A 57671-nucleotide genomic window follows, 5' to 3' on the forward strand; every position below is an offset into this window, starting at 1 on the left:
CGGGAAGCCCTTGAACGCGCCCGACTGCGTGCCGCGGCAGGTGCGCAGCCAGGCGATGCGGTCGTCGCCTTCGACGAGGATTTCCACGTCGACCTTCAGCTCGGGTACCGCGCGGCGCAGCACTTCGATGACGCCAGCCACTGCGTCGTGGCCTTTCATCGTCTGCCCGGCCACGTGGGCCACATAGCCGGGCGCGAACAAGTCGGCAATCGCGTCTTGCCGCCCCTGCTGGAGCAGGGCTTCATTGGCTTGGCGGAGGAGGGCGGGCCGTGGTGTCGTCATGGGCCAAAACTTTCGCGGGTCAGAACCGATAGAGCCATCCCGCGAATAGGCTCGCCTGGTAGCGCCGCTCCACCAGCGGGCTGTCCTCGATGGCCGAGCCAAGCATGCGGCCCGAGACGTCGAGGAACAGCGTCTCGCGCGGTCCGGTGGCGTAGGTGAAGCGCAGGCCACCCTCCGCCTGGGTGGTGGACTTGCCCATGTAGACGGGCCGGCCCGAGACGGCCTCGGTGGGCTTCACGCCGAAGTAGTAGTCCACATATTTGCGGTCGACGCTGCGTACGCCAAACCGGGGGGTGATGGCCAGGTCGCCCAAGTCGAAGCGCTTCTCGAACTCCAGCGACACCATGCGGCCCTTGCTGTTGCCCATCGCATCCCCCAGCACCTCCAGCGACACCTCGCCGATGCCGGTGTCCCACGAGGCGGCAGCACCCAGCCACAGGCTCTCCTTGCGGCGCTCCATGCCGCTCAGGAAGTCCGAGTCCTTGGCCTTGTAGCCGTCGAAGCCGAAGCGCGTGCGCAGCCGGTAGCTGACCGGCCCGGTGTTGCCGAGCTTCAGGTCGAGGGTGGGCAGGGCCACGGCGACCCACTTGTTCTCGTAGATCAGCAGCGGCAGCACGCGGGCCTTGGTGTCCACGCCGCGGTAGGGCTCCAGCGAGACGCCGGCACCGATGCCGAGGAGGGTCACCGAGCTGGGGCTGCCGTCGGGTGGCGTGTTCTGGGCCAGGGCGGGCGTCGTGATCAACAGCGCCGCGGCGAGGCGGATGACTTGGGCTTGCATCGATAGCTTCCTAGGTGGAGGAGAAACGCTGCGCAGCGTAGGCAGGCCGAATTAGCTTGACCTTAGGTCATGGCCCGGCGACGGCCGGCCTTCCGCTCATTCAGATTTAAGTCGGTGCGCTTAAATTCCGCCCATGCGCGCATTGCTGGTGGAAGACGACGAGATGATCGGCAACAGCCTGACCCAGGCGCTGGGCCGGGCCGGCTGGTCGGTGGACTGGGTGCGCGACGGCGAGCCCGCCCGCGCGGCGCTGGCCGATGGCGGCTATGCCTGCGTGCTGCTGGACCTGGGCCTGCCGCGGCTGGACGGCCTCTCCCTGTTGCGCCAGCTGCGCGCGCGCGGCGAGCTGACGCCGGTGCTGGTGCTGACGGCGCGCGACGGCGTCGAATCGCGCATCGAGGGCCTGGACCTGGGCGCCGACGACTATCTGGCCAAGCCCTTCGAGTTCGGCGAGCTGCTGGCCCGCATGCGCGCGCTGCTGCGCCGGGCCAGCGGCTCGGCGCAATCGCTGCTGGGCGCGGGCGCGGCCCTGCAGCTGGACCTGAACACCCGCGAGGCGCTGCGTGGCGGCGTGCGCGAGACGCTGACGGCGCGCGAGTTCGCGCTGCTGCGCGCGCTGCTGGAGCGGCCCGGCGCCATCCTGTCGCGCGAGCAGCTGGAGCAGCGCATTTACGGCTGGGGCGAGGAGGTCGGCAGCAACATGATCGACGTGCTCATCCACGGCATGCGCCGCAAGCTCGGCGCCGACGCCATCCGCAATGTCCGCGGGCTGGGCTGGCGTGTGGCGCTGGCCGACGTCGCATGAGCGTGGCCCGCCTGCCGCCGCTGCGCTGGCCGCGTTCGCTGCACGGCCAATTGGTGCTGTGGCTGCTGCCGCTGCACCTGCTGACCACCGCCTTCCTGGGCTGGATGTTCGCCCAGAGCTATGGGGAAACCGTCTACGAGTTCATGGACGAGCAGATGCAGTCGCTGGCGCAATCCAATGCGGCGCGCAGCTGTGCCAGCCTGACCGACCCGCTGCCGCAACTGCCGGCGCAGGAGGTCCATCAGGGCGGCGGCTTCGTTGTGCAGATCTGGTGCGCGCGCGAGCCGGCGCGCAGCCTCAGCTCCTTTCAAGTGGTGACGGTGCCGCTGCAGTCCGAGCCGGGCTGGCACGAGCTGGAGTCCGGCGGTGCGCGTTGGCGGGTCTACACGGAACCCGCCAGCGCTGGCGAGGTGCGGGTGCAGGTGCTGCAGAGCTTCTCTTTCCGCAACCTCGAGGTGGGCGGGCGCTCGGTCTTCGCCAGCCTTGTGGGCTTGCTGCTGCTGCCGGTGTCGCTGGCGGTGCTGGCCCTTGTCGTGGGCCGCGCGTCGCGGGGCCTGCGCCGCTCGGCCCAGTTGCTGGCGCAGCGCGACGAGCGCAGTGCCGCCACCGATCTGGCCGTGCCGCGCGAGATCGCGCCATTGGTGCAGTCCTTCGAGGCGCTGCTGGCGCGGCTGCGCGACGCGCTCGGCGCGCAGCGCCGCTTCGTGCAGGACGCCGCCCACGAATTGCGCACGCCATTGACGGCCCTGGGCTTGCAGCTTGAAAACCTGCGCCCCCATCTGGCCGGGGCCAAGCCCGAGTTCGAGCAGCTCCAGCAGGGCATGCGGCGGGCCGAGCACCTGGTCGAGCAGATGCTCAGCCTGTCGCGCCAGGAGGCCGCGCGCGCCGAGGGCGCCGCCTCCAGCGTGGACCTGCGTGCCCTGCTGCGCGCCAGCATCGGCCAGGCCATGGCGATGGCCGACCGCCGCGGCGTCGACGTCGGCTTTGTTGACCGCGTGGACGGCCCGCTGTCGCTGACCGCCGTGGAGGGCGACCTGCGCAGCCTGTTCGACAACCTCATCGACAACGCGCTGCGCCACACGCCGGCGGGCGGCGAGGTCGAGCTGAGGCTGGAACCGGGCGACGGCGCCACGCGCTGGGTCGACGTGGTGGACTCCGGACCGGGGCTGCCCGCCGAGATGCGCGAGCGCGTCTTCGACCGCTTCTTCCGCATGCCCGACGCGCCGCTCGGCGGCAGCGGCCTGGGCCTGGCCATCGCGCGGCAGGCGGCGTTGCGACACGGCCTGCGCATCGAGCTGCGCGACCGTGACGACGGGCGCAGCGGTCTGGTGGCGCGGGTTCTTTTGCCCTAAGCCTCAATTCATTCATGCCGCCTAGATTGAGCGGCATGAACACCGCCCCGCGCTCCCCCCTCGTCCGCCAGGTCGCCTTCGGGCTGCTGGTGTTGCTGGCCCTGCTCGTCGGTGCCGCCGCGCTGCGCTTTGCGCTGCCGGGCCAGCCGCTGGCGCCGCCGCTGCCCAACCTGACCGTGCAGCGCGAGCTGCTCGTCATCCATGCCGTCAGCGCGGGGCTGGCGCTGATGTTGGGGCCGTGGCAGTTCGCCGCCGGGCTGCGTGCCCGCCGCCCGCGACTGCACCGGTGCATCGGCTATGGCTATGCGGCCTGCTTGCTGGTCGGCGGCCTCAGCGCGCTGCCGCTGGCCGCGCAGGCCATGGGCGGGCCGCTGGCCCAGCTGGGCTTCGGCCTCCTCGGCCTGGGCTGGCTCGGCACGACCGCCGTCGCGCTCGTTCATGTGCGGGCCGGCCGCATCGCGGCGCACCGGCGCTGGATGGTGCGCAGCTTCGCCCTGACTGCGGCGGGCATCTCGCTGCGCCTGCAGCTCGGCGTGGCCGGTGGCTTTGGCGTGCCGGTGGAGGTCATCTACACGGCGCTGGCCTGGACCTGCTGGGTGCCCAATGTGCTGGCGGCGGAGTTGTGGCTGTGGCCTAAGGCGCAACCGGCAGACCCGGAACCCGGCTGGGAGCCGACCCGCCTCGGCGTGGACTGAGCGGCCAGCTGACAAATCCGGGCGGCGCCGAGGCAAGAATCCATGCATCTGTCGAGCCCCCTCGCATTCATGGAGATCCAGATCATGCAAGGCCATTGCCTGTGCGGCGCCGTCCGCTTCACGTCGCCCGCCGCTCGCGAGATCGGCGCCTGCCACTGCGGCTTCTGCCGGCGCTGGGGCGGTGGCCCGCTGCTGGCGGTGCATTGCGGGCCGGACGTCCAGTTCGAGGGCAAGGAGCACGTCGCCGTCTATGCGTCCTCCGAATGGGCCGAGCGCGCCTTCTGCAAGGCCTGCGGCACGCACCTGTACTACAAGCTGCTCGCCACCGGCGAGTACTTCGTGCCGGCCGGCGCCTTCGAGAGCCAGGACTTCGAGCTGGCCAGCCAGATCTATGTCGACAATAAGCCCGGCTATTACGACTTCGCCAATCAGACGCCGATGCTGACGGAGCAGCAGGTCATCGAGCAGTTTGGGCCGCCGAGCGAAGGCGGTTGAGCCTGCTGGTGTTTCACAGAGCGGCGGGTTGCTTTGCGTTGCGCTTGGTTTACGCGTCGCTGTGGTTGCCGGGAGTCCCGCCCGGCGGCGGGGTAACTTTCTTCTGCGGGGCCAGAAGAAAGTCACCAAAGAAGAGGCCCTGAACCGCACACCAGCAACACCTGCACGAGCTGCGCCGTGCAACAACCACTCGGTGAGTGGGCAGACGCGAGCCGCTGCGCTCTCGCTGCTGTCCCTATCACCAGCTCCATCGATCGCACCGCTGGGCCGCTTAACGCGCGGCTGCACGCCGTGCTCATGAGGAATGCGAAGACATGGTCGCTCGGGCGACGCGACCGCTGCGCAACATCCATCTGGCGTTGCCCCAGCGACGCGGTATTGGCATTCCCTGGTGAGCCCGGCGTGCAGCCGGCGTTAACGGGCGTGAAGGGGCGATGGATGGCGCTCTTCAAAGGGACAGCGGCGAGAGCGCAGCGGGTCGCGTCTTCCCGAAACGATGGCGGGCGTTTTCGCGCGCCGCTCTGGGCGGAGTCGGGATGGAATGCGGTTCAGCGCCTCTTCTTTGGTGACTTTCTTCTGGCGCCGCAGAAGAAAGTTACCCGCCTGCCGGGGCGGACTCCCGGCAACACGGCAACGGGTCGAAAGGACAACCGCAAAGACGACCCGCCCTTACATCAGGTGCGCGACGAGCCCGTTCAGATAGCGCTCCAGGTTTGTGTACCCCGTCGCCGGATCAACCCGCGCCGCGTCCGCCCCGTCGCGCGGGTTCAGCCCCTGCCCAAGCTCCCACGCATCCGGCATGCCGTCCCCATCGCTGTCCTGCGGCGCCGGCTTGGATTGCAGCACCGGCCAGCCGCCCACCTCGGTCTGGCTGTTGATGAGCCCGCCCCGGCGCTGGCGCACATCGGCGATGTGGCGCTCGTCCACCGCGTCGCGCACCAGCGACGCGCCGACGCCGGCCAGCACGCGCTTCAGCGTCTTGTTAGGGGCATCGACCGTCACCTTCGCGAAGGGCAGCGGCGCAGCCAGCTTGTAGCCCTCGGGCAGCCCGCCCGGCAGGTGCTTGGCATGCGCGCGCACCAGCGTCCACGGGTCGGCGGGCACCTGGCCGTCCATGCTGTTGCCAGCGAACCAGGCGCGCGAGCCGGGGTTGCTTTCCTCGAAGGCAAAACTGCCTTTTGAACTTGGGCCGCGCAGGTAGACGTTGCCGACGAAGTTGTAGCTGGCGCGCTCGCCGCCACGGTCGAGGTTGTAGCCGGCGCGTTCGGTGGCCCAGTTGTAGAAGACGTTGGCGCGCAGGTCGTAGAAGCCGCCCAGCGGGTCGGCCTCGGACTTGAGGTAGTTGCCTGGGCGGGGCATGCGGTCCTGGTGGTGCGCCCACAGGTTGTGGTGCATCGACAGCCGCGTGCCGTGAGCGCCGCGCAGCAGGCTGCCGAAGCCGTGGCATGCGCCCTTCTTGGCGGTGTTGCAGTTCAGCGATTCGCCGATGAGGCTCCACTGCACGGTGACGTGCTGGTAGGCCGGCCGGCCCAGGTCCGGGCGGGTGACCGTGACGGACAGCGATTCGTCACTGGACCAGCTGGTGGACACGTGGTCCAGGATGATGCGCTGGCCCGAACCGACGGTGATGGCATCGGCGTCCACGTCGGCGGCGTCGCCCAGGCGCGAGCGGATGAAGCGCACCACCACGTCGTCGGCATCGATCATCAGCGGCTGGTCGCGCAGCGTGATGCCGTCGCCGGGGGCGGTCTGGCCGGCGATGGTGACGCGGCCTTGCGTGACCTTCAGCGGCGTCTTTAACGCGATGGTGCCGGACACGGCGAACACGATGGTGCGCGGACCGACGGCCTCGACGGCAGCGCGCAGCGAGTCTGGGCCGCTGTCGGCCAGCGTGGTCACGACGATGGCCCGGCCGCCGCGCCCACCCCGAGAAACAGCGCCCTCGCCCTCGGCCCCGGGGAAGGCGGGCGGCGAGACCGGCGCAGGCGCGTGCGATGCGCAGGCGGCGAGCAGCAGGGTGGCGACAAAAGGCGGCAGGGTTCGGCCGCCGCGCAGCCTCAGTCGGCGTCTCATGCGAGGCCTTTCGTGCCTTGCGCGGCCAGGTCACGCCATGCCGCCATGGTGCGGGCAGTCCGGCTCGGTGGCTTCGGAACGCGCCCGGGCAGCAGCAGCTCCAGCCGATGAATGACGCGGACCAGAAAGGGCAGGGCGAAGACCAGTGGCAGCGCCATCAGGCGCAGCGCCTCGGGCGTGCCCGTCTGGACCTGCAACAGCTGATGGACGGAGAACGGCAGGGTCAGCACATGCTGCGAGAGCTGCAGCGTGACCGCCTTGTGCCAGTCGGCATCCACGCCACTCATCTCGCAGCGCTGGCGCCGGCTGAGGTGGAAGTCCGGTGGGTCGTTGCGCCGCAGGCGCAGGCGCAGCTCCGCTTGTTGCACGGCCGGCTGCGAGTTCAGGTAAGGGTGCGCTTCCAGCGCCAGCAGCAGCCGCGCTGCATCGGCGCGGATGTCGTTGACGGCCGGGTCGATCGAGCCGATGCAGGCCAGCGTCTTCAGCCGCCGCGTCGCGTCATGCAGCTCCCAGAGCCGGATGCGAAAGCTGCGCTCTGAATCCGCCACCGGGTGGCCAGCGATGTATTCGAAGGCGTCATGGGCCTCGACGACGCAGCGCGCCACGGCGCTCATGGAGGGCAGGTCCCACAGCTCGCGCGGGTGCTGCTGGCTAGCGTCAGGCGCCAGCCGGCGCAGCCCGGTGCTGTGGGCCAGCAGCTTGACGAAGATCTGCTCGCCGTAGCGGATGTGCGGCGCCGTCAGCGTCAGCCCGACCAAGGCGGTGCTGGCGGCCTTGCCGTGTTCGAGCACGGCGTCAAACTCGCGCAGCTTCGCTCGGTAGTCACCCCAGGTATTGATCGCTTCCAGCATGCTCGGCCCGTTGCTCACACAAGCGCGCAAGCGTAGGCGATGTCTCAGCCGTTCAACTTGGCCGACATCCAGGCTGCCGCCAGAGCCGGCCACTGGCCGTGCGTGCCGTCCAACCCGCGCAGCGCGAAGCCGTGCTCGGCCTGCGGGAAGACATGCGCCTCCACGTCCAGCTTGTGCTGCTGTGCGGCCACGATCAGGTTGAGCGCATGCTGCACCGGGACTACGGCGTCATGCAGCGCATAGGCCAGGAACACCGGGCAGCGCGGCAGGCCGTGGGGCGCCGATGCGATGCCGATGGGCCAGGCGTCGTAGAAGGCCTGCTTCTCGGGCGGCGGGAAGTCGGGCTTGCCTGCGGGGAACTTGTGGTCGCGGTGGTTGGCGTTCAGCGGCGCGTAGGCGATGACAGCGCCCGCCGATTCACGCTGGCAGGCCATCGCGCCGGCCAGGTGGCCCCCGGACGACAGGCCCACATGCAGCAGCGGCAGCGGCGGCAGCGTTCCGAGGTGGTCCAGTGCCAGCAGGCCGTCCTGCAGCGCGATGTCGAAGGGGTTGCCGTCCTGGCCGGGCAGGCGGTGGACGAGCACGTAGGCGTCCAGCCCGAGCGTGTTCAGCCACTGCGCGATCTCGACGCCTTCCTTGTCGTGCATCAGCTGCAGGTAGCCGCCGCCCGCGTAGACGACGGCACGCCCGCGCGCCGGTGTGGGCGAGAGATAGGCGTGCAGCTCGGCGCGCGCGGGCCGGCGGCATATACGGTCGGGCGCTTCGCCGTCGAAGGCGTTGGGCACGCCGTCGGACAGGGCAATGATCGTCACGGCTTCACCGTTTCGCGCAACGGCAGCCCGAAGTCGGGCATGCCATCGGCCGTGAACCGCAGCGGCTGTACGCGCGTGGCGCGGCCGGTGTCCTTCAGCGGGTCGCCGACGATGTCGCGGTAGTTGCGGGCGTGGAAGACGTTCAGCACCGTGCCGTCGGGCTCGACGAGGAAGCTGTTGTGGCCGGGGCCGTATTGGCTGTTCTCGGCGCTGGTGCTGAACACCGGCCCGGGCGACTTGCGCCAGCTCTTCGCATCCATCAGGTCCGCGTTCTCGTCGGCCCACAGCAGGCCCAGGCAGTACTCGGCGCCGGTGCCGGCGGCTGAGTAGGTCATGAAGACGCGCCCGCCGTGGACGAGCACGGCCGGCGCCTCGTTGACGAGGTGGCGCACCTTCTCCCAGGCGTAGTCGGGCTGGCTGAGGCGCACCTGCGGGCCCTCCAGTTCGGTGGGGCTCTTCATGCGCGAGATGAAGATGTCGGTGCTGTGGTTCTTCTTGGCCGGGTCGGTCTGCGCCCAGGCCATGTAGCGCTTGCCGCGGTGCTCGAAGACGGTGGCGTCCAGCGTGAACGTCTCCCACTGCGTCTTGATCTGACCGCGCTCCGTCCACTCGCCCTGCATGGGGTCGGGCGACGCGTTCTCCAGCGTCCACATGCGGATCTTCCACGGCTCCTTCGCCTCGCCGGCGCTGAAGTGGATGTACCAGCGACCGTCCAGAAAGGCCAGCTCAGGCGCCCAGATGTGGTGGCTCATGGGGCCGCCGGCGTGCTTGCGCCAGACCACCTTGGCTTCGGCCGTGGCCAGGCCGGCAATGCTGCGCGCGCGGCGCAGTTCCAGGCGGTCGTACTCGGGCACGGTGGCCATGAGGTAGTACCAATCGCCCTGGCGAATGATCTGCGGGTCGGCGCGTTGGACGACGAGGGGGTTGGGCCACGGCAGCGGCGCGGGGGCTGGCGCGGCGGGCGCTTGGGCAAGCGCGGGCAGAGCGGGAATCAGCAGGGCGGCAGCCAGTGCGTGGCGGCGCGAGATCGGGTAAGTCAAACGAAAGTCTCCATGCGATTTGTCTTGCCGTGGCGGCGCTTGAAGCTGAGCCCGGCGCTGCCGCCGGCGGCGCGCGTGATCGTCATCGCCGGGCATTCGCTCGCACTCGGCCGTCTTTCGATTCAGCCCGCTACCAGCCCGGCCGCCTTCGCGGCCTCGTCCAGCGAATCACCCACCAACGCCAGGTTCTGGATGGCCGCCAGCCCCCACTGCGCCGACCCATTCGTGCTGATGCCGGCCTGTTCGTCCAGCGGCCGCAGCACGTCCACGCCAGCGATGCGCCGCGTCTTCGCATCACCCTTCAGCGCGCTCGACGAGAAGAACTCGCGCCACGCGCGCAACGCCAGCGCACGGTCCTTCTCCTGGAAGGCGGCATAGGCCGTCATGCGTGAGCCGGTGTCCGCCAGATTGACCTTGCCCGGGTCCTTGCCCAGCAGCGCCGTCAGCTCCGTCCGGGGCGCGTTGTAGTAGCGGCAGTACTCCAGCCAGGCCTTGCGGTAGGCGGGCACGTCCACCAGCGTCAGCAGCTCCGAGCTCATCTCGATGACGCCGAACACGCCGTTCAGGTGCGAGATGGAGACGTGGTCGCCCGGGCCGCTGAACTTGCCGGTCTTGGCGTCGTAGGGCGCGCCGCCCGCGAACCAGCGGCGCTTCAGGTCGCCGATGCTTTGCATGCCGTTGACAAGCTTGTCGCGCCAGCGCTTGTCGCCGGTGCGCTCCCACTCGGTCAGCCACGCCGCGATCCATGAGCCCCAGGTGGTGCCGAAGGACGCGTTGGGCAGGCCGGGCGCGGACGCGCGCGAGGGGTCCTTCGCCAGCTTGCGCGAGATGTCGACCTTGTCGATGTCGGCATCCGAGTCCAGCAGCTCGCGGATCAGGTCGCCGCAACGCTCGTCGGCGGTCAGGTAGAAGTAGATGCGGCGATAGGCGGCGTTGGAGACGCGCGGCTGCTTGGAGGAGTCCGACCAGTGCTGCACGCCGTGGCGGGTGCCAAAACCCTTGAAGGGGCCGGCGTGATAGACGTCCACTTCGCCGGTGTGGCGCGTCATCGCCTCTGCCAGCTTGAAGATGTCGGCGCGGCCCGTGCGCAGATAGCTGTACCAAAGCCACAGGTCGGTCGACAGCTCCGAGTTGTCCCAGGCGTAGCCGCCAATGTCGTAGCGCCACATGTGGCGGTCGGCGTCGTAGGCGTGCATGACGTCGCCGTAGTGCCAGAAGCCGTACCAGCGGTGCTGTGCGACCTCCTTCACGTACTGGTCGAGCTGCACCGTCATGCGGTCTTCGATGAGCTTGCGGGCTGGCGAGCGCGTGCCGACCACATCCCAGTCGCCAAACACCGCGGCCGCGTGCAGGCGCTGCGGCGTGAGCACCGGCCGCGCGGGGTTGGCGACCTGCTCGGCCATGTCGGAGAACGCCTGGTGCGACGGCGTGGCGGCCAGCACCCACAGCTGCAGTTCGCTCGTGCGGGCGACGCCGACGGAAGAGTCCCAGCCCGCCTCGTAGTCCTCGTAGGTGATGTTCAGGCCTTCGATCTGCTCGGCGTGCGTGTCCATTTCGCCGGCCGAGCGGTAGGAGCGCATGTCCATCGCCGGGGCCGCGGGCGAGTACAGCCAGGCGGTCACGTCGGCCATTTCGCCGGCCGCGCCACGTACGTCCAGGCGCACGGGGGCGCGCTGCCAGAAGTCCTTGAAGCCCAGCGCCACGCCGCCCGAGGCGCCGCCTGTATAGACAAGGCCCTTGGTGCGGCCGCCGCCGTTCGAGTCGATCCAGGCATGGCCCGGTGCCGTGCGCTTCTTCAGCGTGAAGCCATCGGCGCTGTGCTGCGACAGCGAGAAGTCGCCCCACTCGGGAACCCACTTCAGGCCGTCCTGCACGGTCTTGGCCATGCCGGACAGCGCGGGCAGCGCCTGCCCGGCGACCTGGGCGTCCCGGTAGGCCTTGCCGGGGTCGCGGCGCAGGCCGGTGATGGGCCGCACGGCCTCGCCCCACACGCCGACGCCTTCGCCCGAGAAGCGCACATGGCGGTCGTGCGTGGCGTTGGTCATGGGCACCTGCGCCGTCACGCCCAGCCCGGCGATGAAGTCCTTGGCCGGGTCGCCGTCCCAGACAAAGGTGTGGACGATGCGCACGCTCTCGGCGCCGGCATAGAAGTACAGGCGCACGGAGAAGGGCAGCCAGTCGCGCCCATTCGCTGAATGGGTACCGTCGAGCTTGAGCACCGCGCGCACGGGGCCCTGCTGCTCGACGGTGACGGCGGTGACCTTGCTGCTGAAGGACTGGCGGGCGGTCTTGCCGTCCAGCTCCGGCTCGGCGCCGTCCTGGCGCAGCGCGATGAGCCGCATGTTCTTCAGCGTGACGCGGCCGGCGCGGGTGGCTTCGGCGATCAGCGCCTCGCCACGCGTGGGCACGGTCCAGCTCAGATCACCGGCGCTGACGACGATCTGCGCGGCGGTCTGCTTGACGGTCAACCCGCCCGCTGCGGGCTTGCCGTTGTCCAGCTTCAACTCGCCCGCCGGCACGCCGCCTGCGACTGCATGCGCCGTCCACTTCAACGAGCCGTCGGGCCAGTACGCCAGCGGCCAGGATTGGATGGGGTGTGTGCCCAGCTTGAAGTCCAAGGCCTTGGCGGTGGACCGGATCTGGCCGCGCGGCCAGGGCACGCCGAAGGTGGCTCCCTCGAAGCGCGCGGGCGCCTGGCCGTCGAGCCAGCGCAGCACGGTGTCGGCGACGGGCGCGGCCGGTCCAGGCAGGTTGGCGGTGGCTCCCTGGGCGGCGGGCAGCGATGTAGCCAGCGACGCGGCGGCCGTGGTCTGCAGGAAGCTGCGGCGGGTGGAAAAGGGTGTGTTCATGTCGGTTGTCCAAAGGAAATGCAACCGCAGAGGCACAGAGGCACAGAGAAAGCCACCATCGATTTCCTCCGTGTCTCTGTGTCTCTGTGCCTCTGTGGTTGCCTTTGATATTCATCTCAGGCTGCGGTAGTGCTCGGCCAGCACATCAAAGGCCAACTTGCGCTGCCCCGTCTCTGACAGCAGCCCCTTGCGGTTCCAGCCATTCTGGAAGACCGGGTGCTCGCGACGCGGCGAGCGGAAGTCTTTCAGCACCCAGGGCGACAGGCCGCGCAGGTTGGCGATGCGGGCCAGCATGGCCAGCGTCTCGCGGTAGTAGGCGGCCTGGAATTCCTCGGACCACTTCTTCGGTGCAGCGCTGCCGTCGTGGTGTCCCGCCAGCGCATCGGCGCCGAACTCGGAGGCGATCAGCGGCTTGTCGGTCGGCAGCGCCCACTTCAGCCTGGCCAGATCCTCCAGCTTGTCGTCGCCATACCAGCCCGCGTAGCTGTTGACGGCCATCACGTCCAGGTGGGCCAGCAGCGGGTCGGCGATCTGTATCGTGTCGCCGTCGCGCTTGACCAGCAACGCCGCGCTGATGAGCCGGCTCGGGTCCAGCTCGCGCACGGTGGCCGCCAGTGCGGCGTGGAAGCGCGTGCGGTTGTCGGCCACCGGCGTCTCGTTGCCCACGCTCCACATCACCAGCGCGGCGCGGTTGCGGTCACGGAAGATCGTCTCGGCCTGCTGGCGCCTGGCCTTGAGCAGCACGGCGGGGTTGTCCCAGTCGACGGTCCAGTAGACGGGGATCTCGCTCCACACCAGCAGCCCTAACTCATCGGCCGCGCGCAGCATGGTCTCGGAATGGGGATAGTGCGACAGGCGCACGTAGTTGCCGTTCAGGCCCAGCTTCACCTCGCTGAGCAGCGCGCGCGCGGCAGAGTCGGTCAGGCGGCGGGCCGGGTTGGCGCCGAGTTCCTCCTCGTGGATGGACACGCCGCGCAGCATCACCGGTTTGCCGTTCAGCAGGATCTCGCTGCCCTTGACGGCGATGGTGCGAAAGCCCATGCGCTCGTGGACAGCGTCGGCGCCGCTCGCAAAGCGCACGGCGTAGAGCTGCGGCGACTCCGGCGTCCAGCGCTTCAGCGTGGCCGGCGCGGCGACGTCGAAGCGGGCCTCGCCGTTGGCGTCCGTCGTCGCCTGCGCCTTGATGCCCAGCGCGTTGATCTGCACGGTGACCGGCTGCCTGGCCGCCTGCGCACCGTTGAGCTGCACGCTGCCCACCAGCCGGCCGGAATCGGTCAGGCGCAGCGTCGCGTCTTCGATGAAGGTGGCGGGCGTGCGGATCAGCTTGACCGGCCGCGTGATGCCGCCGTACAGGTCCCAATCAGTGATCTCGCCCGGGATGCTCTGCGCGTCGTGCTTGGAGTCGACGCCGACGACGAGGCGATTGCCTTGCGCGCGCAGCGCGTCCGTCACCTCCAGCACGAAGGGCGTGAAGCCGCCTTCGTGTCGGCCGACTTCCTTGCCGTTGACGTAGACGTAGGCACGGTAGTTGACGGCCTCGAAGCGCAGGAAGCTGCGCTCCCCCGGCTTGACGGCGGGCACGTCGAAGCGGCGCTGGAACCAGATCAGCCCGTCGTAGTAGCGCAGCTCGGGCTCGGCCGAGTTCCAGGCGCCGGGGATCTGCATGGCCGGACCGCGGTCGAGGTCGAACTCGAAGAAGGCAGTGCCGGGCTTGGCCTCTTCGGCGGCGATGTCGAGATCGCGGTGGCGCTGCATGCGCGACTTGGCGACCCAGCCGTTGATGTCGGTCAGGCCGGTGCGGTAGTAGTCCTTGGAGTAGGTCCAGCGGCCGGACAGGTCCTGCACGTCGGCGCGCTGGCCGGTGAGCAGCAGGGGCGGGCGCAGGGTATCGGCGGCGTGGGCGACGGAGGCGGCGAGGCCGAGCAGGAGCAGCAGGTGTTTCATCGGCATTGGAGAACCTGGAAGTCGCGGATCTGCAGGCGGCTGGCCGTCGTGCGGAACGCGAAGTAGCCGTGCAGGCGCGCATTGGCGTCCGCGCGTGTAAAGAGTTCGTTGCTGCCGGCACGCCAGCGCAGATGAACAGGGTCGCTGGCCGTGGGTTGGCGCGAAACAATCTCGACGGTGAGTGGTTGGCCGGCGTGCAGCCGGGTCTGCGCGGTCATCGGGGCTTCGCCCGGCTCGGCAATGGCGCCGTCTGCATAGCCAGTTAGCAGGCGACGCTCACTGCCGGTGTAGTGGCGTAGTCGGGTCGTCGTGTTGGCGTTGGCGCCGAAGCCGACGTAGTAGCTCGGCAGCGTGTCGTAGCCGGCGAACTTGCCGCTGCGCGGGTAGGGCGCGCTGCCGTCGGCTTCGAGCGCATTCCAGAACATGTTCAGGTCCGACAGCCGGCCGGCATGCGGCCCGGCGCTGACGGGTGCGGGCAGGGCGAGGGCGGTGAAGCGGATAGCGTAATCGCCCGACAGTGGCTCGCGCCACCACAGGCTCAGGCCGGCGGGCGTGGCGATGTCGAGCACGCCGTTCTGGACGGTGACGACGGCGCGCTCGTCCTCGGCCTCGAGCCGCCAGCGGGCGAGGCCGGCGCGGAAGTCGTCAGCGGCGATCTGCTCCAGCTTCTTGGGCGCCTCGCACCATGCCGCTGCGGTCAGCGGGATGCTGAGGATCAGCCCGCAAAGTGAAAGACGGAGGGCAGTGCCCATTGGCGCGGCTTGTTGTCGGCTTCGACTTCCATCAGCGGGGCCATGTAGTCCCACCAGCGTCGCATGACGGGCAGCGTCGGCAGCTCGTCAATAGGCATGCCCGCCTTGAGCTTGAGCACGGCGAACAGGCTCAGCGTGCTTTCGTCCAGGAAGATGGAGTAATCAAAGATGCCGGCGCCACGCAGCGCCTCGGCCAAATCGGGCCACAGCTCGTCATGGCGTTTCTTGTACTCGGCCACCACGCCGGGTTTCAGCTGCATCTTGAAGGCGCGAATCTCGTCGCTCATTGGCTGGTCTCCTTGTCTTTATTGAACGTCTTGCTCGGCCATCGGCAGGGCCGAGACGTCGCGGCGGCGCAGTTCGCTGTCAACGCGCCAATTCGCGGGGGCAAGGCCGGCTATCTGGCAGCTTTCCCCCACGGAGATGGGCGAACCGAGCTGCAGGCGGCAGTCGCCGTCGAAGTGCCAGGCCAGCGCGTCCTGCACATGGCCACCGCGTCGCGCCTCGATATCGATGCTGCGGAAATCGAACCGGCGCAGCGGCACCTCGGCCGTCGCGTCGACCTCAAAGGCGACCTCGGCGCCGCGCGCGGTGAGGCGCTGGATGCGCACGCCCTCGACGCGCGTGCAGCCTTGCTCGCGCGACACGGGCTGGGCCATCGCCAGCCAGTGCGGCGGTGCGTTCGCTCGTTCGGCGTCGGGAATCTGCGCCTGGCTGTAGGCCGGGTTCCAGTTCATCGTCGCGCGCATCACGACCGGCACATCGTGCAAGCTAAGGTCGCTGATTGACACGTCCTCGACAAAGCCGCCGCGCGTGGGCGCACTCTTGAACAGCAGGCCCACCGGCACCGGCGCATGCACCGCGATCCGCTCCGCCGTGATGCGCCGGAAGCCGCCCGAGGTCTCGCTGCCGAAGGTGAGGCCGGCGGCGCCCTCGCGGACGATGCAGTCGCTGATGGTGATGTCTTCGCAGGGTCGCGCGACGCGCAGGCCATCGGCGTCGCGGCCGGCCTTCAGGCACAGCGCGTCGTCGTTGACGGCGATGTCGGCATGGCGGATGGTCACGCGGCGCGAGGAGTCGATGTCGATGCCGTCCGTCGACGGGCCGCGCGCTTCGTCGTTGTTGCGGATGGTGATGCGGTCGACGGTCACGTCTTCCGAGTAGCAGAGGTGCAGCGTCCAGAAGCCCGAGCGGCGCAGCAGCAGGCCGTCGCCAATGTTCACGCGGGCTGATTCGAAGACCTGCACGAGCCGCGGGCGCTGGCAGTCGTAGTCCGACGCCCAGCGCAGGCCGCGTGGTTCGTAGGTGGCGCGCAGTGCCCAGTAGCTGTCCCAGAACACCTGCCCGTCGCCGTCGATGCAACCTTCGCCGACAAGCCCCACGTCATGCTCGCCGTAGATGTTGACGAGGGCCGCCGGCCAGCGCATCTCGATGCCGGCGACGCGGGTGGGCAGCAGCGGGTAGTCCGCCAAATCCCGTGAGCCGAGCAACGTGGCGCCGCGGTCGAGCCTCAGCGACATGCCACTCTTCAGGAACAGCGAGCCGGTCAGGTAGACGCCGGGGCCCAGACGCAACTCCGCGCCCTGAAGGGCCGCCGAATCGATGGCGGCCTGCAGGGCGCGGGTGTTGAGCGTGCACCCGTCACCGAGTGCACCGAAGGCCTGCGCTTCCACGCAAGCCCGCGTCATCAGACGATGCCGCTGCCCGACGCGCCGGCCTTGGGCGGGCGCTTCACCGCAGCCTGCTCGCGATAGCCGCTGGCGCGGTAGGCCGCGACCGGATCAATGGCCGCGCCGCTGCGCAGCCGCGCCATCGCGAGGATGGGGCTCACGTCCGTGCGGAAGGCCTTTTTCAGCGCCTGCGCGGACTGCAGTGCGTCGTTGGCTTCCTGGTAGCCGGCCAGCGCCTTGCGGTCCACCAGCGCGGCCTGCACGAAAGCGCGCTGCACCTCGACGGCGCTCTGCATCAGGCTCTCGATGGGGTCGGTCACGTTGTGCGACTGATCCAGCATGTAGGCCGGCTTGAATGCCGCGCCGTCGCGTTCGGCGGCATCGGCCAGCTCGTTGAAGACGAGGAAGAGCTGGAAGGGGTCGATGCTCCCGGAGTCCAGGTCGTCGTCGCCGTACTTGCTGTCGTTGAAGTGGAAGCCGCCAAGCTTGCCGAACTGAGCCAGGCGCGCCACGATCATCTCGATGTTGGTGTTGGGCGCGTGATGGCCCAGGTCCACCAGGCACTTGGCCTTCTCGCCCAGCGTTTGCGCGGCGGCGAAGCTGGTGCCCCAGTCGGCGATGACGGTGCAGTAGAACGCCGGCTCGAACAGCTTGTGCTCGATGTACATCAGCCAGTCGTCCGGCAGCGCGGCGTAGATGCCGCGGGCGGAGTCCAGGTAGCGCTCCAGCGAGCCGCGCAGGTTGTGCTGGCCGGGGAAGTTGGCGCCGTCGCCGACCCACACCGTCAGGCCCTTGGAGCCCAGTGCCTTGCCCAGCTCGATGCACTCGATGTTGTGCGCCACGGCCTGCTCGCGGGCAGCGGCGCTTTGTGCGGTGAGGCTGCCGTACTTGTAGGTGTGGGCCTGGCCGGCCTGGTCCTGGAAGGTGTTGGAGTTCACCGCGTCGAAGGACAGGCCCAGGCTGTCGGCCTGCTGGCGCAGGCCCTTGGGGTCGCTCGGCTTGTCCCAGGGGAAATGCAGCGACACCGTGGGCGTGGCGCGCGTCAGCTGGTGGATGACGGCGCAGTCTTCCAGCTTTTCGGTCACGTCGCGCGGCTCGCCTTTGCCGGGGAACCGCGCGAAGCGCGTGCCGCCGGTGCCGACGCCCCAGCTGGGCAGGGCCACGGCGAAGGTCTGGGCGGTGGCGGTCAGCGCCTCGATGTCCACGCCGCGGCGGGACAGCATGCCGCCCAGCGCGTCGTAGTCGGCCTGCAGATTGGCGCGCTGGCTGGCGTTGTGTTGCTCGACCTGGCCGGCGTCGATGATGTTCGTCGTCATGTGTGTCTCCTGCCTCAACGCGTAAACGCAGCGGCATTGCCGGCGTCCACGTTCAAGATGTTGCCGGTGCTCTTGCCGGCTTTGTCGCTTGCCAGGAAATACACCGCCTCGGCAATGTCCTCGGGCAGCACGCTGAGCTTGAGCATGCTGCGCTGGCGGTAGAACTCTTCGATGTTGTCGCTGTCAATCTTGTTCGACGCGGCGCGCTCTTCCTTCCACTTGCCGTCCCAGATGCGCGAGCCGCGGATGACGGCGTCGGGGTTGACGACGTTGACGCGCACGCCGATGGCCGCGCCTTCCAGCGCGATGCAGCGGGCCAAGTGGATCTCGGCCGCCTTGGCCGTGCAGTAGGCCGAAGCGCCAGCGGACGCGACGAGCCCGTTCTTGCTGGCCACGAACACCATGCTGCCGCCGATCTTCTGCTGCTTGAGCAGGCGGAAGGCGGCGCGGCTGACGAGGAAGTAGCCGGTCACGAGGATGTTCTGGTTGCGGTTCCAGATTTCCAGCGAGGTGTCCTCCAGCGGCGCGGCGGAGGCGATGCCGGCGTTGGAGACGAGGATGTCCAGGCCGCCGAAGCGCAGAGCCGTGGCCGCGATCAGGGCTTCCACTTCCGCTTCGGAGGTGATGTCGCCGCGCACGGCGGCCACGGCGTCCTTGCCGCCGACCTTGATGAGCGCCTTGCTGGCTTCTTCTAGCGCCTCGCCGTCGATGTCGGTCAGCATGACGCAGGCGCCTTCCTGCAGCAGCTGGCGAGCGACAGCCTGGCCGATGCCACCGGCACCGCCGGTGACCAGGGCCACGCGGCCGGCCATGCTCTTGGGCTTGGGCATGCGCTGCAGCTTTGCTTCTTCAAGCAGCCAGTACTCAATGTCGAAAGCTTCCTGCTCGGGCAGGCCGACATAGGTGTCCACGCCATTGGCGCCGCGCATGACGTTGATGGCGTTGATGTAGAACTCGCCGGCGATGCGCGCGGTGGCCTTGTCCTTGGCAAAGGACAGCATGCCCACGCCGGGGATCAGGTAGATGATGGGGTTGGCATCCCGCACGGCCGGGCTGCTAGGCCGCTTGCAGCGCTCGTGATAGGCACGGTAGTCGGCACGGTAGGCCTCCAGCGCGGCGTCCAGGCCGGCCAGCACGGCGTCGACATCGGGGTTGGCCGGGTCGAAGTCCAGCACCAGCGGGCGGATCTTGGTGCGCAGGAAGTGGTCGGGGCAGGACGTGCCCAGCGCGGCCAGCTTGGCGAGGTCGTTGCTGCCGACGAACTCCAGCACCACGTCGCTGTCGTTGAAGTCGCCCAGCTTGCGTTCGCTGGCGCTGATGCGGCCGCGCAGCGCGGGCATCAGCTTGGCGGCCAGTGCCGCGCGCTGCTCGGCCGGCAGGGTGATGGTCTTGACGCCGCCGAACACCGGCTGCTTGATGTTCTCGGCCAGCCACTGCTCGGCCAGGCGGATCATCTCCAGCGTGATCTCGTAGCAGGACTTGGCGGTGTCGCCCCAGGTGAACAGGCCGTGGCCTTCCAGGATGATGCCCTTGAGGTTGGGCTGCGACGTGGCCAGGGCTTCAAGCTTCAGGCCGAGGTCGTAGCCGGGGCGCTGCCAGGGCAGCCAGCCCAGTTGGCCGCCGAAGATCGTTGCAGTCAGGCGCTTGCTGTCGGCGCAGGCGGCGATGGCGATGATCGCGTCCGGGTGCATGTGGTCGACATGCTTCTTCGGGATATAGGCGTGCAGAGGGGTATCGATACTCGCGGCACGCGGGTTCAGGTTGAACGTGCAGTGCGGCAGGTAATCCACCATCTCGTCTTCATGTTCCAGGCCGCGATAACGCTTCTTCAGCGCATTCAGCTTGTCCATGTAGAGCGTGGAGAAACCATCCAGCTTGATGCTGCCCAGGTCGCCGCCGGAACCCTTGACCCACAGCACTTCGACGTCTTCGCCGGTCAGGTGGTCGCGCATCATGACCTTGGCCGAGGTATTGCCGCCACCGAAATTCGTCACCCGCAAATCAGAGCCGAGCAGATTGGAGCGATAGAGCAGCAGTTCGGGTTCGCTCATCTTGGCGGCGACGGCATCGTCCCACTTGGAAACGATGGGAGCCTTCGCGGAGGATTCGGCGGCGGTTTGGGAATTTGCAGTCATCGGCTTGCCTGTATTCGGTCGATATTTCATCCCAGCGGCCGCGGCATGCGGCTCGGGACCCGCCATAGCGGGAGATTCATCAAGGAAACGGGGCGCAGTGTGAGCCGAAACGACTGTGCCTGCGCGGGGCCGCAGCAGTAAATCAAAAGGATGAGCGAAAGCTCAGCGCGGTGGCCAATCGCTCAGCAAACGCTCACGGCCGTGAGCGTTTGCTGATTGACCTCGTCATGTGCCTGACGTAATCTGCATTTCGGAACTGCGTTTCACCCCTCGCCGGGCCGGTCACTTGAGCGGTTGTGAGCGGAGCGAGCGAGGTTCCAGCGGTCGGCGCCTACGCCCGACGGCCGCGATCAGGCGCCCGGCCCCAGCCGGCTGCCGAAGGCAAGCGACGCCCGCCCCGGCATGCAAGAGGGTTGGGTGACATAACGACGAGACAACGGTCGCCAACGCTGAGTGCCAAGGCGCCCGATAAAGGTGACTTCATGATCAATCACAAGCGCCACAAGCGCCTGCTCAAACTGCTGGACGAGCGCGAGAACGCCAGCGTTCAGCAATTGATGGAATGGTTGTCGGCTTCGGCCGCGACAGTGCGGCGGGATATCTCGTGGCTGGCGGCGAAAAACCAGTTGACGCGCACCCGCGGTGGCGCCCAAAGGTTGGAGCAGAAGAAAAAATCTTATGCACTGACCAGTGAGACATTCCAGAACAATATCCAGCAGCATGGCGCCGCCAAACGCGCCATCGCCCGTTATGCCACGTCGATGTGCAATAACGGCGAAACCATCATCATCAATGGCGGTACGACGACTTTCATGATGGCGGAGTTTCTCGTCGAGAAACAGCTGAAGATTCTCACCAATTCATTCCTTATGGCCGAGCGCCTGCTCGTCACCAGCGACAACGAAATCATCCTGCCCGGCGGCAAGGTCTATCGCGAGCAGAACGTCATCCTCAGCCCGTTCGAGAACGACGTCGCGCAGCACCATTACGCGGCCAAGATGTTCATGGGCGTCTACGGCCTGTCCATCCTGGGCCTGATGGAAGCCGACCCGCTGCTGATCCAGGCCGAGAAGCGCCTCATCGGCCAGGCCGAAGAACTGGTCGTGCTGGTGGACAGCTCCAAGTTCCAGCGCAAGGCCGGCCTGGTGTTGTGCGGGCTGAACCGCGTGTCCACCGTCATCACCGACACCGGCGCCTCCGACAGCGCCGTGCAGCTGCTGGAGCATTACGGCGTGCGCGTCATCACCGTGGAGCCCGAAGCCGTGGACCCTCGGGTGGCGGCGGCCTCGGCCATGAGCTCGCGTGACTATGCGGCCGTGCTGGAGGCCGGCGCCTACCACCACGCGGGGCTGCACTCTTGAACCCAGCGGTGCGTGGGACAGTCGTCCTCGACATCGGCAAGACCAATGCCAAGCTGACGCTGATCGACGCCGCCGGCAAGACACTGGCCGAGGCGCGCACGCCAAACACCGTCAAACGTGACGGCCCCTACCCGCACCACGACACGGAGCGGCTGTGGGCCTGGATGCTGGGCCAGCTGCGCGAGCTGTCCGCGCTGGCCGGCATCCGCGCCATCGTGCCGGTCACGCATGGCGCTACGGCGGCGCTGATCGATGACGCGGGCCTGGTGTTGCCGGTGCTGGACTACGAGCATGTGCCGGGCGACGCCGCCGACGCGGCGCGTTATGCAGCGCTGCGGCCGGCGTTCGCGGAGAGCGGCTCGCCGCAACTGCCCGCCGGCTTGAACCTCGGCCGTCAGCTGGAATGGTTGCAGGCGCACTTTCCCGCCGAGTTCGCGCGCGCCAGACATGTGCTGATGTACCCGCAGTATTGGGCCTGGCGCTTCAGCGGTGTCGCGGCCAGCGAGGTCACTTCGCTGGGCTGCCACACCGACCTGTGGCGGCCGGCCGAGGGTGCATGGTCGTCGCTGGTCGAGTGCCGGGGCTGGCAACACCTTTTTCCGCCGCGCCGCGATGCATGGGCGCGGTTGGGTGCGTTGCGCGCCGATGTCGTCGCAGACACCGGGCTGCCGGCCGATTGCGAAATCGTCTGCGGCATCCACGACAGCAATGCCTCGCTGCTGCGCCACCTGCTGACGCTGCAGCAGAGCGGGCCGTGCACGGTGTTGTCCACCGGCACCTGGGTCATTGCCGCGGCGCTGGGTTCTGCGACCCGGCCCCTAGACGAGGCGCAGGACATGCTGGCCAATTGCAATGTCTTCGGCGACGCCGTGCCCTGCATGCGCTTCATGGGTGGGCGCGAGTTCGGCGTGATCGCGGGCGAGCAGCCGGCGACGTTTGCTGCTGAGGACGTGGAGCGGCTGATTGCGCGGCAGACGATGGCGTTGCCTTGCTTTGCGGAGACGGGCGGGCCGTTCGCAGGGCGGGTCGGGCGGGTCGATGGCGCCTTGCCGGAAACGGATGCAGAGCGTGCCGCGCTGGCGACCCTGTACGTGGTGCTGATGACGGACCATTGCCTGGCTTCGTTGGGTGCCAGTGGGCGCGTGGTCGTTGAAGGCGCCTTCACGGCCAATGCTTGGTTCGGGCCGTTGCTGGCGGGGTTGTCGGAGGGGCGGGACGTGACGGTGTCGGATGACAGCAGTGGCACGACTTGTGGGGCGTGGTTGCTGACTGCCTGGGGGCGCCAGGCTGAAGCCGGCTCGGCGCCCGTGACGCCTTGGTGTCCGGCGGGATGGACGGATTACCGAGATGCTTGGCGAGCTGCGGCAAGAGCGGCTTGACGCGTGAGGCCCAGCCGGGATTTCGCCCCGGCGGGCGACCTACTTTTTGCGCCGCCAAAAAGTAGGCAAGAAGCTCTCCCCTGCAAAACCGGCCCTGTGGGCTGCCCTGCGATGCTCGAAGCCCAGGGCACGTGCAGAACTCACTTCGCTACGCTGCGTTCAGACAGCTGCGCGAAGTCAGTTGTCGAAGCGCGCTGCGCGCGCGCCCTGGGCGTCTGCGCTTCTCGGCGGTTTAGAAGGGGAGGTTGCCTTCAACAGCCAGAAAGTAGGTCGCCCGCCGGGGCGAACTCCCGGCACCACTGATGGAATGCAGCGGTAGTGGCTTAGACGGCCCGGCGGCGGCGCAAGCCCGCCACCCCCAACCCCGCCAGCGCCGCCAATGCCAACGACCCGGGCTCCGCAATCGTGAACGCCCTCACGCTGTCAATCGCCGGCACGCTGTACCCCGCCGTGTCCGTCGCGCTGTCGAAGGCGTAGACGCGCACCTCGTTGAAGCCGACCGCGTCGCTCAAGCCGAGCACATCGCCGACCCCAGCCGCACCCAGCGAGACCCGGCCGCTGCCGGTCAAGGCACCGTCCAGCCAGGTCTGCCACATGACATGGATGCTGAGGTAGCCCGAGTCGACGGCGAACTCGATGCCGTTGAGTTGGGCGCCCAGGCTGCGGATCGACAGGTAGGCGTTGGTGCCGGCCGTGGCGAAGTAGTTGCCTGTGAAGGCCTGGCTGTAGCTTTCGCCAGCGCCCAGGTCGACGCAGTTGCCACCGGCATAGCCGCAGCCGCCGTTGTCGTTGTCCAAGCCCGTATGGCTGAACAGCAGGCCGCCTTCGGACCACGGGCTGTCGAGGTTCAGGTTGGTCTCGAAGTCGGCCGTGTAGGCCAGATGCGCAGCACCCGGCGTGGCGCTGCCGGCGCCCGTGGTCTGCACGACGGCCGCCGCGGCGGGCAGGGCGAGCAGCGTCGCCAGGAGAGGTGCGATGGATTTCATTGGGCGGATACCAGGTCGATGGCGTCGAAGGACAGCGCCGGGCTCAGGAAGCGCGCGCCGGCGGTCCCGCTGACGGTGTTGATGGTCAGCACATTGGTGCCGACGACCAGCTGGGCGGCGGGAATGTCGAAGGTGTAGGTGCGGTTGAAGCCGCGATAGGTACCCACCGTCAGGTTGCGTGAGACCTTGGGCGGTGCGGGCGGAATCGCCGAACTCCAGCTGTTGACCGTCACCTGGGGGCGGGCGCCGTTGAAGTCGGCGGTGATGCCCAGGCGCAGGCGCAGGGGTGCGGTGTTCTGGCCGCGGCGCAGCGTGAAGCGCACCTGCAGCGCGTTGTTGACATCCTTCCACTGATACGCCGGCCAATGCGTGGCGGCGTTGGACTGGCCGATGACGAAGGGGCCGACGTTCCACGACGCCATGCGCACGTCACTCGGGTGCATGAAGGTCAGCTTGTCGCCGTTGATGAACTCCTGCGGCGTGCCGTCCCAGCGGCCGATGCGCCACAGCGCCGGCGTGACCTCCGGGTCGCCGGTGATGGCGACCGGGTTCAGCGCAAAGCTGGTGTTGGCCGTCACCGTCACGGGCAGGGTCTGCACGGCGAGTTCGCCCTTGTAGACCGTCATCGTGTAGTTGCCCGGCAGCATGCCGTTGGCGGTGACGTGGCCATCCACGGGGTCGGCGTCGGCGTAGTACTGCGCCTGCGCATTGGCGAAGCCCACGGTGTAGGGCACGCCCGCGGCGCGGCCGGTCAGGCCGGCCACGCTGACCGAGCCACGGCCCAGCGGCGGCACGTAGCCCAGCAGGCCGACGTTGCCGTACCAGCTGGTGTCGGGCCTGGCAGTCGGCGGCGTGCCGTCGTTGAAGATCATTGTGTAGGTGTTCAGCACGTTCAGGCGGAAGGGCTCCGTCTGTGCCTCGCCGTAGTTGACGATGTAGGTCAGCTCGTTGTGCGTGCTGGTGATCTGCTGCAGCAGGCTGCGGTAAAACGGGCCGCTGGAGCCGCCCTCGTTGTTGTCGCGCCAGAACCAGACGCCCACGCCGGGGCCGCTGCCGCCGACGAACTCCCAGTCCTTCAGGCGGCGGTTGGCGTAGTGCTTGGAACGCGACTGGCCAAAACGCGGGTCGGTGGCCGGGAAGCCGAACACGTCGCTGGCCTCGATGGCGCCGCTGGTGCCGCGCAGGTCTTCGGCCCAGAAGCTCTCGCCGCCGTAGGTGATCAGGCCGCCGGCCGCATGGGCCGGGCCGCCGTTGGGCAGCTTGGAAACGGGGATGCGCGCGATGAAGCGCACCAGGCCGTGCACGTCGGGCTGCTCGGTGAAATGCGTGCCCATGTGGATGTTGGACTCGCCCCGCTTCACCACGTAGTAGTGGGTCAGCACGCCGCCCTTGGTGCTGGTGCTGGTGAGGGTCACGCGGATGTAGTCGCTGGCGTTGACCACGCCACCGTTGGCGGTGGAGGCTGGCGTCACGGTGCCGTTGGCGCTGACGGCCTCGACCTTCAGGCCGACGGCGCTGACGCCGTTGTAGAGCCAGTCGGCGCCGGAGTTGAGTTGCGTGCCGCGCGTGGGGTCGGCGTACTCGACGCCCTTGTAGACGATGCTGGACAGGTCGCCGACGGCGGTCGTGTTGCTGCTGTCATAGCCGCGCACCTTGAAGACCAGGCCGCCGTCGGTGTCGATGACGTACTGCGGCCGCGCGGCGTTGTTGCCGTCGTGCACGGTGGTGATGCTGAAGGCGGCCATCGCGGCCGGTGCCAGCGTGGCGAGCAGGCCTGCGGCCAGCCAGCGCGCCCAGGGCGGGCGCGTGCTTGTCGGGTTCATCTTGTCTCCTGGTTTGTGTCGTTTTTCACGGCCGAGCGGGTCACCGCTTCGGTGGGAGCGGACTCTAGGCAGGGCCATGCCACGCGTGTACTCAACCGCTTGAGCGTTTGGGGGCGCTGCCGCACGGCCGCCCCGCGCGAGGCACTGGCGATAACGGCCCACGATCAGCCCGGCCCTCAAACCGCAGAAATTGCAATGGCGCGGCCCAGTTCATCCTGCATCGGAAGGACGCCGCGCCCGGGTTCCCCCCAGTTTGCCGAGTACGGCGACGCGGCTCATTGCCTAAGCTGAAGCGACCACCTTCGCCCCTGGGGAGACTTTCATGGCCACCATGTCCAGCAGCACCCGCCGCGCCGCCGCCGAGGGCGATGCCCAGCCGCCGCGCTATGCCTACCACTACTGCAATGTGCGCCCGGGCCTGCCGCGGGCCGCCGGGCCCGAGGTGTTCGGCGAGCGGGCGTCTGCCATCAACTCGCTGCGCGACAAGTGGCTCAACGGCACCGAGCTGGCTTACTACTTCTACGACCAGCCCAGCGACGGCCAGACGGTGATGCTGGCCGACGGCAGCAGCCGCTTCGTGTCCTGGGCCGGAGCGGCGGAGCAGAAGCAGGCCGTGCGCAAGGCCTTCGACGCCTGGGCCAAGCTCGGCCTGGGCCTCCGCTTCCGTGAGGTGCCGACCCGTGAGCAGGCCACCGTGCGCATCGGCTTCATGGCCGGCGACGGCAGCTGGTCCTATGTCGGGCGGGCGCTGCTGGACATCGCGGCCGACGAGCGCACGATGAACATCGGCTGGGACGTGACGCAGGACCTCGACACGGCCATCCATGAGATCGGCCACACGCTGGGCTTCAACCACGAGCACCAGAACCCCTTCTCCGGCATCGTCTGGGACGAGGAGAAGGTCTATGCCGCGCTGGCGGCGCCGCCGAACAACTGGTCGCGCCAGAAGACCCACTTCAACATCCTGCGCAAGCTGGACGACACCACCGTGGAAGGCACGACCTGGGACCCGGAATCCGTCATGCACTACCCCTTCGGCCCCGGCCTCATCTTGCAGCCGGAGAAGTTCCGTGCCGAGCCGCTGCAGCCGCCGGGCGGCCTGTCGGCGCACGACATCGCCCAGGTGCGCAAGATCTACCCCGGCCAGCCGCCGGTCAACGAGCTCGGTGAGCTGGTGCTGGCGGAATCGCGCCGGCTGCAGATCGCGGCGGGCCAGCAGATCGACCTGCGCCTCAAGCCGCAGCGCACGCGCAACTACCAGCTCGCCACCTTCGGCGAGGCCGACACGCTGCTGGCGCTGTTCGAGGAGGTGGGCGGTGACCTGAAGTTCCGCGCCGGAGACGACGACAGCGGCGAGGACCGCAACGCCCAGCTCAAGCTCCGGCTGCAGCGCGGCCGCACCTATGTGCTGCGCGCGCGGCTGTACTACGCGGCGGCGGCGGCCGAGACGGCCGTCATGTGGTGGTAGAAGCCTAGACCCGGCGGTCGACCGCTCGCTACACACCGAAGGCCCTGGCGGCTCAACAGCACGGGCACTTTTCGATCATCACCACTTCGGTGGCCAACGCTGCACGCCCGCTGGGCTGGCGCTTCGAGCCGCTGGCGGCGTTGCTTCTCCTCGTGGGCATCAGCCCACTTCGTCGTCGCGCCTTGCCATCGGCCCGCCTCGCCAGCCCCTCGGGCGCGCCCAACCGCCGAATCTAGGCTCGCCGCGCCGCGCCGCACCTCAGCGCACCAACGCCTGATAAGTCAGGTTGCGCACCCGCAGGTGCAGCGTCGAGTTGCCCGCGGGCCGCAGCTGCGTCATGAAGAGGATGACCAGGCGCTCCTTCGGGTCCACCGTGTACTGCGGGAAATAGGCGCTGCCCCAGCCGAAGGCGCCTTCGCTGCCCAGCTCGGTGAAGCCGCCGCGACGCACGTTGACCCAGAAGCCCAGCCCGAAGCCATCGGCATCGCCGCGGTACTTGCCGCCGAAATGGTCGGCCGTCATCAGCGCCACCGTATGGGGCGCGAGGATGCGCACACCGTCGAGCTCACCCTTGTTCAGCAGCATCTGCAGGAAGCGCGTGTAGTCGCCCGCCGTGCTCACCATGCCGGCGCCGCCGGAGAGCAGCTTGCGCGGGCCATTGACGAAGTCGCTGCGCGCACTCGTCTCCATCAGCTTGAGCTGCCCGCCTTCCAGGCCGTAGACATTGGCCAGGCGCGCCACCTTCTCGGGCGGCACCCAGAAGCCGGTGTCGGGCATGTGCAGCGGGTCGGTGATGCGGGTCTTGATGAACTGGTCCAGCGGCTGGCCGGACACCACCTCGACGAGGCGGCCGAGTACATCGGTCGCATAGCCGTAGATGAACTGCTCGCCCGGGTGGCTCTGCAAGGGCAGGGCGGCGAAGCGCTCGGTCCACTGTGCCAGCGTCTCGTCGTTGCCGACGAGGTACCAGTCCTTCATGCCGGCTGCGTCATAGGCGGCCTTGGCGGGGCCACCGCCGTAGCTCATGCCGGCGGCGTGGGTCAGCAGGTCGTGGATCGTGATGGCGCGGCGCGGCTTCTCGGTGCCCCCGCCGGGCAGCGCGACCTGCATGTTGGCGAAGGCCGGCAGGTAGCGCGACACCGGGTCTTTCAGCAGGAAGCGGCCTTCCTCGTAGAGGATCATGGCCGCCACCGTCGTCAGCGCCTTGGTCATGGACGCGATGCGGAAGATGGTGTCCGTGCGCATCGCCTTGGCGTTCTCGATGTCGCGCTGGCCGTAGGCCTTGAAGACGACCGGCTTGCCGTCGCGCAGCACGGCCATCACGCCGCCGGCGAGCTGCTGCTTGCTGATCTGGTCGTCGATGGCGTCGTCCAGGCGCTGGAGTCGCTCGGGCGAGAAGCCCTGCACGTTGACGGCTGCAGCGGCCTTGGGTGGCGCGGCGCTGGTGAGCGGTGCGTGGGTCAGCGCGGCGCAGGCCAGCGCCAGGGCAAGGATCGTCTTGTTCATTCGGCTCAGTCGCCCAGCGGTCGTTGTTGGGTGAAGCCCGGGCTCGCTGCCACGCGGTACTGCTCGGGCGGCTGCGGCTTGCTCGGGTCAATCGGGCCGAGATCATCCCTCAGCTGCGCCGCCACGGGCACGCCGGCCTGCCTCAGACCCAATGCCACCAAACGCGCCAACTGATCGGCGCCGTAGTTGTTGTGATGGGTGTTGTCGATCTTGCCGTTGTTGACCGGGTGGGCGGCCTTGGAGCGCTCCGTGCCGAGCGCCGCGTACATCGCTTGGCTCATGCCGTTGAGGTCGATGAAGGCGAGCTTCATGTCGGTGGCCACGGCGCGCGCCGCGTCGGCGTACTCCGCCAGGCTGGGCTTGAGCCGGCCATCGGCGTCGAAGTTGCGCCGTTCCATCGATGACATCACCACCGGCACGCCGCCCCGCGCCAGGATGCGTTCGGCATGCGTGCGCAGCTCGGCCTTGTAGGTCTCGGCGTTGCCGCTGCCGTCCTTCTGCTGCTTCTGGTCGTTGTGGCCGAACTGCATCAGCACCGTGTCGCCGGGCTGCAGCTCCGACAGGATCTTGTCGATGCGCCGGCGCGAGAGCGAGTCGCGGAAGGTCTCACCCGACTGCGCATGGTTGGCCACGGCGACCGTCGGCTTGAACAGGGCGGTGAACATCTGGCCCCAACTGCTGTAGGGCTCGCGGGACTGGTCGGCGACCGTCGAGTCGCCGAGCAGGAAGATGGTGGGCACCTGCACCGGCTCGATGACGAGCCTGCGCAGCGCGGGCTGGCTGCCGTTGATCTCCAGCGTGATGCGCTGGTCCCAGGCCCAGATCTCGTCCTTGGTTTCGCGCGGCTCCTTGAGCTTGACGATGCCGGCCTCGATGCCCGGCACGGCGGCGATGCGCGCCGTGCGCACGTTGACGATGAAGCTGCGCGTCTGCGTGGCGCCGGCGGGCACCTGCACGCTGTCCAGCATCAGGCGGCGCAGCTCGGCCTTGACGGTCGTGTCGCTGGCCGCAGGCCCGCCCAGCGTGGCAGTGATGCGGTAGTTGCCCTCGGCGGGCACGTCCACCGTGAAGAAGCTGGGCTGGCCAGCCGCGTTGCGCGGCGCGCCCGGTTCGAAGCCGCTGCCCCGTTCACGGCTGTAGGTGGGCTCGGGCGTGGTGGTGAGGTCGAAGCTGAGCGCGTTGGCAGCGGGCGGTGGCGCAGCACAGCCGCTGAGGAACAACGGCACAGTGAGCACCAAAGGGAGAAGGAGGCGCATGTGTCAGTCCGTCAGGTGTTCGCCAGAGTGGTCCGGTCGTTCATGCGCGCGGCTGCAGCGGCTGCAGCGTGGAGTCGGCCACATGGCCGCTGCCACGGCCCCAGAGCTTGTCGTAGGGCCAGCCGGTCAGGTCTTCGACGATCTTGCGGTTCTCGTCCGTCTCGGCCTCGGTGGCACCGTTGCGCAGGCGCTCGACCTCGTGCACCAGCACCGCGTGCGTCTTCGCATTGAGGCGGAAGGACCAGGACGCGATGGCGCCCAGCACCAGCATCAGCAGCGGGCCGCCGACCATCAGCAAGGTGACGGTCTGCACAGCCTCGGCGCTTTGCACGACCACCTCGCCGGGCTTGGTCTTGATGTAGCCTCCCCAGTCGATGATCCAGCCGCTGGCCATGATGGCGGCGCTTTGGGCCAGCTTGCGCACCAGCGTCATCACGCCGGCGAAGATGCCCTCTCGGCGCTGGCCGGTGACGGCCTCGTCGACGTCGGGCAGGTAGTTGTAGACCGACCAGGGCACGAAGTTCAGCGTGCCGCGTCCCAGGCCCGCCAGCACGATGGGCACGAACATCCAGAACACCAGGCTGATCGAGAACTCGGGGCGCGTGGGGTCCACCGCAGCAAAGATGCTGGTGCCCAGGGCCTTGAAGCCCGCATCGAAGCCTTCAGGGCGCGCCATGTAGAACACCAGATACAGCAGCAGCGCGACGCCGAAGAGCGAGGCCGCCAGCCGGTAGGCCAGCACGGGGCCGGTGCGGATGACGATCTGGATGGCCACCATCACCGAGATCAGTTGGGCCACATACATGACCGTCATCAGCTGCGAGATGACGAGCGTGGCGCCCATCAGCACCGTGGCAACGAAGAAGGCGAAGGCGCTGTTGAAGATGTCCTGCGACAGGTAGCCGCCCAGGTAGATGGACAGGTGCTGGCGGAAGGCGCGGATCTTCAGCGTCGAGAAAAGGTCGCGGAACATCTTGGCGGGGATGGCCAGCGCGGCCTTCAGGCTGACGCCGCCATAGGTCTGCGACAGCACGGCTTGCTCGCGCGGGCCATAGGGCCGCTCCCAGCTCGTCAGCACGACGATGGTGACGACGACCGAGAAGATGCAGCCGAAGATGGCCGCCATCCAGAAGAAGGTGTCCGGCGAGTCCTTGCCACCGAAGTGGCTGATCAGCAGCGTGGGCAGGTAGGACGCCAGGATGGCCGAGCTCTGCGCCACGATCATGCGGGCGCCGGCGAACTTGGCCTTCTCCTTGTAGTCCTTGGTCATCTCGGCTGCGAGCGTCTCCCAAGGGATGAGAAACATCGTGTACAGCAGTTCGAAGAAGATGAAGACAAGCAGGTAGTAATAGAAGGTGTGGCCGGTGCGGAAGATCAGCGCGAAGCTGGGCAGCAGTGGGATGGTGATCAGCAGGAACAGCTTGCGCCGGCCGATCTTTCGGCCCACCCAGGTGTGGCGCAGGTTGTCCGACACGTAGCCGATCAGCGGGCAGGTGATGGCTTCGATCAGCCGCGGCAGGCCCAGCACCAGGCCGGCCTCGGCAGCGCTGAGGCCGCAGAAGGTCGTGAAGAAATAGAACAGCCAGCCGGTGATGACGGCCTGCGCGCCGGCCCCGAGCATGTCGCCCGAGCCCCAGCCCCAATAGTTGACCCAGGTGGGTTGTCGGGCGGCGGGGTGGAGGTTCTTGGTGATCATGTGGTGGGCGCTGGGAGCGCTTGTCTCTGCTTTTGTTTGGTGGCCATGCCCATGCCGGGACATCTGCCTTTCCGCTTGCAAGCGGAAAGTCCTTCGCCAGGCACAAGACAGTCCGCAGAGGACTGTCTTGTGTCCGGGCTCAGCCCCGGCGGGCGACCTTCTTTTTGAGCGACCAAGAAGAAGGCAAAAAGTCGCCCCCGAACCGCCCGGCCCTTAGCTTCGCAGCGGGCTGCCCTGCGGTGCTCGATCCTTGAGGCCTCGCGCAGAACTCGCTTCGCTACGCGCCGCTCAGACAGCTGCGCGAAGTCAGAGCTTGAAGTGCGCTGCGCGCACGGCCTCAAGACCTTCTGTTCCTCGGCGGGCTCAAAGGGGGTGTNCTACGCGCCGCTCAGACAGCTGCGCGAAGTCAGAGCTTGAAGTGCGCTGCGCGCACGGCCTCAAGACCTTCTGTTCCTCGGCGGGCTCAAAGGGGGTGTTAAGGAACAGCCGGCGCGAGCCGGCTTTCGGGCTTGGCTGTTCGCTGTTCGGCTGTTGAAAGGGGCCTCCCCTTCTAAACCGCCGAGAAGCGCAGAAACCCGAGGCGTGTGCGAAGCACGCTTCAACATCTGACTTCGCGCGGTTGTCTGAGCGGCGCGTAGCGAAGCGAGGTCCGCGCGAGCCTCGGGTTTCGAGCATCGCAGGGGACCCCGCAGGGGCGGTTTTGCAGGGGAGAGCTTTTTGCCTACTTTTTGGCGGCGCAAAAAGTANGTCCGCGCGAGCCTCGGGTTTCGAGCATCGCAGGGGACCCCGCAGGGGCGGTTTTGCAGGGGAGAGCTTTTTGCCTACTTTTTGGCGGCGCAAAAAGTAGGTCGCCCGCGGGGGCGAAATCCCCGCTGGGCCTGGCCGCGAACCCAAAGCAGCGCACAGGCAACCTCAGATGAAGCGAACCAACAACTCGCCCATCGCCAACAACGCCATCGCCTGCCCAAACGGCATCGACGTCAACGGAATGTCCTTGTATTCCTGCAGCGTGTTGAACACCGGCGTGCCGAAGCTCACCTGCGTCAGCTCCCCCGCCTCGTTGATCTTCGACCGCACCGCCAGCGCCGCCTTGACGCCGAACGCCTCGTAGTCGCGCGAGATGTAGCCCTTGCGCACCGCCTTCAGGATGCCGTACGCAAACCCGGCAGAAGCCGCCGCCTCGTCGTAGGACGTCGGATCGTCCAGCAGCGTCGGCCACAGACCCGACGGCGACTGGAACTGCGCCAGCGCCTTCACCTGCGCCTCCAAAGTGGAAACGAGGAACTGCCGGAACGCATCGCCCTCCGGCAGGTTCAGCAGTTCGATGAACTCGGGGATGACGATGGTGACCCACGAGTTCCCCCGCGCCCACAAGGCATTCGCAAAGTTGTGCCGCCCTTCGAACGTCCAGCCGTGGAACCACAGTCCCGTCTTGCGGTCGGCCAGGTACTTGATGTGCACCAGGAACTGCCGCTTGGCCTCTTCCACATAGTGCGGGCGGTTCAGCAGCAGCCCGAACTTGGCCAGCGGCAGCACCGACATCATCAGCGTGTCGTCCCACAGTTGCTGGTGGTTCACGCTGTTGTAGACGATGTGCTGGAAGCCGCCTTCGTCGGTGCGCGGCAGCTCGTTGTAGACCCACTCGGCCCAGCGGTCGATGTAGGGCAGGAATCGGCGGTCGCCGGTGCGGTCGAACAGATAGGCCAACGTCAGGAACGGCGCGACGGTATTGATGTTGCGCGACGGCATGCCCTCGGCAAAGCGGGCCTCGAACCAGCTGGTCATGATGTCCCAGGCCTTGGGGTCGCCCGTCAGCTCCCAGACCTTGTAGACGCCGTACAGGCCGACGCCGTGCGTCCACTCGAAGCCGTTCCAGCCCTTGGTGTCCAGCACGCGGCCATCGTCCAGACGCAGCAGGAATTTGCCGTCCTTGTCCTCGATGTTGACCAGGTTGTGGATGAGCCGGTCGATGGCGCCGCGGATGTCGTCGCGGTCCGCGCCGAGGTGGGCGGTGTGGTGGGCCAGCAGCGGGTGGATCTTGGACGAATCGACGGGCTTGAGGATCTGGTTGGACATGGTCAGTCTCTTATCAAAGCGCGAGTTCGGCGGCTGAGAGGCCGGGCGCGCTGACGCGCAGGCGCGCGGGTGTGTTGTGGTCGGTGCGGCGCAGTACCGCCAGGCCGCGGCCCTCGTGGACTGCATGCTCGGCGTCCCTCGGATCATCCACGTCGGCGAGGTTGCCGTTGCCGATGCCGAGGATCTCGACAGGGCCGACCGGCTCGAAGCGCAGCTTCTGCGCCGCATCCGGCACGCGGCGGCCCTGGGCATCGACGACGAAGAAGGCGATCTGCTCGACGCCGTCCTTGCCCGTGGCAACGCGCTTCAGCTCAACGCGCGCAGCAGGGCCGGCGGTCTCCAGCTTGAACTCGGCCACCGCCCTGCCGTCCTTCAGGCCGACAGCCTTCAGCTCGCCGGCTTCGAAAGGCAGTGTCCAGCTCAGGATGCCCTCGACGGCATCGGCTGCCTTCTGTGTGCTGACCAGCTTGCCGTTCAACCACAGCTGCACCTCGGGCGTGTTGGCATAGGCCGAGACGACGATGGACTCGCCCACCGGCCAGTTCCAGTGCTCGGTGACCTTGGCGCGCTTCTGTTGGTCCAGCAGCGGGGTGCCCTGGCCCGATTGCGATGCGATCTGCGTGGCCGACGCCGTCGCGGCGGCCAGGTACACGACCGGCTTGTTGCTCCACAGGCTGGCGCGGAAGGCGCCGCGCGGCTTCATGAAGCCGGCCAGGTCGAACAGGCCGAAGTCCGCCGCGCGCAGCGGCCAGCGGCCGGCCTCGCCGAGATAGTCGAAGCCCGTCCACAGGAACTGCGCCGAGATGTAGGGCGTGTCACGCACGATGGCCCAGGCGCGGTAGTCGTGGCGGTTCTCGCTGCCGTAGATGACGCGCTTCGGGAACTTGGCGTGGTCGGCGGCGTAGCGGGCTTCCTGGTAGTTGTAGCCGGCCACGTCGAACAACTCGCCAAAGCCGACGGCGTCGCTCATCTCGACAGACGCCATCGCGGCGGTGACGGGCCGCGTCGGGTCCAGGCGCCTGACGGCATCGACGAGCGGCTTGCCCCAGCGCACGAGGTCGCTGGCGGGCGGTGCGGCGGGGCGGTACTTGGCGCCGAGGACCGGATGCGAGAACGGGTCGTTCGGGTAGTCGACCTCGTTGCCGACGCTCCACATGACGATGCTCGGGTGGTTGCGGTCTCGCTTCACCATGTCCTCGACATCGCGCACGCCCCAGTCGGCAAACACCTCGCCATAACCCTGGCGGCCCGGCACGCCGACGTTCCACCCGGCGATCCACTTGTTCTTGGTCGGCGTGAACTCGTCGAAGGCCTCGGCTTGAACGAGGAAGCCCATGCGGTCGGCCAGGTCCAGCAGCTCGGGCGCGGGCGGGTTGTGGCTGGTGCGGATCGCGTTGACACCGATGTCCTTCAACTGCTGCAGCCGCCGCTCCAGCACCGACACGGGCACGGCCGCACCCAGGCTGCCGGCGTCGTGGTGCAGACAGACGCCCTTGAGCTTGAGCGGCTGGTCGTTCAGCGTGACGCCGGTGTTGGCGTCAAAGCGAAAGCTGCGGATGCCGAAGGGCGTGGTCGTCTGGTCGACGAGCTTGCCTTGCACGAGGACGGTTTGGCGCAGCGTGTAGAGGGCGGGGGTTTCCAGCGACCAGCGCTGCGGCTTGTCCACTGCGAGCTGTTGAGCCAGCGTGCGCCGCTCCCCAGCCGCGAGCTGGGCCTGCGATTCGCGCGTGGCAACAACCCGACCGTCCGGTGCGACCAGCTCGGCGCGCAGTATGAATTGGCGCGCGGTCGTCGCGGCGTTGATGAGTTCCGCCTCGGCCTTCACCTCGGCCTTGGCCGCGCTGACCTTCGGCGTCGTCACATAGCTGCCCCAAGGCGCGATGTGCAGCGCGTCCGTGAAGCTCAGCCGCGCGTCACGGTAGATACCTGAGCCGGTGAAGTAGCGCGAGTCCATCTGCCGCGAGTGGTCCACGCGCACGGCCAGCACGTTGGGGCTGCCGTCGGTCTTGAGGTAGGGCGTCAGCTCGAACTGGAAGCTGCTGTAGCCAAAGGGCCGGCCGCCGACGTATTGGCCGTTGACCCACACCTGGGCGCGCTCGTAGACGCCGTCGAAGGTGATGCGCGCGACGCGGCCCTTCTGTGCGGCGTCGACCGTGAAACTGCGCCGGTACCAGGCGATGCCGCCGGCCGCATAGCCGTTGCCGCTGCCGAGATCGGCGCGGAAGGGCTCGTCCATGCTCCAGTCGTGCGGCACCCGCACGGCGCGCCAGCCGCTGTCGTCAAAGGCGGGGTTCATCGCCGCACCGGGGTCGGTCTTGCTGAAACGCCAGCCGGTGTCGAGCAACTGCTCCTGGCGCTGGGCGAAGGCCGCGTTGGCGAGCAAGGCCGCGGCGAGGAGGGGGAGAAGCTTTTTCATCGCTGCAGATTGCGAGGTTGCGCCACGGCTTCCAGCGGCACGCCGCCGCGGGCGACGGCCAGCGGCACCAAGCGGACGGCCTCCAGCGCGTTGGCCGCTTGGCCGTCGGTCGTGACTGCCAAAGTCAGCGTGTTCTCGCCGTTCGGGTTCAGGATGCCGGGCGGCAGCACGAACACGCGTTGCGGGCCGATGTGGGCGATGAACTGGCCCATGTTCCAGCCGTTGACGAAGATCAGCGCGCGGTTCTCCACCTCGGAGCGTGGCTTCGTCGTGTCGCCGAAGGCCAGGCCCAGCTGCACGTCGTGGCCCTGCGGCAGGTCGAGCTTGAAGGTCGTGCGCAGCCAGTAGGTGCCGGGCGAAGGCGGGGCGGCATCCGGCGTCGTCGTGTCCCAGCCTTGCTGCGGCTTGGTGGCATCGACCGGCAGGTGCCAGCCCATGCGCTCGCCATGCAGCCCGCCGCTGTTCATCGGGCCGCGCACGAGGTCGGCAATGTCCTCGCCGCCCTTGTTGCCCTGGATCTTCCAGGCGATGGGCGTGCCGAAGCGCTGGCCGCCCTTGGTCGTGATGGAGGCCGAGATCAGGCCGCGCGCCTCCTTGTGCACGTCGTCGGCGAACAGGTCCCAGTTGTGCGAGTTGTTGCGCACGACGACGGATATGACATGCTCGCCCGGCGGCAGGTCCTTCAGCGTCTGACGGAAGGTGTCCGTGGTTTCAGGGAAGGGCCGGCCGGTGTCGTGGTCCTGCTGGCCGATGAACTTTCCATCGACCCACACCTGGACCATGCCCGCGCCACCGCCGCCGAAGAAGAGTTCGAGCTGCAGCGGCTTGGTGTCGGTCGTTGTGAAGCGGCCGCGATACCAGACGTCGCCGTGATGGAAGCCGTAGTCGCTCATCGCCAGCACGGGCTGGCCCTTGTCGGACGCGGTGTAGACGTTGGCGGCTGACACCGGCGCGTCGGTCTTGCGCCAGGTGCTGTCGTCGAACTTGGGGTCGGCTTCGAGCGAGTCGAAGCGGCGGGTCCAGGTGGTCTTCGCCAGGTCGGGCAGCGTGACGGCGTCAGGGCCGGGCAGCGTGGCGCGGGCGACGAGACTGCTGTCCTGCGCGGCGGCGGCGACGGCCTGGCCGTTGAAGCTCAGGCCGGTGATGCCATCCGGCACCCAGGTGCGAAGCGTGCTGGTGGCGGTGGTGTCGCCGGTCAGCTGCAGCGTCTTGCCGCTGATGACGGCCGTGCGGACCAACGCCGGGCTGCGCACCAGCACGGTCTGCTCACCCGCCTTCAGGCGCCAGAACTCCCAGCCGGTCTTCTCGTCGGCCAGTAGCAGCAACAGCGGCGCGCGGCCGCCGCCGTTGATCAGCACTTCGATGAGGCCGGTGTGCGAGTAGTTCAGCCGCAGGTCGCCGCTCTTGGCGTCCCAGTTGACCTGTGCTTGGCCGCGCAGGAACTTCACCGTCGGCTTGCTCGAATAGCGCAGCACGGTCTCGCCGTCGTCGCCATTGCGCCCGTACAGCAGCGCCACGTCGCGCGCGCCCTGCTGCAGGTGGGTCTGAAGCTCCGACGTGGAATAGACCAGATGCTGGCGCTCCATCGCATACGACGCCAGCAGCATCTTGGCGTCCTGGCCCGTCAGCGTCAGCTTGCCTGCCTGGGGGATCTGGTAGCTGCCGTCCTTGGTCTCCAACTTGAAGCCGAAGGCGGCAGTGCCGGAGAGGTGGTTGTGCTGGGCCAGCAGCACATGGCTGCCCAGCGCCTTGTTGACGTTGTGATAGAGCTTGACCTTGGCGTTGCCCGGGTCCAGCACCTCGCCCTTGTCTTGCGCCGCCAGCACCGGTGTGGCGGCCTGCACGAAGCTGCCCATCTGCTTGAGCACATAGGCCTTGTCACGCAGCGCGCGCGCCTCGTTGATGGGCGAGCCGTAGTCGTAGCTTGTGTAGACGACCGGCCCGGCCAGCCAGCCCCAGCTGGTGCCGCCGAAGGCCATGTAGATGGAGTGGATGGTCAGCGAGTTGATCAGACTGCTGCCGTAGAACACGCGCTGGTAGCCCGGGCCCTGGCGCTTGGCGGTGCACTCATAGGTGCCGTTGGAGCCCCAGTAGTCGAACCAGCCCGCGCCGATCTCGGCGACGAAGCCCGGCGTGTTGGGCGAGGCGAGCGAGCCGACCTTGGGAAAGTTCTTGCCGTAGATGCCCCAGTCCGGCGCCGGGGCCGGCGCGCCGGGCTGGCCGGCCACGTCGCAGACACCGCCGGGGTAGCCGTCGAAGGCGTAGATGTCGGTCGGGCCGGGGTTGGCGAACGGCGCTGTCGAGTTCTTCGGCGTCCAGTCCGGCAGGCGCGACGCGGCGTTGTGGAACAGCGGCACGGTGATGCCGTCGGCCCGCGCCTTGTCCGCCAGGTGCTGCATGTGGCGGATGTTCTTGGGGTTCACCGCGAACAGCTCGTTCTCCAGCTGGTAGGCGATGACGTTGCCGCCGCCGTTGGTGATCTGGTGGCGGGCCAGGATGGCGTTGATCTGCGTCATCCACTCGTCGGTGGCGGCCTGGTAGTCAGCCGCGTCGGTGCGCGCCTCGGCGCGTTGGCGCAGCAACCAGCCGGGGAAGCCGCCGGCCGTCAGCTCGGCGTTCACGTACGGCCCCATGCGGGCAATGACGTAGAGGCCTTCCTCCTTGGCGATCTCCAGCGCGCGCTCGACGTTGCGGATGCCGGTGAAGTCGTAGTGGCCGGGCTTGGCCGAGTGGTAGCCCCAGGCGAAGTAAAAGGCCACGGCATTGAGGCCGGATGCCTTCATCTTCTGCAGCACGTCGCGCCACAGGCTGGGCGAGGGCAGGCGAAAGGGGTGGAACTCGCCGCCGAAGATCATCTCGCGCTTGCCGTCGATGATCAGCGAATGGCGGTCCCAGGCGATGGTCTTGGGCTTGGCCTTGGGTGCCGTCGCACGCTCGATTTGCGCGGTCTCTTCGGCGATGACCGTGAAGTGACGCACCGTGCCCGACACGCCGCCCAGCTCCTTCTTGGCCGTCCAGGTCTGCAGGCCGTCGAAGCTGTCGGAGTACCAGTAGCGCTTCGTCATGTAGTCGTCGAAGTAGATGCGCCAGCCACTGCGGCCGTTCGCATCCTTGACGGGCACCAGCGCCTGGCCTTCCGACGGGCCGCCCCAGCCGGCCCAGTCGCCGGTCTTCTCGAAGGTCCACGGGCCGTCCAGCGACGGCGCGGTGGCCAGCTCGATGAACTTGGTCGTCTCGTTCTTGGTGAATGCGACATAGCGGCCTTCGTGCTGGATGACGAAGGTGTCGATGTAGTTCTTCTCCAGCCCCAGCATGGGCACCGGGTCGCCGAACCTGGTGAAGCTCGCGTCCAGCGCCTTCACCGTGTAGGCGCCGAACGGGCCTTGAGTGCCGTTCTTGGACAGGCTGACGACGAGCTTCAGGCTGCCGTCGCTGTCGCGGAACCATTCCGGCGCCCAGACGTTCTTGACGCCCGGCAGCTTGACCGGCACGTCGGCCACATGCGACCAGGTCTTCAGGTCGGCCGACTTGGCGATGCCGAAGGTCGAGCCGTTCCAGTTCGTCGTGTAGGCGACGTAGTAGAGGCCGTCCGCCGCGCGCATGATGGACGGGTCGCGCAGCAGTTCCTTGGCCGGCGTGTAGACCTCCGAGCCCAGCGACGTGAACTTGACGCCGTCGGCGGAGCTGAACAGGCTCAGCGTGTTCTGCGACGTGGCCATGAAGGCCGACATCAGGAAAGTGCGCGCGCTCTTGACGACCGGCTTTGTCGCCGGCGCGGGCGTGCTGACGGCGGTGGGCGCCTGCTGGCCGGGCAGGTCCTGCGCCTGCACGGTTGCACACAGCAACAGCGAAGCCAGCAAGACCAGCCGGAGGGCGGAACGGGGCGACAAAGCGGAAGCAGCGGGCATGAGCGGACCGGGAGTGCGGGGAGCCTCGGGCAGTTTCACCCCGTTCCATGTCGGCAAAAAATCAAGCGCGTGCGAGAAAGCGTCTTTGAAGGGCCGTCATCGCTTCAGACGAAAATGCCACCCATATGTTCAGTTTCTTCAAGAAGACGACTCCGGCGCCCGTCGAAGACGAAGCACCCATCCTGCTGCCCGAGGGCTGGGTGACGAAGCCGGCCAGCCCGCCGCCACCGCCACCCCCACCGCCGGTTGCTGCGCCTGTCCAGGTGCCTGTTGCGGCCCCGGTCGCACCGGTTCCCGCGCCTGTCATACCGGCGCCTGTCCGACCTATCGCGCCGCCGCCACCAGCCCCGGAGCCGGTCGCCGCGCCGCGTCAGGGTTGGCTGGACCGCCTGCGCGCCGGCCTGCGCAAGACTGGCGGCAGCATTGCCGGCGTCTTCACCGGCACCAAGATCGACGACCAGCTCTACGAGGAACTGGAAGAGGCGCTGCTGATGGCCGACGCCGGCGTCAAGGCCACGCAGTTCCTGCTCGATGACCTGAAGCGCCGCGTCAAGGACGCCAAGGCCACCGATCCGCAGGCCGTGCGCCGGCTGCTGATCGATGCGCTGGCCGAATTGCTGGCGCCGTTGGAAAAGGGCCTTGAAGTGGGCCGGTTCACGCCCACCGTGATGATGGTCGTCGGCGTCAACGGCGCCGGCAAGACGACCAGCATCGGCAAGCTGACCCGCCACCTCGCTGAGGCCGACCAGAAGGTGCTGCTCGCCGCCGCCGACACCTTCCGCGCCGCCGCGCGTGAGCAGCTCGGCGTGTGGGCCGACCGCGCCAAGGTCGAGATCATCAGCCAGGAGGGCGGCGACCCGGCGGCCGTGTCCTTCGACGCGGTCAACGCCGGCCGCGCCCGCGGCGTCGATGTCGTCATCGCCGACACGGCCGGCCGCCTGCCGACGCAGAACCACCTGATGGAGGAGCTGAAGAAGATCAAGCGCGTCATCACCAAGGCCCAGGAAGGCGCGCCGCACGAGGTGCTGCTGGTGGTGGACGGCAACACCGGCCAGAACGCGCTGAACCAGGTCAAGGCCTTCGACGAGACGTTGGGCCTGACCGGCCTCATCGTCACCAAGCTGGACGGCACGGCCAAGGGCGGCGTGCTCGCGGCCATCGCGCGCGAGCGGCCGGTGCCGGTTTATTTCATCGGCGTGGGCGAGAAGCTGGAAGACCTGGAGACCTTCAGCGCGCGGGAGTTCGCGCGGGCGCTGTTGGAGTAGGGCTGCACCCTGACCGATGGCATGGACGGCGCGACTGCCTATGCTGCCGGCTTGTCCAACCGTTAGAGGTCTGCATGCCCCGTCCCCAGTTCCTGCTTCCGCTGACCCTGGCGCTCGCCGCCGCGCTGCCGATGAGCGCGCTTGCCGCCGATGCCCGCAAGACCGCCATCACCGTGGCAGACACACCGCTGATTCCGCGCGCCGCATTGTTCGGCAACCCGGTGAAGGCCGGCGCGCAGCTGAGCCCCGACGGCCAATGGCTGTCGTGGATGGCGCCGGTGAACGGCGTCATGAACGTCTGGGTTGCACCTGCCAGCAAGCCAGACGCCGCCAAGGCCGTCACCGACTCCAAGGACCGGCCCATCCCCGGCCACTTCTGGTCGGGCAACAGCGAGCAGCTGCTCTTCGTCAAGGACACCGCCGGCGACGAGAACTTCCGCCTCTACGGTGTGGACGTGAAGACCGGCGCGCAGCGCGACTACACGCCCTTCGACAAGGTGCGCGTGCGCCTGGTCGGCGGCTCGCAGAAGCGCGTGGACGAGGTGCTGGTCGGCATCAACAACCGCGATGCGCGCTGGCACGACGTGCACCTGCTGAACCTGAAGACCGGCGAGTTGAAGCTGGTGATGAAGGGCGACGGCTTTGCCGGCTTCCAGGCGGACGACGATTTGCAGGTGCGCCTGGGCACACGCCCGAACGCGGCGGGCGGTGCCGACTACTACCAGGTCAAGGACGGCGTGGTCGCCGACAAGCCCTTCCTGAGCACCAACCTCGAAGACAACGCGACCGCCCCCATTGGCTACACCACCGATGGCAAGACGCTGTACTGGCGGGATTCACGCGACCGCGACACCACGGCCGTGTTTGCCGAGGACACCGCCACCGGCAAGCGCACGCTGATCGCCCAGGACGCCCGCGCCGACCTTGGGCAGACGCTGCGCCACACCACCACCGGCGAGGTGCAGGCCTATGCAGTCGACTACCTGACCACCGAGTGGCACTTCGTCGACAAGGGCCTGAAGGCCGACTTCGACTGGCTGCAACAGCAGTTGGGCAAGGGCGAGGTCTTCGTCGCCAGCCGCACGCGCGCGGACGACAAGTGGATCGTCGGCATCGACCCGGTCTCCAAGGTCTCCGCCACCTACCTGTACGACCGCAAGGCGAAGAAGCTGTCGGCGCTGTACGTCGCCCGCCCGGAGCTGCAGAACGCGCCGCTGGTGCCCATGCACCCGGTCGAGATCAAGTCCCGTGACGGTCTGACGCTGCCCAGCTACCTGACGCTGCCGCAGGGCGCCGACAAGAACGGCGACGGCAAGGCCGAACAGGCGGTGCCGCTGGTGCTGCTGGTGCACGGCGGCCCCTGGGGCCGTGACAACCATGGCTACAACGGCACCCACCAATGGCTGGCCAACCGTGGCTACGCGGTGCTGTCGGTCAACTTCCGCGCCTCCACCGGCTTCGGCAAGAAGTTCCTGAATGCCGGCAACAAGCAGTGGGGCCTGGCCATGCACGACGACCTGATCGACGCGGTCGACTGGGCGGTCAAGCAGGGCGTCACGAGCGCCGACAAGGTCGCCATCATGGGCGGCAGTTACGGCGGCTACGCGGCGCTGGCCGGTCTGGCCTTCACGCCCACGACCTTCGCCTGCGCGGTGGACATCGTCGGGCCCTCCAACCTGGAAACCCTGTTGGGCACCATCCCGCCCTACTGGGAAGCCGGCAAGAAGCAGATGTACAGCCGCATGGGCGACCCGACGACCGACGAGGGCAAGGCCATCCTGCGTGCCGCATCCCCGCTGTACAAGGCCGACAAGATCGTGCGGCCACTGCTGATCGGCCAGGGCGCGAACGACCCACGCGTGAAGCAGGCGGAGTCGGACCAGATCGTCCAGGCCATGCAGGCCAAGAACATCCCGGTCACTTATGTGCTCTACCCGGACGAGGGCCACGGCTTCGCCAAGCCGAACAACCGCATCGGCTTCAACGCGATTGCCGAGACCTTCCTGGGCAACTGCCTGGGCGGCCGCGTCGAGCCGCTCGGTGAGACGGTGCGCCAGTCGACCGCGCAGATCGCGCACGGGGCGGACTTCCTGCCTGGGCTGAAGGCGGCTGCAGAGAAGAAGTAGGCCGGCTGGGCGAGTTTGCGGGCCGAGCGCCGGGCCTGACATTGGCCAGAGGCCAATGTCCTTCCGTAGGCACAAGCAGTCCGCAGGGACTGCTTGTGTCCGACTCCAGTTCACCAAGCCGGCCCGTCATGGCGATGTGCGTGCGGCTCAATGCCGCTCGCATCGCCGTCCCTCGGGGGACCGACCAAGGTCGTCCTTGGTCGAGCGGTTTCAGTGCCCGGCTTGCGGGGTGTCGGCGTAGTAGCCGGCGCCGCGCAGTTTGGGGAATAGCGTTCCTCGCAGCTGATCGGCCGCACCGTTCTGCCATTCACGGTCCCAAGTCGTGACAGGCAGCTCGGTCGCCGCCAGTACGCGCAGCAGCCGCTCGCGCTTGCGCAGGTGCCGGAGCTGGTCGTCAGCAATCGGCATGAGCACGACCGAGCGCACGACCCCGTGCTCGTCGCACAGCGCGAAGTCCACAGTCAGCAGCCCCGTGCGCGACAGCCATTCGCGATACGAATGCGCCGGCACGCGCACCAGCTTGTGCAACGGCACATGCGCAAGCAGAAACCCCTTGGGGTGCTCCAGCGCCAACGCCTGCGCGATGTGCTTGTGCGCATGGCGCTCTGCGCTCGCCAGCATGCGGGCCGGCGTGGGCGGCCAGCGGACGACCGTGTCGCTGAGTTCAGCGGCGCCGGCGGCGTTGCCCTGGCCGGTGAGGCGGTTCAGCCAGGCGCCAAACGCGCTGGAGAGGTGGAGGTTCAGCATGGGCGCACGGTAGCGGCGGGCTCGCCGCTTGACCATGCGCGGCCAGGCTTCAAGCGTGGGGGTCAGGTGTTTCCACCTGTACTCCCCGGCGCGGTCACATGCCCGGCAGGCCCTTCATGCCGCCCATGCGCTTCATCATCTTCATCAAGCCGCCACCCTTCATCTTCTTCATCATTCCCTGCATCTGGTCGAACTGATTCAGCAGGCGGTTGACGTCCTGGATCTGCACACCGGCACCAGCGGCGATGCGGCGCTTGCGGCTGGCCTTGCTCTTGCCGTCCATCAGCAGCGTCGGCTGGCGGCGCTCCTTGGCGGTCATGGCCTGCAGGATGCCTTCCATGCGCTTCATGTCGCGCTCGGCGCGGTCCATGTCGGCCTGCCCGGGCTGCTTGTTGCCCATCATGTTCTGCGGCAGCTTGTCCATCAGGCCGCCCAGGCCGCCCATCTTCTTCATCTGCGAGATCTGCTGCAGGAAGTCATTCAGGTCGAAGCCGCTGCCGCTCTTGAGCTTGTCGGCCATCGCCTGCGCCGAGGCCATGTCGACGTTGGCGGTGACCTGCTCGACGAGCGCCACGATGTCGCCCATGCCCAGCACGCGGCCGGCATGGCGGTCGGCGTCGAACACCTCCAGGCCGTCGATCTTCTCGGACACACCGGCGAACTTGATCGGCGCGCCGGTGATCTGCCGCACCGACAGCGCCGCGCCGCCGCGCGAGTCGCCGTCGAGCTTGGTCAGGATGACGCCGGTCAGCGGCAGTGCTTCCTTGAAGGCCTTGGCCGTGTTGACCGCGTCCTGGCCCTGCATCGCGTCGACGACGAACAGCGTCTCGACCGGGTTGAGCGTCGCGTGCAGCTCCTTGATCTCGGCCATCAGCACGTCGTCGATGGCCAGGCGGCCGGCGGTGTCGACCAGCAGCACGTCGAAGTAGTGGCGGCGGGCATGGTCCAGCGCGGCCAGCGCGATGTCGCGCGGCTTCTGGTTCGGATCGGAGGGAAACCACTCGCCGCCGGCCTGCTTGGTGACCGTCTTCAGCTGCTCGATGGCGGCCGGGCGGTAGACGTCGGCAGAGACCGTCAGCACCTTCTTCTTGCGCTTCTCGATCAGGTGCTTGGTGAGCTTGGCGGTCGTCGTCGTCTTGCCGGCGCCCTGCAGGCCCGCCATCAGGATGACGGCGGGCGGCTGGGCCGCCAGGTTGATGTCGGCGACGCCCTCGCCCATGGTCGCGGCGAGTTCCTTGTGCACGACCGAGACGAGCACCTGGCCGGGGTTCAGCGAGCCGACGACCTCCTGGCCGAGCGCCTTCTCCTTCACGCGGGCGATGAAGTCGCGCACCACCGGCAAGGCCACGTCGGCCTCCAGCAGGGCCATGCGCACTTCGCGCAACATGTCCTGCACATTGCTCTCGGTGATGCGGGCCTGGCCGCGCATCGTCTTGACGAGGCGACTCAGGCGGTCGGTGAGATTGGAAGCCATGGGGTAGGAGGGGGCCCGGTCGGCAGAACGGCGACAGGCCAAAAGTACACTGCGGTCCATGAGTTTATCGCCCGCTCCCCTGGGAGACGCTACAGCGGTCCAAGCCATGGGGCCGGGCCTGGCGCTGGCCATCGCCAGCGGCCTGGCCTTGCTGGGCTATGTCTGGGTCGGGCTGCTGCGCGCACGTGCCGGCGAGGCCGAGACGGCCGGCCGCGCGCCGGTGCGTTCGGTGCCGCCGATGGCGCTGGCCTGGACGGCGCAGTTCGTCGCGCTGTTCATCGACATCAGCGGTTTCGGCCTGGCGACTCCGGGCGCACGCTTCGGCTTCGCGCCGGCGCTGTCGATGACGACCTGGCTGGTGCTGACGGTCTATCTGATCGAAAGCCGCTTCCTGCCGCTGCACAGCGTGCGCCGCGTGCTGGCCTGGTTGGCAGCGGCTGCGGTGCTGCTGGCCTGGAGCTTTCCGGGCGAGAGCCGGCCGCTGGCCGCCTCGCCCTGGGCGCCGCTGCACTGGGTGCTTGGGCTCGCGTCCTATGGCCTGTTTGGCGTGGCGGTGCTGCATGCGGCATTGATGAACCGCGCCGAGAACCGGCTGCGCCACAAGCTGGCCACGCCCGGCTCGATGTCGAGTCAGATGCCACTGCTGCAGCTGGAGCGGCTGACCTTCCAGTTCGTCGCCGCCGGCGTGGCCGTGCTGTCGCTGGCCATCCTGCTGGGTTGGTGGTTCACGCCGACCTGGCGCTGGGATCACAAGAACCTGCTCGCCGTGCTGGGCTGGCTGGTGCTGACGGGCCTGCTGGTCGGCCGGCGCATCTACGGCTGGCGCGGCCGGCGTGCCACGCGCTGGCTCTATGCCGGCGCGGCACTGCTGCTGCTGTCCTATGCCGGGTCGCGCTTCGTGTTCGAGGTCATCCTGCAGCGCAGCCTAAACGGGGGCGGCGCATGAAATACGTGCTGCTGCTGGCCGTGCTGGCGCTGATCATCTTCATCATCGGCTTCAAGCGGGGCCGGCCCCGCGAGCCGGAGGCGCGCAACAAGCCGGCGTCGCCCCAGGCACCCAAGGCGATGCTGCGCTGTGCCGAATGCGGCATGCACCTGCCGGCCGACGAGTCGCTGCCGGGCAAGGGTGGCGTGTTCTGCAGCGCCGGGCATCGCAACAGCTTCGAGGCCCGCGAGGGTTGAGCCGCGGGGTGGCCGAAGGCAGCTGGTTCGTCGAAGTCCCGCCGGCCGAGCCGGCCGAGAGCAGTGCGAGCTTCGAGCGCCTGTACCGCGCCTTTCTGGCTGCGCGCGCCGCGCTCGGTGTGGCGCTGATCGCGGCGCAGCTGATCGCCGCGGCGCTCTCGACGCCACCGGCGCAGTCGACCCTCACGCTGAGTGCCTACTACGCCATGGCCGCCGTGGCGCTGTGGCTGCTGCCCCAGCTGCGCCGCGGCGCCTCGGCGCGCAGCCTGGCGCGCATCAGCAGCCCGCATTGGTGGAGCGCCATCGGCATGGACCTGGTGCTGTTCGGCGTGCTGCATGCGCTGGACCCCAGTGGGGTCAACTACGGCGCCCTGTTCGTCATGCCAGTGCTGATGGCTGCCGTGCTGTGCCCGCGCATGCTGGCGCTGGCGACGGCGGCAATGGCGACGCTGGGCCTGCTGGCCGCCGCGGTGTGGGCGCTGCTGTTGGGCGCAGATGTTGGCCTGCGGACAACACAGGCCGGCTTGGTCGGCAGCGGCCTGTTCGCGGTCAGCCTGCTGGCCGGCGAACTGAGTGCACGACTGGCCCGCGAGGAGAAGGCCGCGCGCGGCAGCCTGGCACTGGCCCGCCAGCAGGAGTCGTTGAACCGCCTGGTCATCGACGAGATGCAGGAAGGCGTGCTGGTCGTCGACCGGCGCGGCCGGGTGCGGGCCATGAACCCGGCCTCGCGCGATCTGCTGGGCGCCTCCAGTGGCGAACTGAGCTGGCAACTGCGCGGCCGCGCCGACTGGCAGCCGCTGGTGCAGGCGCTGGAGCGCGCCTATGCGGGTGGCGCAGGCGGCACGGGTGCCGAGGTCGACGTGGCGCTGCCGCTGGAGAGCGGCGTCAGCCGCAGCCTGCGCCTGCGCCTGCGCTTCACCCGCCAGCGCGAAGGCAGCGAGGAGCTGTGCGTGCTTTTCGTCGAAGACAACCGCGAGCTGCTGGCGCGCACCCGCCAGGAAAAGCTGGCCGCCATGGGCCGGGTGTCGGTTGGCATTGCGCACGAGATCCGCAACCCCTTGGCTGCCATCGCGCAGGCCAATGCGCTGATTGCCGAGGATGTGGCTGGCATGCGCGCCGAGCAGCTGACCAAGATGGTGGCGTCGAACGTGCAGCGGCTCAAGCGCCTGGTCGACGATGTGACGGAGATCGCGCCGGGCATGCAGCCAGAAACCCAGCCGCTGGACGCCAGCGCCCTCGTGCAGGAGGCCTGCGACGACTGGGCGCGGGTCAATGACATCAAGCCCGGCGCGCAGAGCCGTTTCCAGTTGCAGATCGGGGCACCCGGCCTGCTGGCGCTGTTCGATGCGGAGCATCTGCGGCGTGTGCTGGTCAACCTGTTGGACAACGCGCACCGGCATGCCGAGGCCGGCGTCGGGGCCATTGCCGTCGTGCTGGCGCGGCATGGAGACGACCTGGAGCTGGTCGTGCGCAGCGCCGGCCCACCGGTGCCACCGGAGATCGAACGGCATCTCTTCGAGCCCTTCTTTTCGACGCGCAGCCGCGGTTCGGGCCTGGGCCTCTATATTTGTCGTGAGCTGTGCGAGCGCCATGCCGCCCGCATCGATTACCGCCGCTCGGCCGACGCGGCGGCCAACGAGTTCCGCGTCCAACTGCGCATGCCTTCAGCCCCCATGACATCTCCGCTGAGCCGATGAGCAACCCCACTCGCCTGCTGGTCGTCGACGACGAGCCCGATCTGCGCACGCTCTACGAGCTGACGCTGCTGCGCGAGGGCTATGAGATCGACAGCGCCGGCTCGGTCGCCGAGGCGCTGACGCTGCTGCAGGCCGCGCAGTACAGCGCCGTCATCACCGACATGCGCCTGCCGGACGGCTCGGGCCTGGACGTGCTGCGCTGGATGGAGCAGGCGGCCCGGCCAGAGAAGGCCATCGTCATCACGGCCTTTGGCTCGGCCGAGAACGCCGTTGAGGCGCTGAAGGCCGGCGCCTTCGATTACCTGACCAAGCCGGTGGACCTGCGGCAGTTCCGCCTTGTCGTTGGCTCGGCGCTCGGCCGCCAGCCGGCGGCGCGGCTGCCCGAGCCGGCGCCCGTGACCGAAGTTGCGGGCCCGGCGGCAGCGACGGCACTGCGCCTGGTCGGCGAGTCGCGCGCGATGCGCGCGGTGCGCGTGCTGATTGAGAAGGTGGCGCGCAGCATGGCGCCGGTGCTGGTGCAGGGCGAGTCAGGGACCGGCAAGGAGCTGGTCGCACGCGCCATCCACGACCACGGCGCGCGGCCCGACGGGCGCTTCGTCGCGGTCAACTGCGGCGCCATTCCCGAGAACCTGCTGGAAGCCGAGTTCTTCGGCTACCGCAAGGGCGCCTTCACCGGCGCCAACGAGGACCGCGAAGGTTTCTTCCAGGCGGCGGATGGCGGCACCCTCTTCCTCGACGAGATCGGCGACCTGCCGCTGGCCATGCAGAGCAAGCTGCTGCGGGTCATCCAGGAGCGCTCGGTCCGGCCGGTCGGGGCGACGGCCGAGACGGCCATCAATGTGCGAATCCTCAGCGCGACGCACAAGGACCTGGCCGCCGAGGTGGCGGCGGGGCGCTTCCGGCAGGATTTGTTCTACCGCCTCAACGTCATCCAGATCCGCGTGCCGCCGCTGCGCGAGCGGCTGGAGGACCTGGGGCTGATCAGCACCCGGGTACTCGCGCGCATCGCCCAGGACGCCGGCGTGTCGCCTGCACCGCGGCTCACGGCGGCGGCGTTGCAGACCCTGTCGCGCTATGCCTTCCCCGGCAATGTGCGGGAGCTGGAGAACCTGCTGCACCGCGCGCTGGCGCTGGCCGGCGGGGAGTTGATCGACGCCGACGACCTGGGGCTGCCGGACACGCTGCTGGACGAGGGCCGCAGCGAATCGCAATTTGCCGCGCTGGAGACACCGGTGGCGGCTGCGCCTCTGGCCGAGGCGGTGTCGCTGCCCGAGGAACTGCCGTCGGACCTGGCGCGCTATCTCGACGAAGTCGAGCGCGCCATCCTGCTGCGCGCGCTGGAGCTGCACCGCTTCAACCGCACGGCGGCAGCAGCCAGCCTGGGGTTGTCGCTGCGCCAGATCCGCTACCGCATGGCGCGGCTGGCGATCTCGGCCGGTGACAGTTGAACGAAAAACCTTCTCCGGATTTGCCCTGCTTGATTCCGCGGTGAGACGTCATCGCGCATGCCGCGGTCCGCGCAGAAGCAGCATTGGCGCGGCTTTGCGCCGCGCATCGGCCCGCAAGCCCAATGCCGGCGCGGGTTGCCGGTCAGGAGGCCCGATGGCATCGGGCAAAGACGCCAGAAGCGCATTTTTCCAGCTGAATCGCGCCCCGGGTTTGACACTAGGGGTAGTGCTTGAGAGGCTGGCAAGCCATAGATATAGTGTCCTCTCGTGATATCCTGCTAACCCAGTCGCCTCCATGACCATCCCCTCGGATTCGCCGTTTGCCGTGGCCACGCCACAGCAGCAAGGCGCCCGAGGAGCCAGCCGGAAAGCCCGCCTGGCGATGGATCGGCAGGGACGAAATACCCCACCACAAGCAACGCGCCATGCACCGACCCGGCAACGGGTTGTCGCCGCGCATTTGCCCGCCAGCTTTCGATTTCTCGAAGTTCTCGACAAAGGATCTCCTCATGCTGCATGAAGCCGCTACCGGCCAGGCTGCCCCCGCCTCGGTCCTCCCGACCGCGTTTGGATCCGACGCGTCCGCTAACAGCGCCCCCGCGCTGACCACCTACCAGGCCTACCAGATCATTCGCCGCAACGGCGCGGTGGTCTCGTTCGAACCGAGCAAGATCGCCGTCGCGCTGATGAAGGCCTTCCTCGCGGTGCATGGCACCAGCGGTGCCGCCTCGGCCAGCGTGCGCGAGACGGTGGAGCAGCTGACCCAGAACGTCGTGCGCGCGCTGCTGCGTTCGCGCCCGAGCGGCGGCACCTTCCATATTGAAGACGTGCAGGACCAGGTCGAGCTGGGCCTGATGCGCAGCGGCCACCATGAAGTCGCCCGCGCCTATGTGCTCTACCGCGAGCGCCGCACGCAGGAGCGCGCCGCTCAAGGCGAAGCCACGCGCGCTGCCGAGCCGGCGTTGATGGTGGTGGACCGCGGCGAGCGCCGGCCGCTGGACCTGGCGGCGCTCAAGGGCCTCATCGTGTCGGCTTGCGAGAACCTCGGCGCAGATGTGAAGCCCGACCCGGTGCTGGCCGAAACCATGCGCAACCTGTACGACGGCGTCGCCATCGACGAGGTCTACAAGGCCGCCATCCTGGCGGCGCGCACGCTGATCGAGAAGGACCCCGGCTACAGCCGCGCCACGGCCCGGCTGCTGCTGCACACGATCCGCCGCGAGATCCTCGGCGGCGAAGTGCTGCAGGGCGAGATGACCCAGCGCTATGCCGAGTACTTCCCCGGCTACATCAAAAAGGGCATCAAGGCCGAGCTGCTGGACGAGAAGCTGGGCCAATACGACTTGGCCAAGCTCGGCGCCGCACTGAAGCCTGATCGCGACCTGCAGTTCGATTACCTCGGCTTGCAGACGCTGTACGACCGCTACTTCCTGCACATCGAAGACCAGCGCATCGAGATGCCGCAGGCGTTCTTCATGCGCGTGGCGATGGGCCTGGCGCTCGGCGAGATCGACCGCGAAGCGCGCGCCATCGAGTTCTATGAAGTGCTGTCGAGCTTCGACTTCATGTCCAGCACGCCGACGCTGTTCAATGCCGGCACGCGCCGCTCGCAGCTGTCGAGCTGCTACCTGACGACGGTGGCCGATGACCTCGACGGCATCTACGAGGCCCTGAAGGAGAACGCGCTGCTGAGCAAGTTCGCCGGCGGCCTGGGCAACGACTGGACGCCGGTGCGCGCGCTTGGGAGCCACATCAAGGGCACCAACGGCAAGTCGCAAGGCGTCGTGCCCTTCCTGAAGGTGGTCAACGACACGGCCGTGGCCGTGAACCAGGGCGGCAAGCGCAAGGGCGCCGTCTGCGCCTACCTCGAAACCTGGCACCTCGACATCGAAGAGTTCCTGGACCTGCGCAAGAACACCGGCGACGACCGCCGCCGCACGCACGACATGAACACGGCGAACTGGATTCCCGACCTGTTTATGCGCCGCGTCATCGAAGGCGGCGACTGGACGCTGTTCAGCCCCAGCACCTGCCCGGACCTGCACGAGAAGTTCGGCAAGGAATTCGAGCAGGCCTATGTCGGCTATGAACAGAAGGCTGACCGCGGCGATCTCAAGCTCTTCAAGCGCATGCCTGCCAAGGATCTGTGGCGCAAGATGCTGTCGATGCTGTTCGAGACGGGCCACCCCTGGATCACGTTCAAGGACGCCTGCAACGTGCGCAGCCCGCAGCAGCATGTCGGCGTCGTGCACTCCAGCAACCTGTGCACCGAGATCACGTTGAACACCAACGACAGCGAGATCGCGGTCTGCAACCTCGGCTCCGTCAACCTGGCCCAGCACATCAAGGACGGCCAGATCGACCACGCCAAGCTGAAGAAGACGACGCGCACGGCGATGCGCATGCTCGACAACGTCATCGACATCAACTACTACGCGGTCAAGAAGGCGCGCGACTCCAACCTGCGCCACCGCCCCGTTGGCCTGGGCATCATGGGTTTCCAGGATGCCCTGTACCAGCTACGCACGCCTTACGCGTCGCAAGCCGCCGTCGAGTTCGCCGACCGCTCGATGGAAGCGGTCTGCTATCACGCCTACTGGGCCTCGACCGAGCTGGCAGAAGAGCGCGGCCGCTACTCCTCGTACAAGGGCTCGCTGTGGGATCGCGGCATCCTGCCCATCGACTCGCTCGACCTCCTGGCCGAACAGCGCGGCGGCTACGTCGACGTGGACCGCTCGACCACGATGGATTGGGACGCGCTGCGCGGCCGCATCGCCACCTACGGCATGCGCAACAGCAACTGCGTCGCCATCGCGCCGACGGCCACCATCTCCAACATCATCGGCGTGGACGCCTCCATCGAGCCCTGCTTCGGCAACCTCTCGGTCAAGTCCAACCTGTCGGGCGAGTTCACCGTCATCAACGAATCGCTGGTGCGTGACCTGAAGGCGCTCGGCCTGTGGGACGACGTGATGGTCATGGACCTCAAGCACTTCGACGGCTCGCTGCGCCGCATCGACCGCGTCCCCGAGGAGATCAAGGCGCTGTACGCGACGGCCTTCGAAGTCGACACCGTGTGGCTGATCGAAGCCGGCGCGCGCCGCCAGAAGTGGATCGACCAGGCGCAGAGCCTGAACATCTACATGGCCGGCGCATCGGGCAAGAAGCTCGACGAAACCTACAAGCTCGCGTGGCAGCGCGGCCTGAAGACGACCTACTACCTGCGCACCACCAGCGCGACGCAGGCCGAGAAGAGCACGGTCACGCGCTCGGGCCAGCTCAACGCGGTGTCGTCGAGTGCCGCGCCGGTGATGGTTGCGGCTGCCGCGCCCGTCGCCGTCGTCGAGCCGGAGCTGCCCGCAACGGACATGAAGTTCTGCTCGATTGATAACCCCGACTGCGAGGCCTGCCAGTAAATGGCGGAGAGGCATGGACTTGTATAGACAAGTTCCTGCCTCGTGTTTTCGATGCCCACGCGCAACAAACTTTGCGCGAACCATGCAAATAGCCGCAGCCAGACCTTGTTGAATTGCACAAGCACTGCCGATAATTCGAAGCGATAGGAAAGACACCATGCTGGATTGGGACGAAGACCTGAAGTCCACTGATACCCACACCGCGAAAACTCTCGCGGCAATGCCTTCGGCGACTGCTTCGGCAAACGGTTCGCACGAAGCCGCCAGCGTCTCCATCCCCGCTCCCCACCTGTCCGGCGAACCGACCACTGCACGTCGTGTGCGGGCCGCCGACAAGCGCATCATCAACGGCCAAACTGATGTGAATCAGCTGGTGCCGTTCAAGTACAAGTGGGCTTGGGAGAAGTACCTTGCCACCTGCGCCAACCACTGGATGCCGCAGGAAGTGAACATGAGCCGCGACATCGCGCTCTGGAAGGACCCCAACGGCCTGACTGAAGACGAGCGCCGCATCATCAAGCGCAACCTCGGCTTCTTCGTCACCGCCGACTCGCTGGCCGCCAACAACATCGTGCTGGGCACCTACCGCCACATCACGGCGCCCGAGGCCCGCCAGTTCCTGCTGCGCCAAGCCTTTGAAGAAGCCATCCACACGCACGCCTACCAGTACATCGTGGAGTCGCTGGGCCTGGACGAGAGCGAGATCTTCAACGCCTACAACGAGGTCCAGTCCATCCGCGACAAGGACGAGTTCCTGATCCCCTTCATCGGCGCGATCATGGACCCGCACTTCCACACCGGCACGCCCGAGAACGACCAGACACTGCTGAAGTCGCTGATCGTCTTCGCCTGCCTGATGGAAGGCATGTTCTTCTACGTCGGCTTCACGCAGATCCTGGCGATGGGCCGCCAGAACAAGATGACCGGCGCTGCCGAGCAGTACCAGTACATCCTGCGCGACGAGTCGATGCACTGCAACTTCGGCATCGACCTGATCAATCAGATCAAGCTTGAGAACCCGCACCTGTGGACGGCCGAGTTCAAGGCCGAGATCAAGGCGCTGTTCCTCAAGGCCGTCGAGCTGGAATACCGCTACGCCGAGGACACCATGCCGCGCGGCGTCCTGGGCCTCAACGCCTCGATGTTCAAGGGCTATCTGCGCTTCATCGCCAACCGGCGTGCGGTGCAGATCGGCCTCGAAGCCCTGTTCCCTAACGAAGAAAATCCCTTCCCCTGGATGAGCGAAATGATCGACTTGAAGAAGGAACGCAACTTCTTCGAGACCCGCGTCATTGAGTACCAGTCGGGCGGGGCATTGAGCTGGGACTGAAGTCCCGGCCACCACAAGATCAAGACCTGGCCAATGCAGTCACCGAGCGAAACCCGCATCAACACGCTAGACGTGGCGGGGCTGCATGGCGATCCCATTCACCGTATCGAGGCGCTCCTCCTGGGCGACTCTCGGGCGGTGAATAGCCGTATCTGGGCGGACCGGTCCGCACAGAACGGTGACTTTTCCACTTGATCAAGGAGAAAACCATGGCAACTGCAAAGACCCCGGCTAAGGCCGCAGCGAAGAAGGCCGCTCCGGCCAAGAAGGCGGCAGCGCCCGCGAAGAAGGCCGCTCCGGCCAAGAAGGCAGCGCCCGCGAAGAAGGCCGCTCCGGCCAAGAAGGCAGCGCCCGCSAAGAAGGCCGCTCCGGCCAAGAAGGCAGCRCCCCGGCCAAGAAGGCAGCACCCGCCAAGAAGGCTGCTCCGGCCAAGAAGGCGGCCCCTGCCAAGAAGGCTGCTCCGGCCAAGAAGGCGGCCCCTGCCAAGAAGGCTGCTGCACCTGCCAAGAAGGCCGCTCCGGCCAAGAAGGCTGCTGCGCCCAAGAAGGCTGCTGCCAAGCCCGCCGCCAAGCCTGCTGCAAAGCCGGCCGCCAAGAAGGCCGCTGCGCCGAAGAAGGCTGCTGCCAAGCCTGCCGCTGCGGCCAAGCCCGCTGCTGCTGCTGCCGCTGCCCCGGCTGCCAAGACGGCGCTGAGCCCGCAAGCGGCCTGGCCCTTCCCGACTGGCAACAAGCCCTAACCAGGCGATCAGCTGACTCGCCTGCCGGCTGGCTTCCAGCCGGTGGGCGACCCAGCCAAACCCGGCCCGAGTCTCTCGGTGCCGGGTTTTTTATTGGTTGATGGCGTTCGCGGCGGCGAGCCACGCAACACGCTGTCTGCGCGCTGCCTGCCGCTGACCGCCTTGTGAGGTCCTCAAGACCTCACCGGCGGTCGTTCTTCAGGGATAGAAGATGTTGACGCTGTAGCCGCTGACGCGTTGGCCACCGGTGCTGAACACCAGGCTCAGCGACTGCTCCGACTCGGCATTGACCTGCGTCAGCACCGGGCTCATCGCCTCGGGGCCGAGTACGCGGCGGGCCAGTGGTGCGCCGTTGGCGTCGGTCAGGCTGAGCTCGATCGATGGCGCGGCAACCGCTACCGCGGTCTTGTTGCGCAGCGCCAGGTTGAGCTTGTAGCCGCCGCTGCCGATGGGGTTCAGCGACGTGGCGTCGATGCTCAGGGCATCGATGCGCTTCCAGGGGCGCAGCTCGCACCCGGCCACGCCGCACAGCGCGTTCAGTGTCTCGCGAAGCGGCGGATGCAGGGCCGCAATCGCATCGCGGAAATGCAGCACGACCTGCAAAGCCATGACCGCTGCCAGCAACAGTGAGGCCACCCCGAGCGCCACGCGCACGCCAGGCTGGTTCCAGCGCGCACTGGTCTGCGCGCGGCGCATGAACTCCGGCACGACCGGTGGCGCCATCGTGGGCATTGCAGCCTCGGCGGCCATTGCAGGTGGCGGTTCGGTCGCTTGAACAGGCGGCGGTGGCGCCGACGCGCTGTCCTCGTCGATCCAGCGCGGCTCGTGTCGGGCGATGTCAGCGGCCGGCCAGCCGGTGGGCAGCGCGTCGATCCGCGGCTCCGGCTCGGGCGGCGGCATCCAGGGCGCTGGTGCCTCGAAGACGGGTGCGGGCGGAGGCGGGGGCGGCGGAGGAGGAGGTGGCGGAGGCAGCGGCTCCGGCGCGGCGACCGGCGCGAACTGGGCGGGCCAAGGCGGCGGCGCATCGCGTTCGATGTCGAACAGCAGTTCGCGTGCGTCGAAGATTTCGGCGCAGCGACCGCAGCGCACCCAGCCGTCGGAGACGCGCAGCTGGTCCTCCACGATCCGGAAGACCGTGCCGCAGGCGGTGCAGCGCGTCGCGAGGCTCATGCGGGACGCCGGGCCGTCATCAAGATCCAGCCGTCCTCTTCAGCGCTGACCTCCAGCGCCAGCCATGGGGCGTAGGCCGCCTTCAGCTCATCGGCTTGCCGAGACAGGATGCCAGCCAGGATCAGGTCGCCGCCCGGCGCCACGTGCGCGCAAAGCAGCGGCGCCAGCAGCTTCAGCGGCGAGGCCAGGATGTTGGCAACGACGAGGGGGTACTCGCCGCGTGCGAGGTCCGGCAGGCCGGGGTTGAGCGTGACGCCGTTGGCTTTCGCGTTGTCGCGCGACGAGGTGACGGCCGCGGGGTCGATGTCCACGGCGTCGATGTCGCGGGCGCCATGCAGGGCCGCGCCGATGGCGAGGATGCCCGAGCCGCAGCCGTAGTCCAGCACGCGCGTCCACGGCTGGACATGGGTCGCGATCCAGCGCAGGCACATGCGTGTCGTCGGATGCGTGCCGGTGCCGAAGGCCAGCCCCGGGTCTAGGCGCATGACCGCTTTAGCCTGCGGTGGTGCCTGGTGCCAGCTCGGCACGATCCAGAACTCCGGCGTGATCTCGACCGGCGCGAACTGGCTTTGCGTCAAGCGGACCCAGTCCTGCTCGGGCACGGCCTGGATGGCCTGCACATGAACGTCGTTGGCCCAGTCCTGGGCCAGGATCAAGGTCGCGGCTTCGGTGGCTTCGGGCTCCGACGGGAACAGGGCCTTGACCGTCGAGCGTTCCCAGCCGGCCGCGGGCGCCGGCATGCCGGGCTCGCCGAACAGGGCCCGCTCGGCATCGGTGTCGGCATCGGCGTCCTCGACCGATACGGCGAGGGCGTCGATCTCCATCAGCGCGTCGCTGACGACCTCGACATCGGCCTCGCGACAGACCAGGGCCAGTTCGAAGAGATTGCTCATCAGGGCATCAGCGCTTGTGGGCGGCCATCCAGCCTTCAAGATAGTGAATCGACGTGCCGCCTTCGATGAACTTGGCGTCGGCCATCAGCTCGCGGTGCAAGGGGATGTTGGTCTGGATGCCTTCCACCACGGTCTCGGACAAGGCAATCCGCATGCGCGCCAACGCCTGCTCGCGCGTGTCGCCGTGGACGATGATCTTGCCGATCATGCTGTCGTAGTTGGGCGGCACGAAATAGTTCGTGTAGGCATGTGAGTCGACCCGCACCCCCGGTCCGCCGGGCGCGTGCCACATCGTGATCCGGCCGGGCGAGGGCACGAACTTGACCGGGTCTTCCGCATTGATGCGGCACTCGATGGCATGACCGCGCATCTCGATCTGGCGCTGCGTGAAGGGCAGCTTCTCGCCGGCGGCGATCTTGATCTGCTGCTGCACGATGTCGATGCCGGTCACCATCTCGGTGAC

41 protein-coding genes and 1 pseudogene (2 of these 42 only partly in view) are annotated in these 57671 nt (G+C 67.9%); 16 read left to right on the forward strand and 26 right to left on the reverse strand.

Annotated features, from left to right (window positions below; all coding sequences use genetic code 11):
* Together ASC81_RS03780 and ASC81_RS03785 are read right to left on the reverse strand one after the other, a co-directional pair.
* Positions 1–282 carry the 5' portion of an ester cyclase gene (locus ASC81_RS03780; protein WP_056262883.1) on the reverse strand. 123 nt of this gene lie to the left of the window's left edge, so 282 of the gene's 405 nt are visible here — the first part of the coding sequence; it begins with the start codon at positions 280–282; its stop codon lies beyond the left edge, outside the window.
* Between the two features lie 19 nt (positions 283–301).
* A complete protein-coding gene (locus tag ASC81_RS03785; protein ID WP_056262885.1) occupies positions 302–1060 on the reverse strand; it encodes a MipA/OmpV family protein in 759 nt (252 codons plus the stop codon).
* A gap of 133 nt (positions 1061–1193) precedes the next feature.
* On the opposite strand from ASC81_RS03785, the gene ASC81_RS03790 reads away from it, so the two are divergent.
* The 4 genes from ASC81_RS03790 to ASC81_RS03805 all read left to right on the forward strand — a co-directional run bounded on the left by ASC81_RS03790 (position 1194) and on the right by ASC81_RS03805 (position 4407).
* Entirely contained in the window at positions 1194–1865 is a 672-nt protein-coding gene (locus ASC81_RS03790; RefSeq protein WP_056262887.1) for a response regulator, read from the forward strand.
* Complete coding sequence (locus ASC81_RS03795; RefSeq protein WP_056262889.1) at positions 1862–3217, forward strand: HAMP domain-containing sensor histidine kinase; 1356 nt, start codon at positions 1862–1864, stop codon at positions 3215–3217. The genes ASC81_RS03790 and ASC81_RS03795 overlap by 4 nt, the downstream gene beginning before the upstream one ends.
* Positions 3218–3252: 35 nt before the next feature.
* Entirely contained in the window at positions 3253–3912 is a 660-nt protein-coding gene (locus ASC81_RS03800) for a DUF2306 domain-containing protein (RefSeq protein ID WP_056262892.1), read from the forward strand.
* An 84-nt stretch (positions 3913–3996) separates the two neighbouring features.
* On the forward strand, positions 3997–4407 hold the full coding sequence (locus ASC81_RS03805; protein ID WP_056264284.1) for a GFA family protein: 411 nt from the start codon (positions 3997–3999) through the stop codon (positions 4405–4407).
* A 669-nt stretch (positions 4408–5076) separates the two neighbouring features.
* On the opposite strand, the gene ASC81_RS03810 is transcribed toward ASC81_RS03805, so the two are convergent.
* The 11 genes from ASC81_RS03810 to ASC81_RS03860 all read right to left on the reverse strand — a co-directional run bounded on the left by ASC81_RS03810 (position 5077) and on the right by ASC81_RS03860 (position 19849).
* On the reverse strand, positions 5077–6480 hold the full coding sequence (locus ASC81_RS03810; RefSeq protein ID WP_056262895.1) for a polysaccharide lyase family 1 protein: 1404 nt from the start codon (positions 6478–6480) through the stop codon (positions 5077–5079).
* Positions 6477–7331, reverse strand: coding sequence for a hypothetical protein (locus tag ASC81_RS03815; RefSeq protein WP_056262898.1), 855 nt, complete (start codon positions 7329–7331; stop codon positions 6477–6479). The genes ASC81_RS03810 and ASC81_RS03815 overlap by 4 nt, the downstream gene beginning before the upstream one ends.
* Positions 7332–7375: 44 nt before the next feature.
* Positions 7376–8143, reverse strand: a complete 768-nt coding sequence (locus tag ASC81_RS03820) for a S9 family peptidase (RefSeq protein WP_056262901.1) — start codon at positions 8141–8143, stop codon at positions 7376–7378.
* Complete coding sequence (locus ASC81_RS03825; RefSeq protein WP_056262905.1) at positions 8140–9183, reverse strand: family 43 glycosylhydrolase; 1044 nt, start codon at positions 9181–9183, stop codon at positions 8140–8142. Before ASC81_RS03825 ends, ASC81_RS03820 begins: the two co-directional genes overlap by 4 nt.
* A gap of 122 nt (positions 9184–9305) precedes the next feature.
* A complete protein-coding gene (locus tag ASC81_RS03830; RefSeq protein ID WP_056262907.1) occupies positions 9306–12032 on the reverse strand; it encodes a hypothetical protein in 2727 nt (908 codons plus the stop codon).
* Positions 12033–12143: 111 nt separating this feature from the next.
* Positions 12144–13976: a glycoside hydrolase family 2 protein gene (locus tag ASC81_RS03835; protein WP_056262911.1), complete on the reverse strand. Its 1833-nt coding sequence runs from the start codon at positions 13974–13976 to the stop codon at positions 12144–12146.
* Positions 13973–14728 carry a DUF6250 domain-containing protein gene (locus ASC81_RS03840; protein WP_056262913.1) on the reverse strand — a complete coding sequence of 252 codons (756 nt, stop codon included), beginning with the start codon at positions 14726–14728 and terminating at the stop codon, positions 13973–13975. The genes ASC81_RS03835 and ASC81_RS03840 overlap by 4 nt, the downstream gene beginning before the upstream one ends.
* On the reverse strand, positions 14692–15015 hold the full coding sequence (locus tag ASC81_RS03845; protein WP_056262914.1) for an L-rhamnose mutarotase: 324 nt from the start codon (positions 15013–15015) through the stop codon (positions 14692–14694). The genes ASC81_RS03840 and ASC81_RS03845 overlap by 37 nt, the downstream gene beginning before the upstream one ends.
* Before the next feature lie 18 nt (positions 15016–15033).
* Positions 15034–16416, reverse strand: coding sequence for a glycoside hydrolase family 28 protein (locus ASC81_RS03850; RefSeq protein ID WP_056262917.1), 1383 nt, complete (start codon positions 16414–16416; stop codon positions 15034–15036).
* Positions 16416–17714, reverse strand: coding sequence for an L-rhamnose catabolism isomerase (rhaI, locus tag ASC81_RS03855; RefSeq protein ID WP_056262919.1), 1299 nt, complete (start codon positions 17712–17714; stop codon positions 16416–16418). The genes ASC81_RS03850 and rhaI overlap by 1 nt, the downstream gene beginning before the upstream one ends.
* A 14-nt stretch (positions 17715–17728) precedes the next feature.
* On the reverse strand, positions 17729–19849 hold the full coding sequence (locus ASC81_RS03860) for a bifunctional rhamnulose-1-phosphate aldolase/short-chain dehydrogenase (protein WP_056262921.1): 2121 nt from the start codon (positions 19847–19849) through the stop codon (positions 17729–17731).
* 482 nt (positions 19850–20331) lie between these two features.
* Between ASC81_RS03860 and ASC81_RS03865 the strand changes: the two genes are divergently transcribed.
* Both ASC81_RS03865 and ASC81_RS03870 read left to right on the forward strand, forming a co-directional pair.
* The gene (locus ASC81_RS03865) at positions 20332–21210 is read left to right on the forward strand and encodes a DeoR/GlpR family DNA-binding transcription regulator (RefSeq protein ID WP_056262923.1); all 879 of its coding nucleotides are present in this window, start codon (positions 20332–20334) and stop codon (positions 21208–21210) included.
* Positions 21207–22589 carry an FGGY-family carbohydrate kinase gene (locus ASC81_RS03870; protein ID WP_082536232.1) on the forward strand — a complete coding sequence of 461 codons (1383 nt, stop codon included), beginning with the start codon at positions 21207–21209 and terminating at the stop codon, positions 22587–22589. The genes ASC81_RS03865 and ASC81_RS03870 overlap by 4 nt, the downstream gene beginning before the upstream one ends.
* Positions 22590–22912: 323 nt before the next feature.
* Here the strand turns inward: ASC81_RS03870 and ASC81_RS03875 are convergent, their stop codons facing one another.
* Complete coding sequence (locus ASC81_RS03875; RefSeq protein WP_056262927.1) at positions 22913–23575, reverse strand: hypothetical protein; 663 nt, start codon at positions 23573–23575, stop codon at positions 22913–22915.
* A complete protein-coding gene (locus ASC81_RS03880) occupies positions 23572–25398 on the reverse strand; it encodes a rhamnogalacturonan lyase B N-terminal domain-containing protein (RefSeq protein ID WP_056262930.1) in 1827 nt (608 codons plus the stop codon). The genes ASC81_RS03875 and ASC81_RS03880 overlap by 4 nt, the downstream gene beginning before the upstream one ends.
* Before the next feature lie 322 nt (positions 25399–25720).
* Between ASC81_RS03880 and ASC81_RS03885 the strand changes: the two genes are divergently transcribed.
* Positions 25721–26866, forward strand: a complete 1146-nt coding sequence (locus ASC81_RS03885; RefSeq protein ID WP_156391720.1) for a M12 family metallopeptidase — start codon at positions 25721–25723, stop codon at positions 26864–26866.
* A gap of 258 nt (positions 26867–27124) precedes the next feature.
* Here the strand turns inward: ASC81_RS03885 and ASC81_RS03890 are convergent, their stop codons facing one another.
* The 6 genes from ASC81_RS03890 to ASC81_RS03915 form a co-directional block, all read right to left on the reverse strand.
* Entirely contained in the window at positions 27125–28372 is a 1248-nt protein-coding gene (locus tag ASC81_RS03890) for a serine hydrolase (RefSeq protein WP_056262932.1), read from the reverse strand.
* 5 nt (positions 28373–28377) lie between these two features.
* On the reverse strand, positions 28378–29628 hold the full coding sequence (locus ASC81_RS03895) for a rhamnogalacturonan acetylesterase (protein ID WP_082536233.1): 1251 nt from the start codon (positions 29626–29628) through the stop codon (positions 28378–28380).
* Positions 29629–29668: 40 nt separating this feature from the next.
* Positions 29669–31324: an MFS transporter gene (locus ASC81_RS03900; protein ID WP_056262938.1), complete on the reverse strand. Its 1656-nt coding sequence runs from the start codon at positions 31322–31324 to the stop codon at positions 29669–29671.
* 912 nt (positions 31325–32236) lie between these two features.
* Positions 32237–33400: a glycoside hydrolase family 105 protein gene (locus tag ASC81_RS03905; protein ID WP_082536234.1), complete on the reverse strand. Its 1164-nt coding sequence runs from the start codon at positions 33398–33400 to the stop codon at positions 32237–32239.
* 13 nt (positions 33401–33413) lie between these two features.
* The gene (locus ASC81_RS03910) at positions 33414–35816 is read right to left on the reverse strand and encodes a glycoside hydrolase family 2 TIM barrel-domain containing protein (RefSeq protein ID WP_082536235.1); all 2403 of its coding nucleotides are present in this window, start codon (positions 35814–35816) and stop codon (positions 33414–33416) included.
* Entirely contained in the window at positions 35813–39706 is a 3894-nt protein-coding gene (locus tag ASC81_RS03915; RefSeq protein WP_235533562.1) for a beta-galactosidase, read from the reverse strand. The genes ASC81_RS03910 and ASC81_RS03915 overlap by 4 nt, the downstream gene beginning before the upstream one ends.
* A 143-nt stretch (positions 39707–39849) precedes the next feature.
* On the opposite strand from ASC81_RS03915, the gene ftsY reads away from it, so the two are divergent.
* Entirely contained in the window at positions 39850–40989 is a 1140-nt protein-coding gene (gene ftsY, locus ASC81_RS03920; protein ID WP_056262942.1) for a signal recognition particle-docking protein FtsY, read from the forward strand.
* Positions 40990–41063: 74 nt separating this feature from the next.
* Positions 41064–43115 carry a S9 family peptidase gene (locus tag ASC81_RS03925; protein WP_056262945.1) on the forward strand — a complete coding sequence of 684 codons (2052 nt, stop codon included), beginning with the start codon at positions 41064–41066 and terminating at the stop codon, positions 43113–43115.
* A gap of 210 nt (positions 43116–43325) precedes the next feature.
* Here ASC81_RS03925 and ASC81_RS03930 read toward each other — a convergent pair whose 3' ends face one another.
* Entirely contained in the window at positions 43326–43862 is a 537-nt protein-coding gene (locus ASC81_RS03930) for a hypothetical protein (protein WP_156391722.1), read from the reverse strand.
* 94 nt (positions 43863–43956) lie between these two features.
* Positions 43957–45336: a signal recognition particle protein gene (ffh, locus tag ASC81_RS03935; RefSeq protein WP_056262950.1), complete on the reverse strand. Its 1380-nt coding sequence runs from the start codon at positions 45334–45336 to the stop codon at positions 43957–43959.
* Positions 45337–45442: 106 nt separating this feature from the next.
* On the opposite strand from ffh, the gene ASC81_RS03940 reads away from it, so the two are divergent.
* The 7 genes and pseudogenes from ASC81_RS03940 (at position 45443) to ASC81_RS27715 (ending at position 55145) form a co-directional block, all read left to right on the forward strand.
* The gene (locus ASC81_RS03940) at positions 45443–46282 is read left to right on the forward strand and encodes an inner membrane protein YpjD (protein WP_082536237.1); all 840 of its coding nucleotides are present in this window, start codon (positions 45443–45445) and stop codon (positions 46280–46282) included.
* Positions 46279–46518, forward strand: a complete 240-nt coding sequence (locus ASC81_RS03945; RefSeq protein ID WP_056262957.1) for a PP0621 family protein — start codon at positions 46279–46281, stop codon at positions 46516–46518. Before ASC81_RS03940 ends, ASC81_RS03945 begins: the two co-directional genes overlap by 4 nt.
* An 8-nt stretch (positions 46519–46526) precedes the next feature.
* Positions 46527–48215 (forward strand): PAS domain-containing sensor histidine kinase, encoded by a 1689-nt coding sequence (locus ASC81_RS03950; protein WP_056262959.1) that lies wholly within the window; start codon positions 46527–46529, stop codon positions 48213–48215.
* Complete coding sequence (locus ASC81_RS03955; RefSeq protein WP_056262961.1) at positions 48212–49663, forward strand: sigma-54 dependent transcriptional regulator; 1452 nt, start codon at positions 48212–48214, stop codon at positions 49661–49663. The genes ASC81_RS03950 and ASC81_RS03955 overlap by 4 nt, the downstream gene beginning before the upstream one ends.
* Before the next feature lie 509 nt (positions 49664–50172).
* On the forward strand, positions 50173–53079 hold the full coding sequence (locus ASC81_RS03960; protein WP_056262964.1) for a ribonucleoside-diphosphate reductase subunit alpha: 2907 nt from the start codon (positions 50173–50175) through the stop codon (positions 53077–53079).
* Positions 53080–53236: 157 nt separating this feature from the next.
* Complete coding sequence (locus ASC81_RS03965) at positions 53237–54409, forward strand: ribonucleotide-diphosphate reductase subunit beta (protein ID WP_082536239.1); 1173 nt, start codon at positions 53237–53239, stop codon at positions 54407–54409.
* A 209-nt stretch (positions 54410–54618) separates the two neighbouring features.
* A pseudogene (locus ASC81_RS27715) lies at positions 54619–55145 on the forward strand (histone).
* A 198-nt stretch (positions 55146–55343) separates the two neighbouring features.
* Here ASC81_RS27715 and ASC81_RS03970 read toward each other — a convergent pair.
* The 3 genes in view from ASC81_RS03970 to accC are tightly spaced (at most 7 nt apart) and all read right to left on the reverse strand, a layout consistent with a single transcriptional unit that may run on beyond the window.
* Entirely contained in the window at positions 55344–56315 is a 972-nt protein-coding gene (locus ASC81_RS03970) for a zinc-ribbon and DUF3426 domain-containing protein (RefSeq protein ID WP_056262966.1), read from the reverse strand.
* Positions 56312–57208: a 50S ribosomal protein L11 methyltransferase gene (prmA, locus tag ASC81_RS03975; protein WP_056262968.1), complete on the reverse strand. Its 897-nt coding sequence runs from the start codon at positions 57206–57208 to the stop codon at positions 56312–56314. The genes ASC81_RS03970 and prmA overlap by 4 nt, the downstream gene beginning before the upstream one ends.
* A 7-nt stretch (positions 57209–57215) precedes the next feature.
* Positions 57216–57671 carry the 3' portion of an acetyl-CoA carboxylase biotin carboxylase subunit gene (accC, locus tag ASC81_RS03980; protein WP_056262971.1) on the reverse strand. The gene runs 894 nt beyond the window's last position, so the window shows 456 of its 1350 coding nt (coding positions 895–1350); the start codon falls outside the window, past its right edge — the gene reads right to left on this strand; its stop codon occupies positions 57216–57218.

It is taken from the genome of Pelomonas sp. Root405, assembly GCF_001425165.1.
Classification (GTDB): domain Bacteria; phylum Pseudomonadota; class Gammaproteobacteria; order Burkholderiales; family Burkholderiaceae_C; genus Pelomonas.

Excerpts from the sequence above, each read along its gene's own strand:
- ASC81_RS03785 (WP_056262885.1), bottom strand. The coding sequence starts at position 1,060 with ATGCAAGCCCAAGTCATCCGCCTCGCCGCGGCGCTGTTGATCACGACG.
- ASC81_RS03790 (WP_056262887.1), top strand. The coding sequence starts at position 1,194 with ATGCGCGCATTGCTGGTGGAAGACGACGAGATGATCGGCAACAGCCTG.
- ASC81_RS03795 (WP_056262889.1), top strand. The coding sequence starts at position 1,862 with ATGAGCGTGGCCCGCCTGCCGCCGCTGCGCTGGCCGCGTTCGCTGCAC.
- ASC81_RS03800 (WP_056262892.1), top strand. The coding sequence starts at position 3,253 with ATGAACACCGCCCCGCGCTCCCCCCTCGTCCGCCAGGTCGCCTTCGGG.
- ASC81_RS03805 (WP_056264284.1), top strand. The coding sequence starts at position 3,997 with ATGCAAGGCCATTGCCTGTGCGGCGCCGTCCGCTTCACGTCGCCCGCC.
- ASC81_RS03810 (WP_056262895.1), bottom strand. The coding sequence starts at position 6,480 with ATGAGACGCCGACTGAGGCTGCGCGGCGGCCGAACCCTGCCGCCTTTT.
- ASC81_RS03815 (WP_056262898.1), bottom strand. The coding sequence starts at position 7,331 with ATGCTGGAAGCGATCAATACCTGGGGTGACTACCGAGCGAAGCTGCGC.
- ASC81_RS03830 (WP_056262907.1), bottom strand. The coding sequence starts at position 12,032 with ATGAACACACCCTTTTCCACCCGCCGCAGCTTCCTGCAGACCACGGCC.
- ASC81_RS03835 (WP_056262911.1), bottom strand. The coding sequence starts at position 13,976 with ATGAAACACCTGCTGCTCCTGCTCGGCCTCGCCGCCTCCGTCGCCCAC.
- ASC81_RS03840 (WP_056262913.1), bottom strand. The coding sequence starts at position 14,728 with ATGGGCACTGCCCTCCGTCTTTCACTTTGCGGGCTGATCCTCAGCATC.
- ASC81_RS03845 (WP_056262914.1), bottom strand. The coding sequence starts at position 15,015 with ATGAGCGACGAGATTCGCGCCTTCAAGATGCAGCTGAAACCCGGCGTG.
- ASC81_RS03850 (WP_056262917.1), bottom strand. The coding sequence starts at position 16,416 with ATGACGCGGGCTTGCGTGGAAGCGCAGGCCTTCGGTGCACTCGGTGAC.
- rhaI (WP_056262919.1), bottom strand. The coding sequence starts at position 17,714 with ATGACGACGAACATCATCGACGCCGGCCAGGTCGAGCAACACAACGCC.
- ASC81_RS03860 (WP_056262921.1), bottom strand. The coding sequence starts at position 19,849 with ATGACTGCAAATTCCCAAACCGCCGCCGAATCCTCCGCGAAGGCTCCC.
- ASC81_RS03865 (WP_056262923.1), top strand. The coding sequence starts at position 20,332 with ATGATCAATCACAAGCGCCACAAGCGCCTGCTCAAACTGCTGGACGAG.
- ASC81_RS03875 (WP_056262927.1), bottom strand. The coding sequence starts at position 23,575 with ATGAAATCCATCGCACCTCTCCTGGCGACGCTGCTCGCCCTGCCCGCC.
- ASC81_RS03880 (WP_056262930.1), bottom strand. The coding sequence starts at position 25,398 with ATGAACCCGACAAGCACGCGCCCGCCCTGGGCGCGCTGGCTGGCCGCA.
- ASC81_RS03885 (WP_156391720.1), top strand. The coding sequence starts at position 25,721 with ATGGCCACCATGTCCAGCAGCACCCGCCGCGCCGCCGCCGAGGGCGAT.
- ASC81_RS03890 (WP_056262932.1), bottom strand. The coding sequence starts at position 28,372 with ATGAACAAGACGATCCTTGCCCTGGCGCTGGCCTGCGCCGCGCTGACC.
- ASC81_RS03895 (WP_082536233.1), bottom strand. The coding sequence starts at position 29,628 with ATGCGCCTCCTTCTCCCTTTGGTGCTCACTGTGCCGTTGTTCCTCAGC.
- ASC81_RS03900 (WP_056262938.1), bottom strand. The coding sequence starts at position 31,324 with ATGATCACCAAGAACCTCCACCCCGCCGCCCGACAACCCACCTGGGTC.
- ASC81_RS03905 (WP_082536234.1), bottom strand. The coding sequence starts at position 33,400 with ATGTCCAACCAGATCCTCAAGCCCGTCGATTCGTCCAAGATCCACCCG.
- ASC81_RS03910 (WP_082536235.1), bottom strand. The coding sequence starts at position 35,816 with ATGAAAAAGCTTCTCCCCCTCCTCGCCGCGGCCTTGCTCGCCAACGCG.
- ftsY (WP_056262942.1), top strand. The coding sequence starts at position 39,850 with ATGTTCAGTTTCTTCAAGAAGACGACTCCGGCGCCCGTCGAAGACGAA.
- ASC81_RS03925 (WP_056262945.1), top strand. The coding sequence starts at position 41,064 with ATGCCCCGTCCCCAGTTCCTGCTTCCGCTGACCCTGGCGCTCGCCGCC.
- ASC81_RS03930 (WP_156391722.1), bottom strand. The coding sequence starts at position 43,862 with ATGCTGAACCTCCACCTCTCCAGCGCGTTTGGCGCCTGGCTGAACCGC.
- ffh (WP_056262950.1), bottom strand. The coding sequence starts at position 45,336 with ATGGCTTCCAATCTCACCGACCGCCTGAGTCGCCTCGTCAAGACGATG.
- ASC81_RS03940 (WP_082536237.1), top strand. The coding sequence starts at position 45,443 with ATGGGGCCGGGCCTGGCGCTGGCCATCGCCAGCGGCCTGGCCTTGCTG.
- ASC81_RS03945 (WP_056262957.1), top strand. The coding sequence starts at position 46,279 with ATGAAATACGTGCTGCTGCTGGCCGTGCTGGCGCTGATCATCTTCATC.
- ASC81_RS03955 (WP_056262961.1), top strand. The coding sequence starts at position 48,212 with ATGAGCAACCCCACTCGCCTGCTGGTCGTCGACGACGAGCCCGATCTG.
- ASC81_RS03960 (WP_056262964.1), top strand. The coding sequence starts at position 50,173 with ATGCTGCATGAAGCCGCTACCGGCCAGGCTGCCCCCGCCTCGGTCCTC.
- ASC81_RS03965 (WP_082536239.1), top strand. The coding sequence starts at position 53,237 with ATGCTGGATTGGGACGAAGACCTGAAGTCCACTGATACCCACACCGCG.
- ASC81_RS03970 (WP_056262966.1), bottom strand. The coding sequence starts at position 56,315 with ATGAGCCTCGCGACGCGCTGCACCGCCTGCGGCACGGTCTTCCGGATC.
- prmA (WP_056262968.1), bottom strand. The coding sequence starts at position 57,208 with ATGAGCAATCTCTTCGAACTGGCCCTGGTCTGTCGCGAGGCCGATGTC.